We start from the raw sequence: 57671 nt of genomic DNA, 5'->3' as shown, positions 1-57671 counted from the left end.
CGCCGCCGCAGGGGGTGCAGGCCTTCCAGCCGGCCCGAGAGATTGAGGGCCCGGCCCGCCGGGGAAAGTTCACCGTTGAAGGTGGCGCGGCCCTTGTGTCCGTCGCCGAGGGAAGCGTCCAGACGTACCCGGCCCAGTCCGGCCAGTCCGTTCAGGCGGCTGCGGGCCAGCTCCGCCCGCACCTGGATATCCTGCAGCAGCACGCCCAGCGCCACGTCTTCAAAACGTCCCTTGTCGAGTCCGACGGAAGCGGACAGCGCCGGGGCCTCAAGCGTGCCGGAAAGATCGGCCCGCAGTTCCAGACGGCCGGACAGACGGCGGTCTGCCATGGGCACGAGGCTCCAGAGCGGGGCCACGGCCCCCTGCCAGCGCACATCGCCCTTGAGCGCGGCCTTGGGAGGAAGGGCGGGCAGGCCGCCGGAAAAGGTCAGCGGCAGGCTGAGACGGCCGGAAACGGTCTCCGCGCCCAGCAGTTTGCGGCTGGCTTCGGGCATGTCGAGGGCCAGCGCCAGTTCCCCGCCGTTGCGTCCCTGCCGGACGCTGCCGGTGATGCCCCAGTCCAGCGGCGGCAGCGGCGCGCCGGGCAGGTGCAGGCCCTCCACCTTCAGGGAGAATTTTCCTTGCGGCTGGGCCGGACTGCCGTTGAGGGCGGCCTCCAGCGCCACCTGGCCTTGCGGCAGGGCGGGGATGACCACCTGCCACGGGGCCAGCTCCGTGGCAGGCAACCGCAGCCGGGCCGTCAGCGCATCCGGCGCGAGACGGCCGGAGAGCTGCAATTGGCCTGAGGGCGTGAGGCGGATGTGCAAAGGCTCGCAGTCCAGGCTTCGGGCCGTATAGCGCAGGCGGGCCGCCTTTTCCAGCCGCAGGCCCACCTTGTGCGCGGGCAGTTCGGCCTTCAGGCGGCTGAGGGCAAGACTGCCGGGCTGCCACTCCAGACGGACGTCGGCCTGCGCGTCCCCGGCGGAGGCCGCCTCCAGCCGCAGCGGCCCGGCCAGCGGTCCGCCAAGCCGCAGATGCGGCCGCACGAGCCGCAGGGAGGCCGCTTCCAGCCGTTCCGCCCGCAGATCGCAATCGAGGACGGGCGCGTCCGCTCCGGCGGGCGCATCGGCAGCCTGCGCCTGCTGCGGCGCAAGGTTGGTGCGCAGGGCCAGCGACTGCCAGAGCAGGAGCGTGTCCTGTCCGCGGCGGATGCGTCCGCGCGGGGCTTCCAGCGCCAGATGCCAGTCCGTCACGCCCCAGAGGCGGGCCAGATCGCCGTCAGGTTCGCGCCCCGTGGCGCTCACATCAAGCTTCACGGGCTGCCCGTCCGCCCGGAAGCCGGGCAGCAGCAGGGCGCTCAGGGCTTCGAGGCGTTTCCAGTCCGTGACCGCCAGACGCAGCCCTCCCCGCATGGGTGGCAATTGCCGCAGGACGGCGGAGATCCGCCGGCTGATGATGTCGTCCGCCACATGCTGTTCGTCCGCCGGCGGCGTGGCGGCCAGCGCCGTGTTTTTGTCGTTCGTAGTGTCGGGGCTGTCCGTGCCGTTCGCGCCATTGGCCCCGGCGGGGACGGCGGACGGGGCCGGAACAGGGGCGTTGCCGTCCGGGAGGAGCAGATCCACCCCCCAGTGGCCGAGCAGGCGCGCGCCCGCGCCGTCCAGCGAGATATCTTCCAGCGAGAGACGCCAGAAAGTTCGTCCTTCCTGACGGCGGGAACCGGCGGCCAGCAGCATGTCCGCCCGCAGAGGCACATCGTCCAGGCGGGCTTCGGCATGCAGGGCCAGCCGCAGGGTGCCGCCGTCCAATGCCGCACGCCAGCGCAGCGGCAGGGATTCCAGCCGCAGGCGGGGAGCCGTCAGACAAAGGGGCCGGGCCGGGGCGGTCTGTGTGGGCTGGGCGGTCTTGGCCGTTGCCGTGGCAGGCTGCTCTGCCGCAGCGGGGACAGGCGTTGCCGTGGTGGGGGCGGCAGGCGCGGCAGAGGCCGCCGGCGCGGCGGGCAGCAGCTCCGTGCCGTCCACGGCAAGAGAGAGCCGGGGCGCGCCCAGCGGGCCGCGCAGATCAAGTGCCGCCGTGGCCGGGCCGGACAGCAGGGCGGTCCAGGCCTCGGGCTGCGGCGGCGTGACGTCCAGGCGCAAGGAAAGCTCCAGCGGCGCGGCCCACAGCCGGTCCGGCCCGGCGTCCAGCTGCAGGGAAAGGCGGCCGGACACCTGAGCGACGCCCGCCGTGGCGTCGAGGCGGGGCAGGGAGAGGGCCCACTGTCCGTCCGTACGGCGCTGCAGCCGCAGTTGCAGGCGCGCTTCGGCGCCGCCCGTGCCGAACAGGGGCCGCAGGGCGTCGGGGAGCGTCCTCTGCGGGAGAGGCGCGGGGGAAGGAGGCGTGCCGGGAGTGGCGTCCTCCGCGGTCGTCCCCGCAGCGTCAGCGGCCGGAACTCCGCCGGCAGGGGCCATGTCCGCCGTGGGGGACGCCGTGGCGGCAGCCGTCGCTTCAGGCGGGGATGCCTCGTCCGGCGGCCAGAAAGCCTGCGCCGTCAGATCGGCCCGCACATCGGCGCTGGGGCCCAGTCCGCCGTCAAGACGCAGTTCCAGCGAGACGCGGGGGAAGGGGCCGCCGGCGTCCGGCGCAGACCGAAGCGGCGGCGTTTCCCGCATGTCGGGCGGCGTTTCCTCCGCTTCCGGCGGCAGCAGGGCCAGCCACTGCGGCGGCAGGGCCAGCTCGTCCACACGCACGAGCGCCTGTACGCGCGGCAGGGCCTTGGGCAGATCGCCCAGCAGGGCAAGGACTTCATCCACGCTCCGGCCGATATGCTCCACGAGCTGACCGGGCGTGCTCACTGGCTCGGGCGGACTGTCCGGCAGCTGGGGCGCACGGTAGATCCCGCCTCCGCGCAGGGCAAGGGGCTCCAGATACAGCATGAGGCCATCCTGCCAGCCCAGTCGCCAGGACAGGCTGACCTCCGGCAGTTCCAGCCAGCGGCCGGCGGCATCCTCGCCGCGTACCGCCAGCCGGGGCTGGAAGGGCAGGCCTTCCAGCTTCTCCACGGTCAGGCGCAGGCCGGAGGCCTCCAGCGAGGAGGCCAGGGTGGCGTTGACGGTCTCCCGCAGCCAGTTCTGACCGGACGCGGTGCAGAGCCAGCCCAGGCAGCCCGCGGCAAGCAGGAGCAGCGCCGCAAGGCAGAGCAGCAGCGCGCGCAGCAGGCGGCGCAGCCGCCGGGCGGGCTTGCGCGACGGGGGCAGCGAGGGATCGGACAGGGCGGAAGGAGGGGCCGTGCGGCCGGGAGCGTCCTGCTGCATCAGAATGACTGTCCTATGCTGATGTAGAACTGTACCGGCGGGTCGCCTTCCACGGGATTGAGGGGCGTGGCCACGTCAAGGCGCAGGGGCCCCACGGGCGTATAGTAGCGCAGGCCGAGCCCGGCGCCCCAGTGCAGATCCTGCAGGGTGGGGTACTGCTCGCGGTAGGCCATGCCGCCGTCGAGGAAGGGCACGAGCCCCACATCGTCCGTGATCTTGACGCGGGCCTCCAGGTTGACCAGCTGGTAGGAACGGCCCCCCAGCGGATCGCCCTTGCGGTTGCGCGGGCCGAGCGACTGATAGGAGTAGCCGCGCACGCTGCCCGCGCCGCCGGCGTAATAGCGCATGGACGCGGGCATGGCGTGCAGGGGGACGCCCGCCATCATGCCCGCCGCCAGCCGCGTCGCCAGCACGAGGCGGTCATCCGGCTTGCCGCGCCGGGTATGGAACGGCGCGTAATAGCCCATCCATTCGGCCTCGCCGGTCAGCGCGGTAAAGGTGGTGTCGTAGTAGCCCGCCACGGGGCTGACGAGGATCTTGCCCAGCGTGCCTTCACGCGGGCTGACCTTGTTGTCCCGGCTGTCGCGGCGGACGGTGAAGCGCGGGCCGATGACGCTGTACAGGCGCATGCCGTGGCCGTCTTCGGCGATCTGGCCGCCGTCGCCGCCCACGCCCACGCCCACGCGCCAATAGCGGTTGACCCGGCGGTTGAGGTAGGCATAGCCCGCCAGGCCGCGCCGCTCGTAGGCGTCCGTATCTTCGTGCAGGGCAGAGGCTTCGGCGTCCAGGCTCTGACCGGAGCGCAGGAAGGCGGGCTTTTCAAAGCGGGCCACGAGTCCCTGCTTTTCGGTGGTGACGGGCAGGTTCAGGCGCAGGGTCTCGCCGTTGCCCAGGATGTTGCGGTGCTCCCATTCGGCTTCCACGCCGAAACCGGTGTCCGTATCGTAGCGGGCCTCGGCCGCCAGCGAGCGGAAGGGCGCATCCTCCACGCTGAGATCCAGCGGCAGGGAGGCCACCTTGCCCGGGCCGGACTGCCGCCGCCATTCGTCCAGGGCCGGCTTGAGGGTGACGTTGTTGAACAGGCCAAGGGCCCGCAGGCGGTCGCCGTAATTGCCCACCCGGCGGCTGTTCCAGCGTTCGTCATCGGGCCGCCAGTAGGCGAGCCGCCGCAGGTAGGCTTCAGCCACCTCGCTGGCGCTCACAAGGCGAACCTCGCCCATAAGGGCCGGCGCGCCGGGATCGATGACGATCTCGGCATTGATCGTGCGCAGCTCCCGGTCCAGCGTGTAGCGGCTGTCGGCGGTCTTGGCGATGGGGTAACCCTGACGGCGAAGATAGCGGCTCACCCTGTCCACGGCTTCCAGCATCTCTTCGGCGGTGACGGGCTTTCCCGGTTCCAGACGCAGATGGCGCGGGAAGCGCGGCGGGGAGACGGGCTCGCGCGCTTCGCGGCCCAGCAGGCCCTGCAGGCCGCTGTACTGCGCGCGGCGGGTCCCGTTGCGGAAGGCTTCCGGCACATAGGGCTCGGGCTCATAGCGCACGACGGCGCGGCCCAGCACATAGCGGGGGCCGGGCACGAGGCGCAGCACCACCTGCGCCTTCTTGCCGCTGGTGTCGATATGGAATTCCGCCGTGCCCTCGTAATAGCCCTGCGCATGCAGGAGTTGCTCGGCGCTCTCCTTGTCCAGCCTGGCCCGGCGTTCCAGGGCCAGCAGGCTGTCCGGCGCTTCCTTGCGCAACTGCAGCAGGCTGCTGGCCGCCTCCATCTTGTCGCGGAGCGTATCCGCCGCCTCATCCAGGGCGTCACGTTTGCGGACGGTCGCGCCGCTCTCCCGGGCGGCATCGGGATCCACCGCCGAAGGCGCGGGCTCTTCATCCAGAGGCCGGGCGTAGAGGTCGGCATCCGCTCGGGCGGCGGCCACTTCCTTCTTGACGGCGGCGGCTTCATCACGCAGGCGCTGCGTACCGGCCTCGGGGCGGGGCAGGGGCTTTTCCACCACGATACGGACGTCGTAGGGGACGGGATCGGCGGCCCAGGACGTCTCCTTGGGGGTGGCCTCTTCCTGCGGCTGTTCCTGCAACATCTGGACGAGGCCGCAGCCCCCCAGCAGGGGGATGATGAGCAGCCAGCAAAGGAGGTGGGTAAAAAAGCGGCGGAAAAACATGCGGCATGGTAGCCTGTCCCCTGCCGGGCCGCAAGGGGCCAGATGACTTGGAAATCCCGGCGCACTGCGCTACAAGGGAGAGAACATCATCCCCTAGCCTCAACAGGAGAGACGACGTGAAATACGATCTTTGTCTGCATGTCGACCTGAATGACGCCGCCCTGCTGGCCCTGGCCCTCAAAAACGCCCGCAACTACCAGAACGCCCTGCCGGAGGAAAACTATGAGCTGGTCATCGTGGGCAACGGGCCGTCGGTAACGCTCTTTACCGCCGCCCAGCCCGCCCTGCGGGAAACGGCCCGTCCGCTCATGGACAAGGGGCTCAAGATCCGTCTGTGCCGCAATGCCCTCAATGACAACAATCTGACCGAGGCCGACCTCTGGCCGGGCATCGAGGTGGTGCCTGCCGGTCTTGTGGAAATCGTGCGCCTGCAGCAGGCCGGGTTCGCCTACATCAAGCCCTAAGCCCGCGACGTCTTTCCCTCGCCTCTCCCTTTCCGGCGGCGATCCGTCTTGCGGAAAGGGAGGTGGCGCGACGTCCGCTTTTCCTTCCGGCTGACGATTGTACTATGGGGATGCGGCTTCCCGGCAGCCTGGTGTGACGTGCTGTCCGGCCGCGTACGTCCGCTGCCCGTCAGTCGTTCCGCCGTCCGGCAGGCCCTGCCGGATATCTGGATATCTGGCTGTCCGCCGCGGTGGGCGCTGCGTGACGAAAAAAAATTTGCCCCCTGCAGGCGGGACGCCTGTCGCGGGGGCAGAGCCCGCCACCCCGGATCACGGGCGGATGGGGGCGGCGGGACGGATAGTCAGTCGTAGTAGGCTCAAACGAGCTTGTCTTTCTGCTTTTCGGCGTATTCCAGCATCTTCCGGGCTTCTTCAAAGTCCGGCTTGAGCTGGAGGGCCGCCTTGGCGGCCATGATGGCCTTGTCCCACTTCTGCCAGTCGATGTAGAGCCGGCCGATATTGAAGTAGAGGTTGGGCTCGTTGCGCAGATACTGCGAACCGCGCAGAAAATAGCTTTCGGCCACATCGAACTTGCCGAGCTTGCGCAGGGCGATGCCGGCGGCGCTGTAGAGGAAGAGCATGTCCGGCTGCCCGTCGATGGCGGCCGTGAGGTACTCCACGGCTTCCTCGTACAGGCCGGCCTTGAGCAGGATCTCCCCGGCCCTGCCGCGCAGGATGAAGTCCACGGGATACTCGCGCACGAGCATGGCCAGCGTGGCCTTGCCCGCCACGACCTGGCCCTTGGCCAGTTCGTCCGCGGCTTTGGCCAGGCCGTTGCGCTTGCGCTCTTCCACTTCGCGCATGCGTTCCTGCGCGGATTCCATCTCGGCTTCCTGCAGGACGCTCAGCAGGTTGGCAAGCTGCTCGTACAGCGCTTTGCCCTGCCCGGGCTCATAGGTAAGGGCCAGCGCATAGTGCTGGCGTACCCGAGGCATGTTGGCGATGACGGCGACCGCCGTGGCGATCATTTCCGAAAACTCCACCCGTTCGGCCTTCATGAGCGGCTGGCGGAGGATGACGGCCAGCGCGCTTTGCAGCGCCTGCACCGCGGGCATGGCCTTGTCCTGTTTGGCGAGCGAGCTGATTTGCCCCAGCTGGCGGCGGGCATTGGCTAATTCGGCAGACATGTGCGCCTCGTTGCGGTTATTGTGAAAAAGAAATCTAGCGCAGCACGCCGGGAGAGTAAAGCCCCGGCGAGAGACTCTTTTCCATCTCTAGAAATTTTGTTGAATTTATTTAGCTTTTGTTTTAAAAACAACATTTTGCATCTAAAATGGCTTTTGCCCGGCATGCCCATTGACAAGCTTTTGCGGCGGATGCTAACTCTTTTTCTGCCGGCGGAATGCCGGTCGTTCCGGCGACGGCTCCGCGCCATGCCGCCGGACTGTCCGCATGTGACGGAACGTTACGGCCATACCGCCAAAAGGAAGGGAGCACCGTGCAAAAGACCCTGGAAGACATTTGCCTCAAACACGATAACGGAAGTGATCTGTGCTTTCGCGGGCGCCTTTTTTCCGAGTGCTCCTGGTTCGATGACGAACATCAGATCATGACCCGCCAGAAGCTGTACGTGACGGACAAAAACGAGCAGGTATACTATATCGTTCGCTCGCATGGACAGGAGCGCAGCCGGCATGCCTACCGCCTGACCGTGGATGGCGAGACCTGCGTCATCTACAATGGGCGCAGCGAGATGTCGCTGCAGTTCGACATGCTGATGCTGGCCGTGCGCGGCCTGTGCGGACTGGATGCCGATGCCACGCCCACGCTCGGTCAGGTCGAGGAGATGCTGCGCGTCGCCAACGGCTAGCCGGTTTTCCGGCTGAGTCCGCGCAGTCTGAAAGTGCGCTGTCATGCCCCCGCAAGGGGGCTTTTTTTATGCTGTCCGTCTTCCAGCGCAAGCAGGAAGCGCTTGATGCCCAGTCCCGCGGAGTAGCCGCCCAGCTCGCCGCCGGTGCGGATGACCCTGTGGCAGGGGATGATGATGGGGAGAGGGTTCCTGCCGTTGGCATTGCCCACGGCCCGACAGGCCCCCGGCCGGCCGATATGGGCCGCAAGCCGGGCGTAACTCCAGGTTTCGCCATACGGGATGTCGCGCAGCGCCTGCCAGACACGCAGCTGGAAGGGCGTGCCCCGTACGGCCAGCGGCAGGCTGAAGATCCTCAGACTGCCGGCGAAGTAGGCGGCAAGCTCTTCCTGCGCCTGGAGCAGATGATGCCGCACGGCTGCGGGAGCGGCGTAAACGGGCGACAGAGGCGTACAGGCCGGGCCTTGCGCCGGGGAGGAACCGCAACCGCAAAAGCGCAATGCCGCAAGGCCGTCCGCCGTGGCCACGAGCTGGAGTTCCCCCAGAGGAGAATCCATGTGCAGAGCGGCCAGTTCGCCGCCGGGAAGGCTCATGCCCTTTCTTCCTTTTCGATGGCGGGGGCGGGCGTGGGCGCTTCGGGATCGCGGAGGAAGCAGGAGGCCAGTCCGCCCACCAGCGCCACGGGGACAAGGCAGAGCATGGCCGTGGGCAGGCCGCCGTAATTGTCCGCCACATAACCCAGCAGGGGCGTGGCGATGCCGCCTACGCTGAGGGCCAGCCCCAGCGTCACGCCGGAAGCCAGGCCCACATTGCGGGCAAGGTACTTCTGCCCCAGCACCACCATGGCGCTGAAGGAAGAGAAAAGGCCCACGGCAAGGGGCGCAAGCAGCAGGACAGCCAGCCAGGAGGAGCCCACCTGGGGGAAGAACAGCAGCGCCGGCAGGCAGACGGCATAGGCCATGCGGATGACCCGGCTGTAGCCTATCCTGTCCGCCAGCATCCCGCCCAGAACGTTGCTGGCCACCCCTACGCCGCAGAAGAAGGTGATCACCAGTCCGGCATCGACCTTGCCGGCCTGGAAGACGTCCGTCCAGTAGAGGGGGATGTAGCTGTTGAGGCCCAGAAAGAGGATGGAGCGGGACATGATGACCAGCGTCAGGATGCCGAATGCCCGCCAGTCGTTGACGCCCTGCGCGGCGGCGGCCCGGGGCGCATCCTTGGCGGCGGGCGGCGTGCCCCAGAGCAGCAGATGGAAGAGCAGGGCGGACATGATCAGCGCCAGCAGCGCAAAGACCAGCGTCCCCGGCAGGCCGAAAAGCGCGGTGGCCGCCGTGACCAGCAGGGGCCCGGCCACGAAGCCGCTGTTGCCGCCCACGGAAAAGATGCTGAGCCCCGTGCCCTGACGCCCGGCGGAGACGCGGCTTGCATAGCGGGCCCCTTCGGGATGGAAGAGCGCGCCGCCGATGCCGCTCAGGACAAGGGCGGCAAAGATGGCCGGATAGCTTTCGAGCAGGCCGGAGAGGCCAATGCCCAGCCCGGCCAGCAGGACGCCCAGCGGCGCGAAGATGGGCGTACGCACCCTGTCCGAGAGCAGGCCGAAAACGGGCTGCACGATGGATGAGGCCACGGAATAGGCGAACATCAGCCCGCCCGCCGTCTGGTAGTCGAAATTATGCATGGCCGCCAGATAGGGCAGCAGGGTGGGCAGTGCGCCGCCGTTGACGTCGCAGGAGAGGTGCCCCAGGGAAATGATGCAAACTTTTCGGATGTCCATGTGCGCTCCGCAACAGTCGTTTCCGCGACCCTACGCCTTTCTGTTTGGGAGGTAAAGCGGGGGACGTCCGTTGCGGGAGGCCGATGTGCCGCCGGAAGCCGCCTCGGGGTCGGCATGGCTTCCGGCGGGCGCATGTTCCGCTGCCCGGCGAGGCGGCGGGATGCGGCGGCACATCACGGCAGAAAAGGTTTGATGCGGAGGCCGTTAGCCGGCCTGTACAGAAGTCGTTACAGGCGCATGCACGGAGGTCTGACGGTATTTCCGGGGAAATGGACCGTTACGTCGGACGTGTGCGCGAAATTTTCAGCAGAGTTTGAGGATGTCCCGATAGACCTGGTAGACGTCCAGGACCGCGTCGCGCGGCGAAAGATTGCGGTCGCCGGACATGAGGAGGCAGGCCGAGCGGGCCATATGCAGCCGTACCCCCTTGTTGAGATTGTCGACCTCTGGGATGACGGGCGCATCCTGAGATTGTGGTTCCTGTTCCTGTTCTGCCATACGCGGTACCTCCGTGGGTGAACATTTTATTAAATAATACATATCTACTAAGCTTTTGACAAGGGAGGAGGCATGTTGCGTTAAATAATACCGATTCACTAAGATTAGTTGCCGGGCGGAAGGACAGGCCTGCGGAGCAGGCTGCCGCTTCCTGCGGTCATGCGCTGGGCCCGGCGTAGATCTCACGGATGAGCTTGGCAAACGCCTGGCAGAAGAGATCTTTGCTCCTGTCCGGGAGCAGGAGGGCGCAGTCATCGGTCGGGGCGGCAAGGCGTTGCGGCGCATGCGTCTGGATGTGCATAAGGCCGGGAGGCCCGTAATCGCGCAGCGGCCCCCAGCAGAGGAAGGGTCTGTCCATATCCGCTTCCCGGCAGACGCCAAGCCTTTGCCCGCCGGGCTGGCGGATCAGGCGGACAAGGCAGGGCAGGCCTTTTTCCGCCCGGCGGCGCAGGGTCCGGTAGAAGGCTTCCAGACTGTTGTAGAGCGGATACTCCCGAAAGAGGTTGTAGGATCGCTCCACCGTGCCGGCTTCAAGGCGCTGGAGCAGGAGCGCCAGCTCGTCTTGCCGCGTGGCGGGGCGGCAGTCGCCGAGATATTCGCAGGCCACGGCGACCGCCTGCGGGGGCACGGCAGCCCGCAGGATGTGGGACAGATATTCCCAGAAGAGACGGCGTGCCTCTCCGGGCCGGTAAAGCATGGTTTCCCGCAGACGACGCAGCTCAGGCACTTCGCCCTGTTCGAGCTGGGCTAGGCAGGTGGCGATGACGGCGGAGACTTCCCTTGGCGTGGCCGCAATATGCGTATGGGGGAAGAGTTTTCTGCCCGGGTCGGGAGAGGGGAGGCAAATGGCTTTCTGGCCGGTGGCCAGCATGAACATCTGCCCCGTTGTGGTGTTGGCGTCATAAAGTAGCGCGGCTGCACGGGGTAGGTGGCGCAGGGTCGTGCTGCCCGTATCCAGGGTGAACCGCTTGTCGTGGCCGAATGCTTCCACCAGCGGGGCATAATCCGCCATCGCGCCGGGATAGGGCCGGACGACCACCTGATATTGCGGGAAATCCCGCAGACAGCGCCGCACGATCGCCAGTTTTTGGGATATCGGGCAGCTGTCCGCCGTGATGCCGCAACAGTACATGATGGTATCCTTGCGGGGCTCGTCCAGCCAGCATTGCCGCAGCAGGTCAATCTTGGGGCTGCCGAAAGGCAGCAGACGCACGACATCCCGCCGCCGCATGGAGCATACGAGGCCCTCGGCGGCCCCGGGGCCGTCCTGCGTGAGGTAGTAATCGGTCGTGCCCAGATAGAACGGCTTGAGCTCCAGCAGGGCTTTCGTCTGCGGCCTGCCCCAGAAGGCATGGGGGATGGCGATGAGCGGCAAATCAGAAGGGATGAGATCGCACGGCGCGGTACAGTCCACGGTAAAGGCCGCCCGGAAGGCATGGCGGGCAAAGAAGCCTTGCGGAAGGTTCCGTTTGCTCAGACCGCCGGTGGGAAGCCGTACGATGCGGCCGCCCCGCGCCTCCAGCAGGGGCTGCAGACTTTCGTCCAGGCGGTGCATGTACGGCTGAGACGTCACAAAAAGATAGTTCCCGGAAAGATCGGCATCGCCGGCATGGTGGGAAAGTTGCGTATCGGGCGGCATGGCGGGCTCCGTCAGCGTGCGGGACAACAGGGCGGCAAGGCAGGGACAGGCGGCGGACAGACCGGGAAAAGGCCCCGCTGCCATACCGCAGACCGGCATTTGCCGGATAAGACTAGGGAGGGCGTCAGGATTCGTCAAGCATCAGGGCGCGCGGGGCGTCGGGGGGCCCACGGCGCTTGAGAAAAAACTTGCCGCAGGAGAGATGGACCTGAGCATGCCCTCTCGCCACCTTCTGTTGGTCCGACATGACGCTTGGCGTCCTTCCGGAAAGAGTGCGTTTTGCCTCTGCACAAGGAAGGACGCGAGGCGGAGGCACTGCGCCGCCGACCCAAACCAAGCGGAAAAACCGCGTTTTTCCGCGAAACGAGAGGCACATGGTTTGAAACGCCAAGCATTTCAAGCGGAAAGTTCTCTAATAGTGCCGGTTCGTTAAAATAAGCCGCCGGACGGAAGGTCTGGGCCCGCGGAGCAGGCTGCCGCTTCCTGCGGTCATGCTCAGGACGTACCATAGACAGCGCGGATGAGTCCGGCAAATGCCTGTGAGAAGAGCTCCCTGCTCCTGTCCGGGAGCAGGAGGGCGCAGTCATCGGTCGGGGCGGCAAGGCGTTGCGGCGCATGCGTCTGGATGTGCATAAGGCCGGGAGGCCCGTAATCGCGCAGCGGCCCCCAGCAGAGGAAGGGTCTGTCCATATCCGCTTCCCGGCAGACGCCAAGCCTTTGCCCGCCGGGCTGGCGGATCAGGCGGACAAGGCAGGGCAGGCCTTTTTCCGCCCGGCGGCGCAGGGTCCGGTAGAAGGCTTCCAGACTGTTGTAGAGCGGATACTCCCGAAAGAGGTTGTAGGATCGCTCCACCGTGCCGGCTTCAAGGCGCTGGAGCAGGAGCGCCAGCTCGTCTTGCCGCGTGGCGGGGCGGCAGTCGCCGAGATATTCGCAGGCCACGGCGACCGCCTGCGGGGGCACGGCAGCCCGCAGGATGTGGGACAGATATTCCCAGAAGAGACGGCGTGCCTCTCCGGGCCGGTAAAGGATGGTCTCCCGCAGGCGGCGCAATGCGGGGAGCTCGCCTTGTTCGCGCTGACTGAGGCAGGCGGCGACGGCGGCGGAGATCTCCTGCGGCGTGGACGCGACATGCGCATAGGGGAGCGGTTTTTCGTCCCTGCCGGCAGCCGGAAGGCAGACCCCCGTCTGCCCGGTGGCCAGTAGGAAGAAATTCCCCGTCGTGGTGTGGACATCGTACAGCAGGGCCGCCGCACGGGGCAGGTAGCGCAGGGTGCTGCCGCCCGTATCCAGCACGAAACGTCCGTCATGGCCGAGCGCCTCCACCAGCGGGGCATAGGCTGCCGCCGCCCCGGGAAAGGGGCGGACGACCACCAGGTATTGCGGGAAATCCCGCAGACAGCGCCGGACGATAGCCAGCTTTTCGGGCATCGGGCGGCTGTGGGCCGTGATGCCGCAACAGTACATGATGACGTCCTTGCGTGGCTCGTCCAGCCAGCGTTCCCGCAGAAGATCGAGCTTGAGGTTGCCAAAGGGCAGCAGGCGCACCGCATCCCGCCGCCGCAGGGAGGGGACGATGGCTCCCGGACCGGGGGAGGGGAGATCCTGAGTCAGATAATAGTCGGCATTGCCCAGATAGGCCGCCCAGCCGCCCAGCAACTTTTCCGTTTGCGGCGTCTCCCAGAAGGCATGCGGTATGGCGATGAGCGGCACCTCTGGGGGGACGAGATCGCGTGGCGCGGAGTTGTCCGTGGTGAAGGCCGCCCGGAAGGCATGGCGAGCGAAGAAGTCCGGGGGCAGGTTCAGCAGGTTCCAGCCGTCGGACGTGGCGGGGGGCTCGCCGTCGGCCTGGAGGCGCACGATGCGGCCGCCCCGCGCTTCCAGCAGGGGACGCAGGCTTTCGTCCAGACGGTGCATGCGCAGGCGCTCGGCCACAAAAAGATAGTTTCCGGAAAAGTCGAGATCGGGCGGCATGGCGGGCTCCGTCAGCGTACGGGACAAAGGGGCGGCAAGGCATGCGCCGGATGCGGGGGATAGGCTGGGCAGAGGTCCCGCCTCCCGCAAGCCGGCATCTGCCGGAAAAGCTAGGGGGTGTGCCGGGATTCGTCAAGCGGCGGGGAGTCCGAAAAGTCGGCGCGGCACATGAGCAGTTGAGAAAAAGCTTGTCGTAGGAAAAATAAAAGAGTAAATTTTTTGCCTTATATTATACTATGAGGATAGGGTATGGCTACTCCCCCCAAGCATATCGCCATTATTGACGACAACCGCATGAAGCGGCAGTTCCTTGCCGGTCTCCTTGAGGATACGTTCAGCATCCATGCCTACGGCAGTGGCGAGGAAGCCCTGAAGGAGATCCCGCGTCTGGCTCTCCAGTGCATCCTGCTGGATATCGACATGCCGGGCGAGGACGGCTTTCAGGTCATCCGCCGTATCAAGGATATCCCCGACATCGCGGATGTGCCGGTCATCTTCGTCACGTCGCTCACGGACCAGGAAATAGAGCGCCGGGGGCTGGAAAGCGGGGCCGTGGACTTTGTGGGCAACCAGTTCTCGCCGGAGATCATCCGTGCCCGCGTGCTGCACCATGTGGATCTTTACGGATATCGTTGCCGTCTTGAAGAGCGGGTGCGCGAAAACACCAAGACCATCTTCGAGCTGCAGGACGCCATCATGGTGGCGCTCTCCGATCTGGTGGAATGCCGCGACGAGAACACGGCCGGCCATGCCCAGCGCACGCGCGCCTATGTGGAGCGCCTCATCCGGCAGCTCCAGGAGGACGGCAGTTTCCACGACGAGCTGACGGACAGCTTCGTCCGTGACGTGATCCGGGCCTCGCCGCTGCACGATATCGGCAAGATCGGCGTCAGGGACGCCATCCTCAACAAGCCCGGCCGCCTGAGCAAGGAAGAGTTCGAGGAGATCAAGCGTCACACCATCTTCGGCGCGTCCGCCATCAGCCGGGCCATGCAGACCGTGCATGACGGCTCCTTCCTGCAGGTGCTGCGCGACATGACGTTCAGCCATCATGAGCGCTGGGACGGCACGGGCTATCCGCTGGGCCTCGACGGGGAGCGTATCCCGCTGGTGGGCCGCATCATGGCCATCGCCGACGTCTACGACGCGCTCATCAGCCGTCGTCCCTACAAGGATCCCATGTCGCACGAGCAGGCGGTGGGCATCATCCGCGAGGGCATCGGCAGCCATTTCGATCCCGTGGTGGGCGCGGCCTTCCTGGCCTGCGAGGCGGATTTCCACAGCATCGCCCAGACGCACCGGTCCTGACGAGAGGGCCCCCCCTGCATTTCGCTTGTCCGCCCGCCGGTGTGGCGGACAGGAAAAGGGCCGGAGCGGCATGCCGCTCCGGCCCTTTTGTCATTGTTTTGGATCCGCCTGCCCGCGTTGCCTTTGAAAAAGCAAAACGCGAGGCAGTACAGCGCCGTCCGGCCCGAACCAGTGGAAAAACCGGGTTTTTCCGCGAAGCGCCAGGCCGGAGGATTTAAAAACGCTCAGGCCCTAGGCGGAAAGCTCCTTCTGCGGCGCGTCGAGGGCCGCGGCCAGGCTTTCGTCCAGGCTGGGATGGGCGAACATGAAGGCCAGCGGGTGGCCGCTGTCCACACGGTGCAGCACGAGCTGCTGTGCGGCGGTGACCAGATGGGAGACCCCGTGCCCCACGGCCGCCATGCCCACCAGTCGTCCGTCACAGCGCACGGCCTTCACGAAACCGGTGATGTCGCCGTGGGCCTGCGCGATGGGATTGGCGCTCAGCGGGGCCACGCCCACCGTGACCTTGCCCTGCAGAGCCGCGTCACGGGCCGTCTGGCCCACCCGCATGACCTCCGTACTGCCGTAGACGCAGGCCGGCACCGGCCCGCCGGCATACGGCCCGCTGACCTGTCCGAGGATGCGCCGCGTCACATAGAGCGCCTGATGCTCGCCGGCATGGGCCAGCTGCACCCGGCCGTTGACGTCCCCGATGGCGTAGACGTGCGAGGCGGCTTCCAGAAATTCGTCGGTCTCGATGGCCCCGCGGCCGTCCAGACGGCAGCCCGCGCTTTCGCAGCCCAGCCCCTGGGTGTTGGGACGGCGGCCCACGGCCAGCAGGGCCTTGGCGGCCACCTGTTCCTGTCCGTCGGCAAGGCGCAGCACGGCCTTGCCGTCACGCGCCAGCAGGCCCTGCGTCATGCAGCCCGCCAGCACGCTGATGCCGCGTTTCTTCAGGGACTTGGCCATGTCGGCCGCTATGTCGTCATCTTCGCTGGGCAGGATGTGCGGCGCGGCTTCCACCACCGTGACCGCGCAGCCCAGCGCCGCGTACAGATCGGCCATCTCCAGGCCGATGACGCCGCCGCCCACGATGAGCAGGCTTTCCGGCACGTCGGGGGAGGCGAGCAGATCCGTGCTGTCCAAAATGACGCTGTGGTCGGGCCGCATGCTGGGGAAGGTCGCGGGCAGCGAGCCCGTGGCGATGATGATGTCGTCCGCTTCAATATCCCGTGCGCCCTGCCCGGTCTTGAGCTTCACATGGCCCGGCCCGTCAAGGACGGCATAGCCGCAGGCGGTCTCCACCCCTTCGGCGGCGAGCTGCTTGCTCAGCGCCTGCCGGGTGCCGTTGACGAAACGCTGCATGCGGGCATGCATGGCCGCAAAGTCCAGCTTCACTTCAGCCGACAGCACGCGCTGCCGCTCCAGCGCCTGTACGCCCGCCCTGGCGGTGACTGCGCCCAGCAGCATCTTGGTGGGGATGCAGCCGCGATTGAGGCAGGTGCCGCCCACTTCCGCGCCTTCCACAAGGAGCGTCTTCTTTCCGGCCGCGGCCAGCAGCCGGGCGGCACGGACGCCGGCGGGCCCGCCGCCGAGGATGCAAACATCGTAGGTCATGGTCGTTCTCCTGGATCAGATTGACAGCAAGCCGGCAATGCCGGTCGTTCGCCCCGCCGCCGGGAAGGGACACGGCACGGCATCTCCCCGAACGTTCCTGGGGCGGGCGCGTCTAGTCATCGTCGCTCATGCGGAAGTCCACCCGGATCTTGAACATCTTGGTGGCAGGCAGGTTAAGGATGGGCACACCGGTTTGGGCCGTGATGCCGTCCAGTGTGGCCTGCACGTCTTCCCGCGAAGGGCCGATGCAGGTGAACCAGATGTTGTAGGCATGCTCCCGCAGATAATTGTGCGTGACGCCGGGGCAGGCGTTGACGGCGGCCACGAAGGCCTCCATGCGCTCGTCGGGCACTTTGGCCGCGCAGAGCGTGGAGACGAAACCCAGCTTGGCGGACTGGAAGTTGGCCCCGAGCCTGCGGATGATCTTGCGCTGCCGCAGGCTGCGTACGCGCTGGAAGGCCTCTTCCTCGCTGATGTCCAGCTGCCGGCCCAGTTCGGCATAGGGGCGCGGCGTGAGCGGGAAGGCCGTCTGGATGATGTCCAGCAAGCGTCTGTCCAGCGCGTCCAGCGCCACCGGCTCGGGAGAGACGGCGGCGCCGTCGGCCACGGGAGACGATGCGGGGGTGACGGGGGATGGGGACATGGGGTTCTCCTCTTGGCTGGCCGCGGAAAAAGGGGATGCCGTGCGGCATGGCGGCCGTTTGATGCACTCCGGGAGAGCGCCGGGGTGCGGGGCGCGCGGGGGCCGCCCTCGGGCGGACGGCTCCCGGCGCGGGCAGGGATCAGCGCCCCTGCCGTTTGGGTTCGTAAGTGCACAGGGGCTCGGGCCCCATGTGATCGCCGTTCATGCTCCAGGCGCGGGCGCGGCAGCCGCCGCAGACCTTGTGGAACTCGCAGACGCCGCATTTGCCCTCGTAGCAGGACTGGGTGCGGAACTGCTTGAAATAGGCGCTGTTGCGCCAGATCTCCGGGAAGGGCGTCTTGCGGACGTTGCCGCAGTCCAGTTCCAGGTAGCCGCAGGGCTGCACCTGACCGGTATGGCTGATGAAGCAGAAGCCCGTGCCGCCGAGGCAGCCGCGGGTCATGGCGTCCATGCCGAAGGTCTCCGGCGTGACGGCAAGGCCTTCCTCATGGGCCCGCTGCCGCATGATGCGGTAGTAATGCGGGGCGCAGGTGGCCTTGAGGTGCATGTTTGTGGTCTTGCGGAAGTCGTAGAACCAGTGCAGCACATCCTCGTATTCCTGCGCGGTGATGACCTGGTCCGCCAGACCGGCGGCCCGGCCCATGGGCACGAGCAGGAAGATGTGCCAGGCGGCCGCGCCGAGGCGTTCGCACAGCTGGAAGATGTCCTTGAAGCTGTGCAGGTTGCTGCGCGTCACCGTGGTGTTGATCTGGAAGGGCACCCCGGCCTGCTTGAGATAGCCGATGCCCCGCAGGGAGGCGTCGAATGCGCCGGGCACGCCGCGGAAGTCGTCGTGGCTGGCGGCGTCGGCTCCGTCGATGGAGATGGACACCCGGTCCACCCCGGCGTCGCGGATCTTTTCGGCCAGTTCGGGCGTGATGAGCGTTCCGTTGGGCGAAAAGGCGCAGGGCAGGCCCTTGGCATGGGCATAGGCCACCAGTTCATAGACGTCCGGCCGCATCATGGGATCGCCGCCGGTGAAGATGATGATGGGCTTGCCCACCTCGGGGAAGGTGTCGATGAGCGCCTTGGCTTCCGCCGTATCCAGCTCGCCGGGATAGGGTTCGGGATGCGCCTCGGCCCGACAGTGCTTGCAGGCCAGATTGCAGGAGCGCGTCACCTCCCAGGCGATGAGCTTGCAGGTGGGGCTGCCGTCGGGCAGGACGCGGGGCGCGCCCATGCCGCCGGCCTGTCCCGGGTGTCCCGGGTGTCCGGCGGGGCCGCCCTGCCGGCCGTGCGCTGCGGTATGCGGGTGAGCCGTCATCAGCGCACCAGCCTCTTTTCCAGCAGCGTTTCGCTGAAATAGGTGATGAGCATGCGGGCCCCGGCCCGCTTCATGCCCAGCAGGCTTTCCAGCATGACGGCTTCCTCGTTGATCCAGCCGTTGAGCCCGGCCGCGCGGATCATGCTGTATTCGCCGCTGACCTGATAGGCGCAGAGCGGCAGGTTCACGGCATCGCGCACCTCCCGCAGGATGTCCAGATACGGCCCGGCGGGCTTGACGATGAGGGCGTCCGCCCCTTCCTCCACGTCCGTCAGCGCCTCGATGAGGGCTTCACGCCGGTTGCCGGGATCCATCTGATAGGCTTTGCGGTCGCCGCAGGACGGCGCGGATTCCGCCGCCTCGCGGAAGGGCCCGTAAAAGGCGGAAGCGTACTTCACCGCGTAGGACATGATGGGCACCATCACGAGGCCCGCCTCGTCCAGCGCCGCCCGGATGGCGGCCACGCGGCCGTCCATCATGTCCGAGGGGGCCACCATGTCCGCTCCGGCCGCCGCATGGCTGACGGCGGTCCTGGCCAGCAGGGGCAGGGTGGGATCGTTGAGCACGACGCCGCCGGGGGTCAGCACGCCGCAATGGCCGTGGCTCATGTATTCGCACAGGCAGACGTCGGTGATGACGTAGAGGTCTGGCCAGCGGTGCTTGAGGCGGCGCACGGCTTCCTGCACGATGCCGTTTTCGGCATACGCGCCGGAGGCCTTTTCATCCTTCCGCGCCGGGATGCCGAAGAGGATGACGGACTTGAGGCCGTTGTCCACGGCCTTTTCCACCTGTTTTTCCAGCTCGCCGAGGGAAAGCTGATACTGGCCGGGCATGGCCGAGATCTCCTTGCGGAAGGACTGGTCGTCCGTTTCCACCACGAAATAGGGCATGATGAGATCTTCGGCCAGCAGAGGGGCCGTGTCGCGGACCATGTCGCGGATCTGCGCGCTGCTGCGCAGACGGCGGCCACGATGAAAGAGCGGATGAGACATGGGTATACCTCGATGCGGGAGTTCCCGCGGTTGGTGACGGAGTGCGGGCCTCAGGCCCGGAGGCAGCATAGCGCAAAACGTCGTCCGCGCAAAGCCTTGCGCGCAAGGCTCGTCCAGGTGGGGCGGCCGTCGCGTCAGCGGGGACAGACGGCCTGTCCGTCCGGCGCGGTCTCCTCCGGCGGAGCCGGGCAGGCAAAGAGCTTGCGCAAATAATGGTGCATCTTGCAGCGGGTCAGGCCGTCCAGCCCGCTGCCGTCGAAGGGATGGCTTTGCCCCTTGGTATAGATGAGAAAGGGAACGTCCCCCGTGCTGCGTCCGTAAGAGCGGTGATCCCCCCAGAGGATGAGCCGCGCACCGTCGGGCAGGGCCGCGACATAGTCGCGCAGGGCGTCATCCGTGGTGCGGGCTGTGGTGAGGAAGGCGCTGTCGGGGGCTCCGGTAAACAGCGGAGGGTCCTTCAGCAAGGCGACATGTTCGGGCAGATGCATGTTCATGGTGATGATGAACTGCACGAAAGGCCCCTCCGGCAGATGCTTCGCCGCATAGGCCAGCAGATCTTCGTCCCGGACGACGCCCGCCCACCAGACGGGGAGCGGCGAAAGCCCGTCGGCTTTGAGGCGTTCCAGCGCGCGGTACTCCGTAATGCCCAGGAGCGGATACGCTGCCGCGAGGTTCATGTAGTCCGCGGGAACTCCGCAGAAGGCCATGATCCGCCTGCGATCAGCGCTCAGGCAGCGAAACAGGCTGCGCGGGTAGCTGGTCAAAAATTCGTAATGCACCACGCTGGAGGAAGCTTCCTGCCCATTGAAGATCTCAAAGTCCGAATTGGCCGAGCCAAGCTTCTTGGTACCGTCCAGTCGCAGGACGATGGCATGCGGCAGCAGGCTGTGCAGGAAGGGCATGACCTGCTCGCCCTCCACCTCCCTGTCCAGCAGACCCCAATCCAGGCTTTCCACTTGGACGAGGGCTATTTGTGAGGAAGCGGGCGGTACGGGGATGGCCTCGATACCGTCAGCCGAACAGGGCGTGGGTTGCAGGTGGCGAAAGGTCCAGGCGGCCCCAGTACCCAGTTCCAGACTGAAGCTGGTCAGGTAGCCACGGTATTTCAGCGAGCGCCGCCCCGGTGCGGCGAAATATTTTTTGTCCGTCCGGTGGATATAATTTTCCGGGAAAAAATCTGAGAGCGGCTGCTTGCCCACGCTAAGGACAAAAGCCGCTACGAGCGCCACGAGAGGAACAAGGCTCCAGCGGCGAACGCGGAAGCCGTAGCGCGGCTTTTTCCCGCAGAGCAGGAACAGAAGCAGACAGCAGGGCACAAGCCAGCTCAGAGCAGCCGTGTCTACATAGTGGAGCAGTGAGGGCAGCCCTATATCAATGGCATAGGACGTGCCATTGACCAGATCCGCCAGCGTGGGCGGCATGCCGAGCGAGGTATGATAGCTCAGGGCAAAGAGAGAAAACAATCCCTGAAGCACTACCCAGACACGCAGCAAACGCGGCCCGCAAAGCAATACGAGCAATGCAGCACCGGCCAGATCGGGTATGATAAATCCTGTCCACTGACCAAGGGTAAGACTCTGCACTAGCAGGCTTTGCCCGGCCAGCAGCAGAGCTATGCTAAGAGAGAGAGAGAGAGAGAGAGAGAGAGAGAGACTGGGGCATGCGAAGGGATTCCATAGGGTTACATATATCGGTGGCATCCGGCGGCAGAGAGAGTCTGGATGTCCTTCACCAAAGTGCGTCCCGTATGAAACGGCTTCTTGCGTGTGATACATCCACCCCCCAAAAGGGGGAGGGTCACCCCTCCCCCGCAGCAGCGGAGCGGCAGGCTACAGGCCGATCTCCTCGTCGGTGAGGTAGCAGGCCGGGTCCTGCGCCCATTCGTCGCCGTAGTAGGCTTCGGCGCGGGCGCGGAAGTTGCCGCCGCAGATATTGAGGAAACGGCACTGGGCGCAGCGGCCCTTGACGTGCAGTTTCTTGTCCTTGAGCTTGTGCAGCAGCTCGATGGAGGGATCGTCCCAGATGGCGGAGAAGGGGCGGTCCAGCACATTGCCGAAGGTGTGGTTGCGCCAGAACTGGTCGGCGTGCACCTGTCCGTCCCATGAGATGCAGCCGATGCCGCGCCCGGAATTGTTGCCCTCGTTGTACTGGAGCAGCTCGAACACTTCTTCGGCCCGCTTGGGATCTTCCCGCTTCAGGCGCATCCAGACATAGGGGCCGTCGGCGTGGTTGTCCACGGTGAGGATTTCCTTGGGCTTGCCCTTGTCGAAAAGGGCGCGCGTCTCGTCCATGATGAGGTCGAGCACCTGCCGGGTCTCGGCATGGTCGAGGTCTTCCTTGATGAGCTCGGAGCCGCGTCCGGAATAGACCAGATGATAGAAGCAGGCGCGCGGCACTTCCAGATCTTCCAGCAGGCGGAAGATGCCGGGGATCTCGGCCACGTTGCGCTTGTTGATGGTGAAGCGCAGGCCCACCTTGAGGCCTTCGGCCTGACAGTTGGCGATGCCTTCCAGCGCCTTCTTGAAGGAGCCGGGCACGCCGCGGAAGTGGTCATGCACCGCTTCCAGACCGTCCAGCGAGATGCCCACATAGGACAGGCCGACGCTCTTGAGTTCGCGGGCCTTTTCCTTGCTGATCAGGGTGCCGTTGGTGGAGATGACCGCCCGCATGCCCTTGGAGGTGGCATGGCTGGCCAGTTCCACCAGATCCTTGCGCACCAGCGGCTCACCGCCGGAAAAGAGCATGACCGGCGCGCCGTAGGACGCGAGGTCGTCGATCATTTCCTTGGCCTTTTCGGTGGAGATGGCGTCCGCGCCGTCCACGTCCACGGCCTGAGCATAGCAGTGCACGCATTTGAGGTTGCAGCGCCGGGTCATGTTCCAGACGACCACGGGCTTCTTGTCCTTGGAGAATTGCAGCAGATGGGAGGGGAGCTGCCCGGAATGCCGGCCGTAGCGCAGCGCGTCCGAGGGCTCCACCTGTCCGCAGTAGAGTTTGGAGATGCCGATCATGATGTATCCTGTATCCTTACTGGGCGGGATGTCCGTCGATTTCCTGTTTCAGGGCCGCAAAGGCGGCCTCGATGCCGTCCACATTGTTGCCGCCCGCCTGCGCGAGGTCGGGACGGCCGCCGCCGGAGCCGCCGCAGGGGGCGGCCACGGTCTTGATGAGCGCGGGCGCGGTGAAGCGGCCGTGCAAATCCTTGGAGACGTAGAGCAAAAGGCCCACCTTGTCTCCTTCCACCGTGGCCAGGCAGGCCACGCCCGAAGGCAGGCGTGAGCGCACCCCGTCCATGAGGTCGCGCAATGCCTTGACGGGCACGTTCTCCAGCCGGGCGGCGAGCACCTTGATGCCGCCGATCTCCTCCACGCCCTGCATGATGTCGCCGGAAGCGGGCGCGGCCGCCTTTTCCACGGCCTTGCGCAATTTTTTCACCTCGTCCTGCAGGGCCTGCACCCGTTCCCCGATCTGGTCGGGGCGGGTCTTGAGCCGGGCCGCCAACCCCTGCAGGCTCTCGCGCTGTTCGCGCAGCAGTTCCAGCGTGCCCCAGCCGGTGACGGCCTCGATACGCCGCGTTCCGGCGGCCACGCCGCTCTCGGAAAGCACGGCGAAGGGCCCGATGGCGCCCGTGCGCTCCACATGGCTGCCGCCGCAGAGTTCCAGCGAATAGAGCTCCTCGCCGTCGCCCATGTTCACCACGCGCACCGTATCGCCGTATTTCTCGCCGAAAAGCGCCATAGCCCCTGCGCGTTCGGCCTCGTCCCGCGACATCTCACGGGCATGGACCGGCAGGTCGGCCATGATGGCGGCATTGACTTCATGTTCCACGGCGGCCAGTTCGTCCGCCGTGAGCGCGGCCAGATGGCTGAAGTCGAAGCGCAGGCGCTGCGGCGTGACCAGCGAGCCCGCCTGCTTGACGTGCGCCCCCAGCACCTTGCGCAGAGCGGCGTGCAGCAAATGGGTGGCGCTGTGGTTGCGGGTCACGGCCCGTCGCCGGTCGGCGTCCACGCTCAGGCAGATCTCGTCGTCCACGGCCAGGCTGCCGGAGAACACTTCCACCAGATGCACGGGCAGGCCGTGGCATTTGAGGGTATCCAGCACGCGGGCCTGCGCGCCGCCGGCGGCGCTGATGAGGCCGGTATCCCCGCACTGGCCGCCGGACTCGGCGTAAAAGGGCGTCTGACTGCAGACGAGATAGCCCTTGCCGCCCTCCGGCAGGCGGGAGACGCTTTCGCCCTGTTCATCGACCAGAGCAAGGATGTGCCCCTGCGCGGTCAGCATGGCGTCGCCCACATAGATGCTGTTCCACTGGCCCTGCGTCAGCGCGGCGGGCAGGTCGCCGCCGCCCTGAGCGCCCAGCAGACCGGCCTTTTTCTGATTGTCGCGGGCCCGCCGGCGCTGTTCGGCCATGCAGGCCTCGAAGCCGGCGGCATCCACCTGGAAACCGCGCTTCTCGGAAACGTCGGTCACGATGTCCAGCGGGAAGCCGTAGGTATCCGACAGCTTGAAGCAGAACTCGCCGGTGATGCGGGTCTCCCCGCGCGCGGCCAGCTCGGCCAGCTCGGCTTCCAGCAGTTCGAGGCCCTTGCCCAGCGTCTGGGAAAAGCGTTGCTCCTCCTCGCGCACCGCGCGGGCGATGAACTCGGCCTGTTCGGTCAGTTCGGGGTAATCGTCGCCCATGAGCTCGGTCACCTTGCGGCAGACCTGATAGAGGAAGGGCTCATGCACGCCCATGAGGGTGGCGAAGCGCAGGGCGCGGCGCACCAGACGGCGCAGCACGTAGCCCCGTCCCTCGTTGGAGGGCAGCACGCCCGCGGCGATGAGGAAGCAGGCGGAACGGGCGTGGTCGGCGATGACGCGCAGGGCCGTGTCCACGTCGTTGGTGTCCGGCGCGCTGAAGCTGTAGCGCACATGGGCGAGCTCCGCCGCGTAACCGATGATGTCCTGAAAGAGGTCGCAATCGAAGTTGGAGCGTTTGCCCTGACAGACGGCGGCGATGCGCTCGAGGCCCATGCCGGTGTCGATGTTGGGACGGGCCAGCGGCAGGCGGCTGCCGTCGGGCTGCTGATCGAACTGGGTGAAGACCAGGTTCCAGATCTCAAGGAAGCGGTCGCAGTCGCAGCGGCCCACGCCGCAATCCGGGCCGCAGGCCATGTCCTCGCCCTGGTCGTAATGGATCTCCGAGCAGGGGCCGCAGGGGCCGGTGTCGCCCATGGTCCAGAAGTTGTCCTTCTCGCCCAGGCGGATGATGCGCTCGGCCGGTACGCCGATCTCCTCGCGCCAGATGGTCTCGGCTTCCTCGTCGTCCTTGTAGACGGTGATCCACAGGCGATCCTTGGGCAGGCCGAGCTCCACGGTGACGAATTCCCAGGCCATGCGGATGGCTTCGCGCTTGAAGTAGTCGCCGAAGGAGAAATTGCCCAGCATCTCGAAAAAGGTGTGATGCCGCGCCGTGCGGCCCACGTTCTCGAGGTCGTTGTGCTTGCCGGAGACGCGCAGGCACTTCTGAGAGGAGGTCAGACGCGTACAGGGCGGCGTCTCTTCCCCGGTAAAGTATTTCTTGAAGGGCACCATGCCCGCATTGGTGAAGAGCAGGGTGGGGTCATTGCTGGGGATGATGGGCCCGGACGGCACGATGCGGTGGCCGTGGCGGGCAAAGAAGGCAAGATATTTCCGGCGTATTTCCTTGGCGGTCAGCATGAGAGTTCCTTTTGTGCGGTGCGCGGGGAGCGGCGGGGCTGCGGGCCGGCCGCAGCGGCGGCCGGGCGGGCCCGGCCGTGCGGCGATCGGCAGGACGGCCTACAAATCTTCCGGCGGCAGATCCTCGGCCCCCTCTTCGGAGAGGTCGTCGGCCGAAGGCGTGAATTCCTGCGGGTGCATGCCCAGGAACTCGATGACCTGCGCCTCGATGCGGCCGCGCAGTTCGGCATCCTCTTCCAGCAGGGCGCGGACCTTTTCGCGGCCCTGTCCCAGCTTTTCGGAACCGAAGGCGAACCAGGAACCGCTTTGTTCGATGATCTTGGCGTCGAGACCAAGGTCCAGCAGTTCGCCGGCGCGGGAGATGCCCTGACCGTACAGGATGTCGAAAACGGCGCTGCGGAAGGGCGGGGCCACCTTGTTCTTGACCACCTTGACGCGGGTCCGCGAGCCGAAGGACTCTTCCTTGTCCTTGAGGGTCTGGATACGGCGGATGTCCATACGCACGGAGGAGTAGAACTTGAGCGCGTTGCCGCCGGTGGTGGTCTCCGGACTGCCGTAGCCCTGCGCGCCGATCTTCATGCGGATCTGGTTGATGAAGATGACCGACGTGCGGGACTTGTGGATGGTGCCGGTGAGGCGACGCATGGCGTGCGACATGAGCCGGGCGTGCCCGCCCACCTGGGACTCGCCCATGTCGCCTTCCAGTTCGGCCTGCGGGATGAGCGCGGCCACGGAGTCCACCACCACCAGGTCCACCGCGCCGGAGCGTACCAGCATGTCCGCGATGTCCAGCGCCTGTTCGCCGTAGTCAGGCTGGGAAATCAGCAGCTCGTCGGTATTGACGCCAAGGCGCTTGGCGTAGCTGACGTCCAGCGCGTGTTCGGCGTCCACGAAGGCGCAGGTGCCGCCCATCTTCTGGCATTCGGCGATGATGTGCAGGGTCAGCGTGGTCTTGCCCGAAGATTCCGGGCCGAAGATCTCGGTGATGCGCCCGCGCGGTATGCCGCCCACGCCGAGGGCCAGATCCAGACCGATGGAACCGGTGGGGATGACCGCGATCTGGACATGGGCATCGTCGGAGAGCTTCATGACGGCGCCCTTGCCGTATTTGCGTTCGATGGTGGAAAGCGCGGTGCCGAGGGCCTCCGCGCGGGCTTCTTCGGGGGTGAGAGCCGGTTTCTTGGCCATAGGGCTGCTCCAGAAAAAAGATGATTGGCTGTGCAGTCTAGCAAAGGGAGAGCGGCAAGGCAACTTGTTCCGCTTGCCGGGCCGCGCCCCCGCCAGGCGGCGAGAGGGCCGCATCCGTGGGGATACGACCCTCTCGCGACGGCAAAATAGAGCCTTTCAAGCTGAAATCGTTCTCGAACCAAGACGCTTCGCCGCTTGTTTGGGGGAAGGGGAGCCCCTTGCTCTGCTGTCGATGCCTGTAAGGCCTTGCGGCCTAACAGGCACGGCCCTCCGGGCCGCCTTTCGGTCGCGCTCTGCTGTCGATGCCCGTAAGGCCTTACGGCCTAACAGGCACGGCCCTCCGGGCCGCCTTTCGGTCGCGCTCTGCTGTCGATGCCTGTAAGGCCTTGCGGCCTAACAGGCACGGCCCTCCGGGCCGCCTTTCGGTCGCGCTCTGCTGTCGATGCCCGTAAGGCTCCCGCGTGCCTTTTGGGGCGGTCTTGCCTCGTGTTCCGGTGCTTCCCACGGTAAAAGCGCGCTGGGGAAGGGTTGGGGGGCTTGGGGGGAAGGGGAACCCCTCCCGCGCCGGCGGAGGGGTTCCCCTTCCCCCCAACAGCAATAGTGTCGACAGGCCCTGAGCCGCGACAGGGGGAACAAGCGCCGGTCAGGAACGGTAATCGGCGTTCAGGCTGACGTAATCGTGGCTCAGGTCGGAGGCGTGCACGGCGGCCACGCCGTGGCCGTCGCCCAGCTCGATGCCCACTTCGATGTCTTTGCCCTTGAGGAGTTCGGCGAGCTGTTCTTCCAGATGGTCATTGACGGGCTGGCCGTCGCGGAAGCGTTCGACGCCGCAGAGGGTGAGGCGCACGGCGTCGGGGTCGATGGCCACGCCGCTGCGGCCCACGGCTGCCACGATGCGGCCCCAGTTGGCGTCCTGCCCGTAGATGGCGGTCTTGACGAGCTGGGAATGGGCCACGGTGCGCGCCACCTGTTCGGCATCGGCATCGCTGGCCGCGCCGCAGACGCTGATGTGCATGACCTTGGTGGCTCCTTCGCCGTCCTTGACCAGCATGTGGGCAAGGCGGCCCAGCACGTCGGTCAGGGCGTCTTCAAGCTGGCGGGCGTCCTGCTCGGCGGCGGCGGAGACGCCGGAGGCGCCGTTGGCCAGGCCGAGCACGGTGTCGTTGGTGGAGGTGTCGCCGTCCACCGTGACGCGGTTGAAGGTCTTGGCCACGGCGCGCGCGAACATGTCCTGCCAGGCTTCGCGCTCCACGGCGGCGTCGGTGAGCACCACGGAAAGCATGGTGGCCATGTTGGGGCAGATCATGCCCGCGCCCTTGGCCATGCCCGCAAGCCGCACCTCGCCGCCGGAAAGGCGGACCTGCCGGGTCACGAACTTGGGAAAGGCGTCCGTGGTCATGAAGGCGCGGGTGAAGCCTTCGGCATCCTGCGTGCCGAGGCTTTCGGCCAGCGCGGGCACGGCGGCGCGCCACAGATCCATTTTGAGCTGCGCGCCGATGACGCCGGTGGACAGGGGCACGATCTCGTGCGGCTGCACGCCCACGGCTTCAGCCACCAGCCGCTGGGTCTCGCGGCAGTTCTCCAGCCCTTCCCTGCCGGTGCAGGCATTGGCCTGCCCGGAATTGGCCAGCACGGCGCGGGCCGTGCCGTAACGGGAGAGGATCTCCTGCCCGACCTGAACCGGCGCGGCCTTGAAGGCATTGGTGGTGAAGAGGGCGGCCATGACGGCCGGACGGTCGGAGACGATAAGGCCGATATCGTTACGGCCGGGCTTCTTGAAACCCGCGGCGGCGGCGCCGGCGCGGAAGCCTTGAGGCAGATCGTTTTTCATCATTGACCCCGTGGAGGATGGACACATGGAACAAAGGCGGGAATTCCGCCCTTTCGGACACAATTCCCGCCCTTCATGATCAACAAGGCATCAGCTTGCGGTCGTGCGCTAGTTCTTGCTCTTCTGGATCTCGTCGGCAATGGCCTGCGGCACGCGTTCGTAGTGGTCGAACTGCATGGTGAAGGTGGCGCGGCCCTGCGTACGGGAACGCAGGTCGGTGGCGTAACCGAACATGGAGGCCAGCGGCACCTGCGCGCGCACGCTCTGCGCGCCGCCCGCGCGGGCTTCCATGCTCTGCACGCGGCCGCGGCGGCCGTTGAGGTCGCCCATGACATCGCCGAGGTATTCTTCCGGCGTCACCACTTCCACGTCCATGATGGGCTCGAGCAGCACCGGAGCGGCCTGGCGCATGGCTTCCTTGATGGCCATGGAGCCGGCCACATAGAAGGCCTGTTCGGAGGAGTCCACTTCGTGATAGCTACCGAAGACCAGGTTGACCTTGATGTCCACGCAGGGGAAGCCGGCCATGACGCCGGACTTCATGGCATCCTGGATACCCTTGTCGATAGCCGGGATGTATTCCTTGGGGATGACGCCGCCGGTGATGGAGTTGATGAACTCGTAGCCCTTGCCCGGGTTCGGCTCCACCTCGATGACGCAGTGACCGTACTGGCCGCGGCCGCCGGACTGCTTGGCGTGCTTCATGTCCACCTTGGCGTTCTTGGAGATGGTCTCTCGGTAGGCCACCTGCGGCTTGCCCACATTGGCGTTGACGTTGAATTCGCGGGTCAGGCGGTCAACGATGATTTCCAGATGCAGTTCGCCCATGCCGGCGATGAGGGTCTGGTTGGTTTCCTCGTCGCCCTTGACGCGGAAGGAGGGGTCTTCCTTGGCCAGCTTGTTGAGCGCGGCGGAAAGGGCGTCGCGGTCGGCCTTGGTCTTGGGCTCGATGGCCACTTCGATGACCGGCTCGGGGATGTTGAGGGACTCGAGGATGACCTCGCGCTTTTCGTCGCAGAGGGTGTCGCCGGTGGAGGCATTCTTCAGGCCCACGAGAGCCACGATGTCGCCCGCGCCGGCCCACTTGATGTCTTCGCGCTTGTTGGCGTGCATTTTGAGGATGCGGCCGATGCGCTCCTTTTTGCCGGTGTTGGCGTTGTAGACGCCCGTACCGGACTCAAGGTAGCCGGAGTAGATGCGGAAGAAGGACAGGTGGCCGATGAAGGGGTCGGAGAAGAGCTTGAAGACCAGACCGGCCAGGGGTTCCTTGTCGTCGCAATGGCAGTCGACGGTCTCGTCTTCCTTGCCGGGGATGTGGCCGATCATGGGCGGGATGTCCACCGGGGAGGGCAGGTAGTCCACCACGGCGTCCAGCAGGGGCTGCACGCCCATGTTGCGGAAGGCGGAGCCGCAGAGCACCGGCACGATGTTGCGGGCGATGGTGGCCTTGCGCACGCAGGAGACGATCTCGTCCTTGGTCAGCTCTTCGCCGCCGAGGTACTTCTCCAGCAGGGCTTCGTCCTCTTCGGCCACGGCTTCGAGCATCTCATGGCGCTTTTCGTCGAAAAGGGCCTTCATGTCGGCGGGCACGTCCTCAACGGTGAATTCGGCGCCCTTGGAGGTCTTGTCGAAACGGATGGCCTTGCCTTCGATGAGGTCGACCACGCCTTCAAATTTGTCTTCAGCGCCGATGGGCAGCTGCAGCGGCACGGCCTTGGCGCCCAGACGATCGTGGATCATGCCCACGCAGCGGAAGAAGTTGGCGCCGATGCGGTCCATCTTGTTCACGAAGCAGATGCGGGGCACGTGGTAGCGGTCGGCCTGACGCCACACGGTCTCGGACTGGGGCTCCACGCCGGCCACGGCGTCAAACACGCAGACGGCGCCGTCCAGCACGCGCAGGGAACGCTCCACTTCGATGGTGAAGTCCACGTGGCCGGGGGTGTCGATGATGTTGATGCGGCAGTCCTTCCAGAAGCAGGTGGTGGCGGCGGAGGTGATGGTGATGCCGCGCTCCTGTTCCTGCTCCATCCAGTCCATGGTGGATTCGCCGTCGTGGGTCTCGCCGATCTTGTGCGACACGCCGGTATAGAAAAGGATACGCTCGGTAGTGGTGGTCTTGCCGGCGTCGATATGGGCCATGATGCCGATATTGCGCTGTTTGTCTACGGCTACGGTGCGGGACACGGTCTTCCTCCCTGAGGGGATTATGGCTGTTTGATGCGTGAATCAACACCGCGCCCTTGCGGGCGCGGTGTGCTCTCTACGTGGATTACGGGTGCGCGGATTACCAGCGGTAATGGGCGAAGGCCTTGTTGGCCTCGGCCATGCGGTGGGTGTCTTCGCGCTTCTTCACCGCGCCGCCGCGGCCGTTGTAGGCATCCAGCAGTTCGGCGGAAAGCTTGGAGGTCATGCCCTTCTCGCCGCGCGAGCGGGCATAGTTGATCAGCCAGCGGATAGACAGGGAGACCTGACGCTCAGGACGCACTTCCATCGGCACCTGATAGGTGGCGCCGCCCACGCGGCGGGCCTTGACTTCCAGGTGCGGCTTGACGTTTTCCAGCGCCTTTTCAAAGGCGCGCATGGGATCTTCACCGGTCTTCTCGGCGAGATTCTCAAGCGAGCTGTAGAAAATCTTTTCAGCGGCGCCCTTCTTGCCGTCGTACATGAGACGGTTGACGAACTTGGTCACGAGGCGGCTGTTGTACAGCGGATCGGGCAGAACTTCCCTCTTCGGGACAGGACCTTTACGGGGCATGATATTCTCCTTGGAAAGGCAGCGGTTGCGGCGTCACCAGCCCCGCAGCGTCGGCGCGCCGCAGGCGCGGCCGGACGTTGCATGACGTACGCCGTGCGCAAAAAAACTACTTCGGACGCTTGGCGCCGTACTTGGAACGGCTCTTGCGGCGATCGGACACGCCGGAGGTGTCAAGGGTACCGCGGACGATGTGGTAACGCACACCGGGCAAGTCCTTGACGCGGCCGCCGCGGATGAGCACCACGGAGTGTTCCTGAAGGTTGTGACCTTCACCGGGGATGTAGGCCGTCACTTCGATACCGTTGGTCAGGCGCACGCGGGCGACCTTACGGAGAGCGGAGTTCGGCTTTTTCGGGGTGGTGGTGTACACGCGGGTGCACACGCCGCGGCGCTGCGGGCAGGCCTGCAGGGCCGGGGTCTTCTTGCGCTTCACCACCGCCTTCCGCTCGATGCGGATGAGCTGGTTGATAGTAGGCATGAATTCCTCCAAATATTCTTGACCACGTTGAGACGGCGGGCACTATGCCGACACCGTCCAGAGCGGCGAACCATACGCAATTTGTCGGGAACTGTCAAGCTGGCCGGCCGTCGGGGCTGATCGGACCTTTTCAGCTCTCGCCGCCGTAGTCGCGCGGCAGGCGGCAGCGGGGCGGGAACTCCCCTTCCAGATCCAGCAGCGGCTGCCGCAGCAGCATCTCGCTGATGCCGGGCATGAGGGCGTCATCCCAGGGGATGATGTCGTAGATCTCTCCGGCCCCGCCCAGCGGGTGTTCCGTCACGCTGCCGTCGTCGGCAAGGTGGTAGAGCATGAGCCCGCCGCCTTCGGTCTGGTGGCGTTGGGAGGATCCGCCCAGCAGCCAGCCGTCGGGCAGGCGCAGGCAGCCGCGCAAAAAGTGGCTGTCCGTGATCTTCCAGCGCCGCACCTCGTGCAGCAGTCCGTGATCGTCCTCCCGGTAGCGGAAGAATTCGCCGCTGGCCGAGGAACAGCAGTAGACGTCCCCTTCATGCAAATAGAGTGAGTGGGGGCAGTTCAGGCCGCTGGCCACGATGCGCGCCAGCGTGTGCCCCTGATGGCGGCGCAGATGGAAGATGAGCCCCCAGCCTTCCTTTTTCCAGGCAAGGGAGGAACGCTTCCAGCGGTCGAAGGGCTGATGGTTGAAGGCGGAGGCCAGCACGCCGTCGTGCCAGGGCACGAAGTCGTTGAGGTGGATGGCGTCCGGCGGCAGCGCATCGCCCCAGCCTTCCAGCGGCGAGAGGGCGAGACTGGCCGGCCCGCCGCTGTGCAGCAGGATGCGGGAATTGCCGGTGTCGGCGATGCCCAGCAGGGAGCCGCCCAGCGGTTTCACGCTGTGGGCCAGGTTCTCGTGGGGGCCGGGGAGCCGCACGGCGCTGATCCCCCCGGCGTCCAGCCGTTGCAGCATGCTGTCCGTGGCGACGTAGAGCGCCCCGTCATGGCGGCAGATGCCGCAAGCGCGCAGCACGTTGCCGGGGCAGTACCAGAAGGCCCGCCGCTGTTCCACATCATAACCAACCAGAGAGACGGCGCTGTTGACGCAGCCCAGCAAAACTCGCATGAGGACTCCTTTTGTCCTGTAGATCGAACCGGCGCGACCAGTCCCGCCCACGACCGCTCATGCGGGAAGGCGTCGGCCCGGCACGTCAGCGCAAGGAGAACAGCTTTTTGAGCGACAGCAGGAAGGCGGCCAGACCCAGCAGAGCGGCCAGCACCACGATGCGGCAGAGCCACAGTGCCGCATAGCCCAGAAAGACGCCGATGGCCGCGGCCAGGATGAAGCGGATGGCGACATTGATGATGCCGGGCTTGCCGGACGTCCAGCGTACGGCCAGGAAGCCGACTCCACACAGCAGGATCAATCCTAAAACGATGGCGTACACAGGCGGCCCTCCTGGCTGTCGTCGTATCCCCGATGCCCTGTCATGCTGCGGCGTGGCGTGGCGATCCGCCCCGGACGGTCACGGGCACAGGTTGCCGCTGGTGCGTGTCCTTTCCGTCTGTCCCGCGGGCATCGTTTCCGAGAGAGCGTTTTATCTTTGAAAAAGAGAAAACGCGAGGCGGCGGCACAGCGTCGCCCGGCCCCAATTGAGCGGAAAAATCGCGCGTTTTCCGCGAATCGCCAGGCCGTGTGGTTTGAAGCGCACAGCGTTTCAAACTGAAATTGCTCTAGCAGATAGCGGCATGTCCGGCAACCTGTTCCGGCCGCTGTCCCGTGCGTGGCCGGCACGACGGCTGTCCCGGCCAATGACGGGCGGGAACGATCAATACGGCTCCATCATGTACCCAGACTGTAGGGCGTGGACGATGAGGAATACCCCCAGCAGTATCAGTCCCAGCAGCGCCAGCAGCCCCAGAGTGAACCAGAAGATGATCCCCATATAGATGTACGGGCGGCCTTCTTCGCGTGACATCGTCTTACGGTAACGTCCGGCAACATACAGAATGACGATGTGCAGCAGGATGTACAGCAGTCCAAGGAACTGAAAGGGGGAGGGCAGGTCGTCCTCTTGCATGAATTGTACCCATACGACCAGCACATCCAGAGGCAGGCGGCAGATCAGTGCCGCCAGCAGCACATTCCTGTACGGCCGCTTCCGCGGCTGGCTGAGCAGATAGCGTATAGCCAGAAGAGAAAGCGTGCCGAGGACCAGTATGAGCAGGATCAGTTGAGCGATGGCAAGGGGCTCTTGGAACAGGAGAGCGTCATCCATGATTCCTCCATGAGAGTGTCTTCAGTTGAAAGGCCTTGCGTTTCAAATCTACGGCCTGTCGTTTCCCGAAAAAGCGCGGTCTTCCGCTCTCGTTCTGTCGGGCGGCATATCTGGACGGCGTTCGTCATGACTGCTCTTATATCGTCTAAAGGAACTGGCGGATGTTCAGGCAATCGATATGCGCCCGAGCAACAGGAAGAGAGAGAGGACGAACCGCATCAGCACCAGCACCAGCTCCACCACTTCCAGTATGGAGAACCAGTAGACGAGGCTGATGCACAAAAACGGGCGGAAAGGTTCGCGCGACATTGTTTTGCGGTAGCGTCTGGCGGCATAGAGCGTGACGAAGATCTGCGGCAAGTACAGCACATACTCAATCATCTTGAAAAGGCCCGTTTCCTGCTGCAGGAATGTCGCCCCCACGCTGAGCGCATTCAGCAGCAGGCGAAGGATCAGCGACGACAGCAGGATGGTCCTGTACGGCTGTTTTCGCGGCTGTGTAAACAGATAGCATGCGGTCAGAAAGAATATCGCTGTAGAAACAATATCGTAGAAAGTTCCAACAGTAGCCATATCGTTTTCGATGAGAGGGTGGACGAACCGCATCAGCGTCAGCACCAGCACCACCACTTCCAGTATGGAGAACCAGTAGACGAGGCTGATGCACAAAAACGGGTGGAAAGGTTCGCGCGACATCGTTTTGCGGTAGCGTCTGGCGGCATAGAGCGTGACGAAGGTCTGCGGCAAGCACAGTAGTTGCACATACTCAATCATCTTGAAAAGGCTCGTTTCCTGCTGCAGGAATGTCGCCCCCACGCTGAGCGCATTCAGCAGCAGGCGAAGGATCAGCGACGACAGCAGGATGGTCCTGTACGGCTGTTTTCGCGGCTGTGTAAACAGATAGCATGCGGTCAGAAAGAATATCGCTGTAGAAACAATATCGTAGATAGTTCCAACAGTAATGCCGTTTTCAAGGAGGTTAAACAGGCTTCCTTCCATACAGCGCATACTCCTGATGTGGTATGTGCGGGCATGCGATCGATGGGGATCGCTTTTCGAGTGGACCGCTGGACAGGGGATACCAGAGAAAGCCCGCCATGCAAATAGCGGGATGTACTTTGCTCCAGTCTTGATGTGGTCGTTACAGCTTTTTGAGTGGATATTTGCAGCGCAGGAGGCTGCATCCTGCCTGTCGTTCAGCGGTTTCTCGCATGGCTCAGTGCGGGAAAGGGCGGCCTTGCCGGTACTGCTGGGCTGTTTTTTTCCGACGCCTCTGCGCAAAAGTACGGCTTTGCAGGGGCGGTACGGGCAGGCGTGCCGCCGGCTCGCGCTTTGCTTTTTCAAAGGCAAAGCGCTCTAGCAAGGGCACCATTGGCTGAAGAGGGGGGATGATGTTTCGCTCATCCGCCGCGGTTGGCGGAAAGCTGGCGGAGGCCGCAACTGCGGGGCGTTTTGCCGGCATGCTGACGAAAGCATGCCAGGCAAGGAGCGGGCGGCCGTGGGCGTCAGTTGAGAAAGATGTTCAGGCCGGCGATCGCGCAGAGCAGAGCGATGCAGCTCAAAACAGCTTCCAGCAGCGGCAGCATGGCATAGAAGCCCGAGGCCACAAGCAGCGTCGCCGCTCCGATCTGCGCCAGGAGAAAGAGCTTGCGGGTGCGCGGCGGCGCCTTGCGCAACCTGCCGCTGTGGCGATACAGGGAGCAGCCCGCAAGGAGAAGGAAGCTGAGGGCTACGAGCCCGAGAGAAAGAATGGTCTCCCATTCCACGGCAAACGCTCCTTGTGGGCGCACACCGCTAACCTTTGGGGCGGGCTTCGTGTCCCCCGCTTTTTCCCGGCAAAAGCGCGTTGGGGAAGGGATGGGGGGCTTGTTGGGGAAGGAAAGTCCGCTCCCGCACCGGCAGCGAGCCGACGGGCGGCTCGCAGGGCCGTGCCCATTAAACGGCGCAAGAGCCTTACGGGCATCGGCAGAGAAGCAAAGGGAGCTCCCCCTCAAAAAATATACGCCGCCCCGAGCCTCACAGGCTCTTGTCCCGTCTGGGTCGGGCCTGCCTTCCGGGCATGGCGTCCGTTTTTGCGGCAGGGGCGGCCTTTCGCCGCCGGGCGTGTGCCGCCTGAGCCGGCGGCGGGCGTCGCGGCGCTGTCCCCCGCGACGCCCGCGTTTGGTCTACAGGCGTTCGATGACCAGACGCCCCATTTCCTTGCAGCCGACGAGGGTCTTGCCGGCTTCCATGATGTCGCCGGTGCGGTAGCCGTCGGCCAGCGTGGTGCGCACGGCCTTTTCCACGGCGGCGGCTTCCTCTTCCAGCTTGAAGGCCATGCGCAGGAGCATGGCGGCGGAAAGGATGGTGGCCAGCGGGTTGACCTTGTCCTGTCCGGCGATGTCCGGGGCCGAGCCGTGGATGGGCTCGAAGAGGCCCGGGCCGGACGCGCCCAGCGAGGCCGAGGGCAGCATGCCCAGCGAACCGGTGATGACCGAGGCCTCGTCGGAGAGGATGTCGCCGAAGATGTTGCCGGTCACGATGACGTCGAACTGCGAGGGATCGCGCACCAGCTGCATGGCCGCGTTGTCCACATACATGTGGCTGAGTTCGATGTCCGGGTAATCCTTGTGGGTCTCTTCCACCACGCTTTTCCAGAGGCGGGAGGTCTCGAGCACGTTGCTCTTCTCCACGGAGCAGACCTTCTTGCGGCGCTGGCGGGCGGCCTCGAAGGCCACCTTGGCGATGCGGCGCACTTCCTCTTCGCTGTAGATCATGGTGTTGAAGCCCACGCGCTGGCCGTCGCGGGTCTCGATGCCGCGCGGCTCGCCGAAATAGATGTCGCCGGTGAGTTCGCGCACCACGATGAGGTCAAGGCCGCGGGCGGCCACATCGGGCCGCAGCAGGCAGGCCCCGGCCAGTTCGGGCAGGAGCATGGCCGGGCGCAGATTGGCGAAAAGGCCCAGCGCCTTGCGGATGCCGAGCAGGCCCTTTTCCGGGCGGATGGACGGATCGAGGTTGTCCCATTTGGGGCCGCCCACGGCCGCCAGGAAGACGGCGTCGGCCTTGCGGCAGGCTTCCACCGTGGCGTCGGGCAGGGGATTGCCCGTGGCGTCGATGGCCGCGCCGCCGATGAGCGCGGTCTCGAACACGAATTCATGGCCGAATTTGGCCGCCACGGCCTTGAGCACGGCCACGCCCTGTTCCATGATCTCGGGGCCGCTGAAGTCCCCGGGCAGCAGACAGATGGTCTTTTTCATTGCAGTACCTCGCGGGGCCGACGGCCCCGGCTGTGGTGAAAAAAGGCCCGGAGCCGTTCGACTCCGGGCCGAAAAACTAGCCCTGGGCGGCCAGACGTTCCTTGACGTAGTTGACCATGCCGCCCTTTTCCACGATGCGGGCCATGGAGGCCGGCAGGGGCGGGCAGGCGATCTCTACGCCGTTGGTCAGGTCGCGGATGACGCCGGCGGCGGCGTCGATCTCCAGCTCGTCGCCGTCCTTGAGCTTGTCCACATCATCGCCCACTTCCAGCAGGAGCAGGCCCATATTGAAGGCGTTGCGGTAGAAGATGCGGGCAAAGCTGTGCCCGACCACCACCGGGATGCCCGCGCCGAGGATGGCGATGGGCGCGTGTTCGCGGGAGGAGCCGCACCCGAAGTTGCGCCCCGCCACCATGATGTCGCCGGGCGTGACGCGCTTCACCCAGTCCGGTTCCAGACCGGCCATGCAGTTCTCGCCCAGCTTCTTGGGATCGGTGGTCACGAGGAAGCGCGCGGGGATGATGGCGTCCGTATCGATATGTTCGCCCACCTTGTGGGCCTTACCCTTGAATTTCATGATCTGTTCTCCTGCTTACAGTTGGTCGGGACCGGCCACGCAGCCCGCCACGGCGCTGGCGGCCGCCACCACGGGGCTGGCAAGATAGACTTCGGACTGCAGGCTGCCCATGCGGCCGCGGAAGTTGCGGTTGGTGGTGGCCACGGCGCGCTCGCCGTCGCCGAGGATACCCATGTGGCCGCCGAGGCAGGGGCCGCAGGTGCAGGGACCGACGATGCAGCCCGCATCCATGAAGGTCTCCAGCAGGCCTTCCTTGAGGCTCTGCTTCCAGACGGCGGGGGTGGAGGGCAGCACGATGCAGCGCACGCCCTTGGCCACCTTGCGGCCGCGCAGGATCTCCGCCGCGTCGCGCATGTCGCTGATGCGGCCGTTGGTGCAGGAGCCGATGACCACCTGCTGGATGGGAGTATCCCGCACTTCGGAGACGTTCTTCACGTTGGAGGGCAGGTGCGGACAGGCCACCACCGGTTCCTGACCGGTGACGTCGATGTCCACCACGCGCTCGTACTGCGCGCCGGGATCGGCGGCCAGTTCCAGCGTCACGCCGGGGCGGCCGTGTTCGGCGCAGTAACGGCGGGTCTGTTCGTCCACGGCGAAGAGGCCCACCTTGCCGCCGGCCTCGATGGCCATGTTGGCGATGGTCAGGCGGCCTTCCACCGGCAGGTCGTCAATGACGTTGCCGCCGAATTCCAGCGCCTTGTAGAGCGCGCCGTCCACGCCGATGGTCTTGATGAGCAGGAGCATGAGGTCCTTGGCCCGCAGCCAGCGGGGCATGTCGCCCGTCACGTTGACGCGGATGGTGGACGGCACCTTGAACCAGGTCTCGCCCAGCGCCATGCCCGCGGCGATGTCCGTGGAGCCCATGCCCGTGGCGAAGGCCCCGAGGCCGCCGTAGGTGCAGGTGTGGCTGTCCGCGCCGATGACCACGTCCCCCGGGCCCACCAGGCCGCGTTCGGGCAGGAGGGTATGCTCCACGCCGCAGTCGCCGCCTTCATAGTAATGGGTGATGCCCATTTCTTCGGCGAATTTGCGCGTCACCATGACCTGATTGGCGGAGTCGATGTCCTTCTGCGGGGTGAAATGGTCCATGACCAGCGCGATCTTGTCCTTGTCGAAGACCTGTTTCGCGCCCATGCCGCGGAAGGACTTGATGGCCAGCGGGCCGGTGATGTCGTTGGCCAGCACCAGGGAAAGGCGGCACTGCACGATCTGGCCGTCTCGCTCGATGACGTCGTCCGTATGGGCCTGCAGGATTTTTTGTGCAAGCGTCTGAGGCATACAATACTCCTTTGCGGCGGCCCGTGGCCGCCCGATGTGGGAAAAATACGTCCGCCCGCGCTCCGCGGGGGAAGCGCTAGTCGTGCTGGCAGTGCAGGCGTTCGCCTTCCTTTTCCTTCTTGGCAAGGTTGTTGAGCGCATTCACATAGGCGCGGGCGCTGGCCACCAGGATGTCGGGATGCGCGCCCCGGCCCACGGCCTTGTACTGGCCTTCGCCCAGACGCACGGTCACTTCGCCGAGAGCGTCCGTACCGCTGGTGATGGCGTTGATGGCGTACTGCTCCAGTTCCGGTTCCCGGCCCAGCATGTCGTTGATGACGTTGAAGATGGCGTCCACCGGCCCCACGCCGAAGCCCGCGCCGCTGCGCTCCATGCCGTCGATGTCCATGAGCACGGCGGCCGTGGGCGGCACGCCGCCCGCATCGGAGCTTTGTACGCTCACATGCCGCAGGCGGAAGCGGTCGGGCAGGCGGTAGACTTCTTCCTGCACCAGCGCCATGAGGTCGTCGTCGTGCAGGGTCTTCTTGCAGTCGGCCAGCTTCTTCACGGCCTCGAACACCAGTTGCAGCTGGTCGTCGTCCAGCTTGTAGCCCATGCTCTCGAACTTGTTGCGCACGGCGTTGCGGCCCGAATGCTTGCCGATGACCAGGCTGGATTCCGTACGGCCCACGGACTGCGGGGTCATGATCTCGTAGGTCTCGCGGTTCTTGAGCATGCCGTCCTGATGGATGCCCGATTCATGGGCGAAGGCGTTGGCCCCCACGATGGCCTTGTTGTTGGCGATGGGCTGGCCGATGGTCATGGAAAGCAGGCGGCAGGAGGGATAGAGCTGTTCGGTGCGGATGTTGTGCTCAAGATGGTAGAGGTCGTGGCGCACGCGCAGGGCCATGACCACTTCTTCCAGCGCGGCGTTGCCCGCCCGCTCGCCGATGCCGCCGATGGTCACCTCGGCCTGACGCGCGCCCACCCGCAGGGCGGCGAGGGTGTTGGCCACCGCCAGACCGAGGTCATTGTGGCAGTGCACGCTGAAAATGGCCTTGTCGCTGTTGGGCGTGTTCTCGATGACGTACTTGATGAGGGCCGCGAATTCGTCCGGCTGGGCATAGCCCACGGTATCGGGCAGGTTGATGGTGGTCGCCCCGGCCTTGATGGCCGTCTCCACCACCCGGCAGAGGAAATCCTTGTCCGAGCGGGAGGCGTCCTCGGCGGAGAATTCCACGTTGTCGGTATAGCCCGCGCAACGCCGCACCCCGGCCTCGATCATCTGGAGCACCACCTCCGGCTCCTTGCGCAGCTTGTGCTTCATGTGCAGGGGAGAGGTGGAGAGGAAAGTATGGATGCGCGGCCGCCGGGCCACCTTGACGGCCTCCCAGCAGCGGTCGATGTCGTTGTCCACGCAACGGGCCAGACCGGCGACCTGGATGTCGCCCGCCTGCTGGGCGATGCTGCGCACGGACTCGAAGTCGCCCGGGCTGGAGGCCGGGAAGCCCGCCTCCATGATGTCCACGCCCAGCACTTCCAGCTGATGGGCCAGGCGGAGTTTTTCCTGAAGATTCATGGTCGCGCCCGGCGACTGCTCGCCGTCACGCAACGTCGTGTCGAAAAAGTAAACCTTGTTGTCCATGATGCACATCTCCTCTGGCTTGGCGTATCCTCTTCGGGACGATTGCCTGCATAACGTCCGCCCTGCGGCGGTCTGACCGGAAGAGAGGTGCCACGCGCGTGGCGGCCGTTACGCAGCCTTAGTCGTCTGTAGACGATAGGGCGCGTAGCAGCTGACGGTTGCGACGGGGAAGAATCACCAGCGTGTAGATGATGCCGCCGGCGATGTAGAGGGCGCAAAAGAGAAAGGCGAAGATCCGCGGCTGGGAGTAGACCAGCGCCAGCGCCAGCAGGGCCCCCACCAGGGAACGGATGGGGTGGGCGCGCAGGAAGTCGTATTCCTTGAAGGAAAAGTAGCGCACCCGGCTGACCATGAGCAGGCCCACGAAGATCACCAGCAGGAAGCAGACATAGGGGACGGCGGGCGCGAAGAAGTCCGGCAGCATGCCGGAAAAGAGCACGAAGGTCGCCAGCGTGCAGCCGCCGGCCGGGATGGGCAGGCCGATGAAGAATCGCTTGCTCACGAAGGTCGTGCTGACGTTGAAGCGCGCCAGCCGCAGCGCTCCGCAGGCGGCATAGATGAAGGCCACGGCCACGCCCCAGCGGCCGAAGGCCTCAAGCTGCCACTGCCACATGAGCATGGCCGGCGCCACGCCGAAGGCCACCAGGTCCGCGAGGGAATCGTACTGCACGCCGAATTCGCTGGCCGTGCCCGTCAGGCGGGCCACCTTGCCGTCCATGCCGTCCAGCAGGGCGGAGAGGAAAACAGCATAGACCGCGGCCTCGAAACGCCCCTGCACGGCCCAGACGATGCACAGGAAGCCCATGAACATGCTGAGGGACGTGATGAGGTTGGGGAGGACATAGACCCCCCGGTGCGGGGCTTTCTTGCCATGCTGCGGCGTGCTGTTCTCCACGGTTTTTTCCATAGCGGGGCCGATCCCTTGCGGCTTACTGGGTCTGGCGTCGGGCCACGACGCTCTGTCCGGCGAAAACGCGTTCGCCTACAAATACGGTGGGAGCATATCCTTCGGGCAGGTAAAGGTCAACTCGCGAACCGAAGCGGATCATGCCGCAGCGTTCGCCGCGCGCCAGACCGTCCCCGGGCTCGGCCCGGCAGACGATGCGCCGGGCGATGAGTCCGGCGATCTGCACCATGACCCAGCCTGTCCCGTCGTCCTCGCGCAGGCGCAGCGCGCAGCGTTCGTTCTCCTCCGCGGCCTTGTCGTAGGCGGCATTGATGAACTTGCCGGGCCAGTAGCGGATCTCCTCCACCGTGGCCGCGACCGGGCTGCGGTTCACATGCACGTTGAAGATGTTCATGAAGATGCTCATGCACATGCGCCGTTCCCCGGTGAGGGGATCGGGCCTCTCCTCGATGCGGATCACGCGTCCGTCCGCCGGGCTGACGGCCAGCCCGGCCGCCTGCGGGACGACCCGTTCGGGATCGCGGAAGAAGTGCAGGGAAAACCAGCAGCAGAGCAGCAGGAGCAGGGCGAAGAGCCCGGCATCCAGAAGAGCGAAGATCAGTGCCGCCAGAGCGGTAAGGCCGATGACCGGCCAGCCTTCGGGAGTGATGCCGCAACGGGCAGGACGCATAATGAACCTCGGTGGCGGCCCCGCCCTTGCGTCAGGCGTGCGAAACTCCCGCGACAAGACGAGCCGGTGACATTTTTGGGAGCAACAGTATATGCTCACGCGCGCCGGCAGGCAAGGGAAAAGCGGCCATGCCCCGCTCTTGCGCGTCCGTGCGGCAGCGGCTATGCTGCAAGAATGCGACGAGCTCTTTTCCCTGCCTGTCTTTTCCTTTCCCTGACGCTTGCGGCCTGCGGCCCCAAGGACATCGGCACGGGCACCTCCGAGCCGGACGACGCGCCGCCCGGCGTCAGCTCCGTGGACAGCCTGCGCCAGCCTCTGACGGGCGCAAGCCCCATACAGCGCAGGCTTTTTTTCTACAATCAGCCCCATATCATGATGCAGATGCAGCAATCCAGGCTGGACGACTACCGGCGATACATCAACCGTCATAACGGCGGCGTCGATCCGGAATCGCCCGCCTACCGGGAGGTGCCCCGCCAGCGCAGCCCGTTCCGCCAATAGAGCATTTCCCGTTGGAAACGCGTTGCGTTTCAAACCATGCGGCCTGTCGTTTCGCGGAAAAAACGCGATTTTCCGCCCTCTTAGGGCCGGGCGGCGCTGTGCCGCCGCCTCGCGTTTTACCTTTATCAACGCGAAAACGTTCTAGGGGGGCATGGGCGGACGTCCGCCTGCCGCTCCGGCGGTACCTGTCCGCGTGTCCCGCTGGCCAAGCTGTGGATGAGGCGTCACGCGTCTTGTGGACGGTCTGGCGTCGCTGTCGGTGAACGTCGTCATCCGTGACACGGGCGGGAACCGGAGGTCTCATGGAATTGTTGACCCTGCTGGAGACGCTGTTGCTGTCGCTGTTGTCGGTCATCGCCGCCGGCGTGCTGGGGCTTGTGGCGCTCATCCTCGTGGTCGGCGACAAACACCGGCTGGACCGTACCCAGCCGCCGCGCAGTCGGTGGCAACTGCTCAAGATCCTTTTCTGCGAGGCGCTGCCGCGCCTGTTTGCCGTATTGGTGCTGCGGCAGCCGTTGACAGAGGAAGAGGAGCGTTGCGCACGGCGACTTGGGGCGGACGCGGCGGATGTTTCGGCGTCGGAAGGAGCGGGCACGGCAAGCCCGCCGCCGGGGACGCCTCCCCGACCGGCCCGCGGCGGCACGAGCCGTTATGCGGACTGGCTGCGGCAGCGCAGGCGGCGCAAGGACAAGACGGAATAAGCCGAAAGACGGAAGGCCCCGCCCCGGCCATGCCGATATGCTCGCCGTCATATGAGGAAAGATATGTCAACCATGCAAATCATCGGCGGGAGCATCGTTCCGCCACGTTGCCTTGCCTGTCTGCTGCTTGGCCTGTGTCTGCTTCCGGTGGCGGTTCCGGCTGCCGAGGGGAGCGGTACGCCCGGGGCCGCCTTCGGGACGGGAGAGCCTCATGAACGGATCGAGCATCGTCTGACGGACGCGGAACGACGGCGGGCCGAGGAACAGGCGGCACGGACGAGGGTGGTTTCGCGCGGCGCGTTCGGGGCGGAATCGTTGGAGACGCCCTTGTCGGGGGCGACGTGGCGAGAGGAATGGGAACAGCGCCAGCGGGAAAAAAAAGAGATAGAGGACAACGAACCCAGTCCGAATGTTGTTGAAGCGGCGATAAAGCTGTTGTTCGTTGTCGTCTTGGGATACATCAACTTTCTTTATTTCATGTTTCTGCACCCCGTGCGAGGGTACTTCTGCCATATTAGAGGACGTTATGTGGGGCTGAAGCACATGCGGTTTCGCTGGGTGGAGGAAGACGGCGGCGTTCCCCGGGAGGAGGAGGGTGACGCCATCCCCAAGAAAATCCTGGAGGAATACCCCGAAGAGATACGGGATGATCTCGTCATTGTTTACAGGTATATGCCGTTCTGGCTCAAATTGGGAAAGCTGCTGGTACGCAAGTGGAGAGCGTGGGAACAGGACGATACGACGGCATCGTCCTGGGCGGCTGAGGCCGAGAAGTTTGCCGCCGCGCTCCAGGCCGACGTGGCGTCGCTGCACCCCCCAAAAAAAGGCGCTGACGGGAGCGCCAGGAAAAACCTTCCCGCGAAACGGCGGCAAGACCGCCCCCGGGAAAACAAGCGGGCATAGCCCCGCCCCGGTGCGTTGTTGCTCTCGCGCGGGTCTCGTCGTATGTTCGGCGTGTCGCCGCGCCTCGCCGCGCGGCGGGAAGATGCGGAGGCGTGCCCGCGCGGGCCGGCCTCCGGCAGCGTCCGCCACCCGTCCTGAACGACCCATACGAGGAGAACGATGGATCCCCTGACCCATGCCGCTTCCGGGGCCGTGGCCATGCTGGCCCTGCCCCGCCGTCCCGCCACCCGCTGGGCCGTGCCGCTGGCCGCCCTGGTGGCCGCCTTTCCGGATATCGACATCGCCTTCGTTCGCGGGCCGCTGCAATTCCTGCAGCTGCACCGCGGCTTCACGCATTCCCTGTTCTATCTGCCCGTGTTGGCCCTGCTGCTGGCGCTGGCGGCCCGCCCCCTCTGGAGGCGGGACACGCCGGGCCGCTGGCCGCTGCCGCTGGTCTGGCTCTTTTTCGGCGGGCTCATCCTCCTGCATATCTGGTTGGACTGCATCACCACCTACGGCACCATGATCTTCCTGCCGTTCTCGGCGGAGCGGGTACGCCTCAACGGGGTGTTCATCATCGATCTGCTGCTGACGCTGCCCCTGCTGGCGGCGGTCTGGTTCGCCCTGCGCCGTTCCGCCGTCCGCCCTGCGCGGCTGGCCCTGTGCTGGCTGGCGCTCTATCCCTGCTGCGCCATCGGGCTCAACAGTCATCTGGCCGCCGCCTACCGGGCCGAGCTGACCGGACAGGGCCGGGAGATCGAGCGGCTCGTGGTGTTGCCGGACGCCTTTTCCCCGGTCTTCTGGCGGGCGCTCTACGAGGAGCGGCAGTCCAACGGCCTCGTGGTGCGCGCCGACGGCCTGACCGCGCTGGGCCGGGCGCATGAGCGGGGTTTCCCCCGGCCGGCCCTGCGGCCGGAGCTGGCCGCAAGCCTGCGGGAGCAGTCCGCCATCTGCCGGGATTTCCTTGATTTCAGCCTGCTGCCGCTGACCCTGCCCGTCCCGAAGAACCTGCGTCCCGCGGATGCCGTGTCCGCCCCGGACGAACAGGCGGCGGCCGCGGCCCAGCCGCAGGCCCTGCGCGGCTATCTGGAAATATCGGACGAGCGTTTCGGCAGCAGTCTGCGTTTCGTGCGCTGGATCATGCGCCGGCGGGCAGGGGAGGGCGGTTCGCCCTTCCGGCTCTTCGTGGAGCTGGGCTACGCGTCCGATGCCGTGCCGCGCCTGCTGCGCGAACGCCTCTATCTGCCGGACAGCGGCCGGGATTCCGGCTGGCAGCCGCCGCGTCCGCCCCGGCCGGCGCAGGGGCTGGACTGGTGGCTGGGCCTGCGCTGAGGCGGACCGCAATGCGTTTGCCGTCTTGTTGCGCCGCTTGCGCTCCGGCTGCGGATGACGGCCGGAGGCTGGCCCGGAGTCCGGCCCGTGGAGCCGCTGACCCATGCCGCGGCGGGCGTTGCCGCGCTGCTGGCGCTGCCCCGTCCCGTCCTCAAGCGCCTGTTCTGTCTGAATCGCTCGCCTTGCCAACCGTACGGCCTGTCGTTTCGCGGGGAAAGCGCGCTTTTTCCGCCTGGTCTGGACCGCCGGGCGCTGGCGGCGGTCGTCCTGATCTCTCTTGTGCCGGATCTGGACGCGCTCTCCCTGCTGGCCGGGCAGCAGGCCTTCCTCGTCCTGCACGGCGGCCTCTTGCACGGTCTGGCGCTGGTCCCTCTTCTGGCGCTCTGCTGCCTGCCCCTGTTCCGGCTGTTCCGGCAGGCGGGCACGCCGCCGGCCTCGTGGGCCCGCGTCTGGCTGTTCTGCTGCGGGCTGCTGTGCCTGCACCTTTGGCTGGATGCCGTCACGCCCTGGGGCACCAAGTTGTTTGCCCCTTTTTCGGGGGAGCGCTGGCGCGGCAATGCCGTATCCTGCCTTGATCCGCTTATGCTGCTGGCGCCGCTGGCCGGCATCATCCTGTCCGTGCGGCGGCGCAGTCCGCGTCCGGCCCGCTGGGCGCTGGTCTGGCTGCTGGGCTATCCCTGTCTCGGACTGGCCTATGATGCGATCCTTGAACAGGCTTGCCGGGCGGACTTCGCGGCGCAGGGGCGGCATATCGGCCGCCTTGCCGTGCTGCCGGATGTGTTCGTGCCCGGCCTGCGGCGCGTCGTCTACGAGGAGGAGCTGCCCAAGATGACGACCCTCGTCTGCGTCGAGGGCCTGCTTGCGCCGGAGCATTTCTACGGGCCGCGCCTGTGCGAATTCACCTCGCGGGAACTGCCCGCGAAGCTGCGCGCCTCATCGCCGCTGGGGGCGGCCTTCCTGGATGCGGCCCTTTTGCCCTGGACGCCGGTCCCGCCCGACAGGGCGACGGCCTGGGCCGAAGGCGAACATATCGTCCTCGTGCAGGATGAGCGTTTCGGCAGCAGCATCCCGGCGGTGCGGCACTTTCTGACAGGCTTCTGGGGCGATCCGCCCGCGCCGCTGCGGCTGCGGCAGGCGTACCCTCGGGACGCCGGGGGGCAGGGGCCGCCATCGCGCGAAGAGCTGCGGCTGCCGTTCGGGGCCTGGACGTTCGGGCGGCCCGCGCCGGGGCTGGACGCGGAGCCCGGCCTCCGGTAAAGACATCAGCCACACCAACACCAGCGAGGATTGCATGGACAACGCCTTTTCCCATCTGGACAGCCGGGGCAACGTATGCATGGTGGATGTGGGGCGTAAGCCCGCCACCCGGCGCGTGGCCGTGGCCGAAGCTCTCGTGCGGCTGGCCCCCGCCACTCTGGATCTGCTGCGGCGCGCGGCCCTGCCCAAGGGGGACGTGCTCACCTGCGCCAAGATCGGCGGCATCATGGCCGCCAAGCGCACGGCGGAACTCATCCCCATGTGCCATCCGCTGGGCCTGAGCTATGCGGACGTGCGCTTCGAGATCGACGAGGCCGCCGCCACCATCCGCATCCTGAGCGAGGCACGCACCGACGGCCCCACCGGCGTGGAGATGGAAGCCATCGTGGCCGCGCAGATGGCGGCCGCCACCATCTACGACATGTGCAAGGCCGTGCAGCGGGACATCGTCATCAAGCGGGTGCGCCTGCTGCTCAAGGACGGCGGCAAGAGCGGTCGCTTTGAAGCGCCCGACGCCCGCCTGCCCGAGGATATGGGGAGGCGGGACGCATGACCTTTCCCCAGATCGACCCCGTGGCCTTCAGCATCGGCTCGCTCCAGTTGCGCTGGTACGGCCTCATGTACCTTTTCGCCTTTCTGGGCGGCTGGATCCTGGGCCGCCTGCGGGCTTCCCGGCCCGGTTCGGGCTGGCGCGCGCAGGATGTGGACGACCTGCTGACCTTCGTCATGCTGGGGGTCATCCTCGGCGCGCGTCTGGGCTACGTCCTTTTTTACGACCTTGCGGAATACATCCGCGACCCGCTGGAGATCTTCCGCGTCTGGAATGGCGGCATGTCCTTCCACGGTGGTCTGCTGGGCGTGGTGGGGGCCTTCTGGTATTTTTCCCGCACGCGCAACAAGCCCTTCCTGGAAGTGGCGGACTTCATCGCGCCGCTGGTGCCGCAGGGGCTCTTTTTCGGGCGTATGGGCAACTTCATCAACGGCGAGCTCTGGGGCAAGCCCAGCGATCTGCCCTGGGCCATGATCTTTCCCTCCGGCGGGCCCTGGCCGCGCCATCCCTCGCAGCTTTACGAGGCGCTGCTCGAAGGCGTGGCACTCTTCGTGGTGCTCTGGCTCTTCTCGGCCAGGAAGCGCCGCCCCGGCGCGGTGGCCGGTCTGTTCGCCCTGCTGTACGGCATCTTCCGCTTCGGGGTGGAATTCGTGCGCGTGCCGGACGTGCAGCTGGGGTATCTGGCCTTCGGCTGGCTGACCATGGGGCAGGTGCTTTGCCTGCCGCTCATCCTCGTCGGGGCCTGGCTCATATGGCGGCCCCGCCCGCAGGCGATGTGAGCGGCGTTCATCGTTTGACAGGTGCGCCGTTTTCAGGCTATGCTGACTGGATAGACAGATTTTATCGGGAGGCGTCATGGCCAAGGAAGGTTCCATTGAAGTAGATGGTGTGGTGCAGGAAGCTCTGCCCAATGCCATGTTCCGCGTCGAGCTGGAGAACGGGCACGAAGTGCTGGCCCATATTTCCGGCAAGATGCGCAAGTTCTACATCCGCATTCTGCCCGGCGACCGCGTGAAGGTGGAGCTTTCTCCCTACGATTTGACGCGCGGCCGCATCACCTACCGCATGAAGTAGCCTCCCGCAGCCGCTTTTTGGGGAGCGCACCCCCTGCCTCTGATGCAGGCGGTGCGCTCTTCGTCGTTGCGGCACGGGGCCCGGCGGCGGCTGGAGAACGGAAAGGCTTTCTGCTAGGCTCAAAAGGGGCGGCGTGCCGCCGGTGAGGGAAGCGGCTTCCCGTCACGCCGCGCCAGACGGGAATGGCCGGGAACGGGCGGCGAACAGACGATGAACGGGCGACAAACGGGCCGCGCCGGCCTGAGGCGAACGCCGTGTCCGGCCATCGTGCAACCCAGGAGGACCCATGTCCGGCAATACCTTCGGGCGCATCCTGCGCCTTACCACCTATGGCGAGTCGCACGGCGCGGGCATCGGCGGCGTGCTGGACGGTTGTCCCGCCGGACTGCCCCTGAGCGAGGCGGACATGCAGCGCGACCTCGACCTGCGCAAGCCGGGGCAGGGGCCCGCCGCCACCAAGCGGAAGGAGTCGGACACGGTGCACATCCTGTCCGGCGTCTTCGAGGGACGGACCACCGGCACGCCCATAGCCTTCCACATCGCCAACGAGGATCAGCGATCGCAGGATTACGGCAATCTGGCCGAGGTCTTCCGCCCCGGCCATGCGGACTGGGGCTTTTTCCAGAAATTCCAGGGCCTGCGCGATTATCGCGGCGGCGGGCGCTCTTCCGGGCGTGAGACGGCCGCGCGCGTGGCCGCCGGAGCCGTGGCCCGTCTGCTGCTGGCGACGCACGGCATCGGCGTGGATGCCGCGGCCGTGGAGCTGGGCGGCATCGCCGTGCCGCCGGAAGAGCGCGAACTGTCAGAAGCCTTGTCGCGGCCCTATTACGCGGCCTCGGCGGCGGTGGTCAGCCGCTGGGACGAACGCGTGGCCGAAGCCCGCAAGGCCGGGGACACGCTGGGCGGCATCGTGGAGATCCGCGCCCGCAACGTGCCGCCCGGCTGGGGGGAACCGGCCTTCGACAAGTTGGACGCCTGTCTGGCGTACGCGCTCATGGGCGTGGGCGCGGTCAAGGGCGTTGAGGTGGGCGACGGCTTTGCCGCGGCCCGCAGCACAGGCTCGGCCAACAATGATCCGCTGACGCCGGAGGGTTTTGCCTCCAACCATGCGGGCGGCATCCTCGGCGGCATCTCCAGCGGGCAGGACATCCTTCTGCGCGTGGCCGTGAAGCCCATCGCCTCCATCCCCCAGGAACAGCGGACCATCGACAGGGAAGGCCGCCCGGCCACGGTGCTGGTGGGCGGACGGCATGATCTTTCGGCCATCCCGCGCATCGTGCCCGTGCTGCGGGCCATGACCGCGCTCACGCTGGCCGATGCCCTGCTGCTGCAGGCGCGCATGGCGGCGCTGCCGGAAAACGTGCTGCCCCTGCCGCGTCCGGCCGCTCTGCGGGACGGGCGCTGGTGATGGCCGCTCCGCTGCCTGACGCGACGCCCTTGCGGTCCGGTCTTTTCCGTGGTTGCGGTCCGGCCCTGACGGCGGATCTCCACGCGCTGGGCATGGCCTGCGTGGGGGAGGTGCGCCGGGCCGATCCCGACGGCCTGTACGCGGCGCTGTGCCGGCTGCGCGGGCCGCAGGACATTTGCGTGCTGGATCAATTGCGCTGCGTCGTCGAGCAGGCCCGCCAGCCCGCCTGTCCGCCCGAGCGGCGGGACTGGTTCTGGTGGTCGCGGCGGCGCAAGGCGGGCGACGTGCCGCCGCTTTCCCCTGTCCCGGAGTCTGCCCATGAGTGATGTGCTGCCCCTGTTGCAGGATCCCGATGCCGTGGAACTGTGCGGCACGCTGGAGCGGGTCGTTTTCCACAATGAGGAGAACGGCTATACCGTCCTGCGGCTGCAGCCGGACAAGCCCCTGCCCGGCCAGAGCAAGGTGCAGGGCGCGCCCGCGCGCGGTCTGAGCCGCGATCCCGTGACCTGCGTAGGGCATATGGTGCATCCGCAGCCCGGCGTGCACCTGAAGGTCTCGGGCCGCTGGCAGGTCAATGCCCGCTACGGCCGTCAGATCCATTTCGATCTGGCCGAGGAGATCCTGCCGGCCACCACCGAGGGCATACGGCTCTACCTGGCCTCCGGCCTCATCCGGGGCGTGGGGTCGGAGATGGCCGGGCGCATCGTGGAAAAGTTCGGGGAGGACACCATCCGCGTCCTGGACGAGGAGCCGGAGCGTCTGCGCGAGATCCGGGGCGTGGGCAAGAAGAATTTCGAGCGCATCTGCCAGAGCTGGCAGGAGCATCGCGGCATCCGTGACCTCATGCTCTTCCTGCAGCCGCACGGCATCACGCCCGCCTATGCGGTGCGCATCTACCGGGCTTACGGCGGCGAGGCGCTGCAAGTGGTGCGGGAGAATCCCTACCGGCTGGCCATGGACATCCACGGCATCGGCTTCGTGACCGCCGACGCCGCGGCCCGCAAGCTGGGTTTCGAGGTGGACAACCCCCTGCGCGTGCAGGCGGGCATCCTCTATGTGCTGCAAAAATCCACCGACGACGGCAACGTCTATCTGCCGCAGGAAGAGCTGCTGGCCCAGGCCTGCGAACAGCTCGGCGTGGAAGAGCAACTCGTGCTGGAAGCGCTGGACGTGCTGGAAGCCGAGGAACGCCTTGTGCGGGAATGGCCGGAAGAGCCGCTCTGCCCCGCGCCGGTGGAAGACGAAGCCGAGGTCCCGCCTCTTTCCCCGGCGGTCTATCTGCGGCGCTACCATCACTGCGAATCCAAGACGGCTTTCTACCTCCAGCGCCTGCTGCGCTCGCCCAAGTCCGTGCAGTTCAGCGATCCTGACGCGCTGGTGGACAAGGTGACGGGAGAACTCAGCATCCAGCTCGCGCCGGAGCAGCTCGAGGCCGTGCGTACCGCCGCCCGCAGCAAGGTGATGGTGCTGACCGGCGGCCCCGGCACGGGCAAGACCACCATCATCAACGCCATCATCCGCCTGTTCGGCGAAGTGCGGGCGCGCATCCTGCTGGCCGCGCCCACGGGGCGGGCCGCCAAGCGCATGTCCGAGACGTCGGGCCGCGAGGCGCGCACCATCCACCGTCTGCTGGAATACAGCCCCAAGGAAGACGGCTTCGCCCGCAACGAGGACAATCCGCTGGCCTGCGGCCTGCTGGTGGTGGACGAGGCCTCCATGATGGACATCCTGCTGTTTTACCATCTGCTCAAGGCCGTCCCGCTGGGGGCGACGCTGGTGCTGGTGGGCGACGTGCATCAGCTGCCGTCCGTGGGGCCGGGCAACGTGCTGGCCGACATTATCGCCTCCGGCGCGGTGCCGGTGGTGGAGCTGACCGAGATCTTCCGGCAGTCGGCGGAAAGCGAGATCATCTGCAATGCCCACCTCATCAATCGCGGGCAGGTTCCGTCGCTGGAATCCAGCCGGGACAGGCTGTCGGATTTCTACTTTATCCGGCAGGACGTGCCGGAAAAGGCGGCGGATCTCATCGTGGATTTGGTGCGCAACCACATCCCCCGGCGTTTCGGGCTGGACCCGGTGGACGACATCCAGGTGCTCACGCCCATGCATCGCGGGGCCGTGGGCGCGGGCGAGCTCAATGCCCGCCTGCAGGAGGCGCTCAATCCCCACGGAACGGAAGTGCGGCGCGGCGAGCGGGCCTTCCGCCTGCATGACAAGGTCATGCAGATCCGCAACAATTACGACAAGGACGTCTTCAACGGCGACGTGGGCCGCATCGTCTTTCTGGACGGCAAGGAGCGCACCCTGAGCGTCAATTTCGACGACCGCGTGGTGCCCTACGATTTCGACGAGCTCGATGAGCTGGCCCCGGCCTACGCCATCTCCATCCACAAGTCGCAGGGCTCGGAATATCCGGCCGTGGTCATCCCGCTCATGATGCAGCATTATGTCCTTCTGCAGCGCAATCTGGTCTATACCGGCGTGACGCGCGGCAAGAAGCTGGTGGTGCTGGTGGGCGAGGCCCGCGCCCTGCACATGGCCGTGAAGAACAACCGTACCCGCATCCGGCATACCCGCCTCACCGAGCGTCTGCGGCCGCCGGATGCCGCCCCGCCCCCGCACCGGGAGCGGAAAGCGTAAGCGGCCATGGCCCCGCCGCCGGTTTGGGCGGCCAGCGACGCGTTGCGGTTTGCCGCAAGGGCCGCAAGCGTCTTGCGGAAAGGCGTCGTACCGCGCCGGCCCTTCCGGGGAGAGGCGCGGGAAAGGCATTTGCAATTCGTGTCAAATAGGATAAGGAGAATCGACGGCAGGCTGCCGGAGCCCCGGCCCCGCCGGAAAAGGAGCAGAATCATGGCTGAAGAAAACAAACGTCTTGGCGTCGTCATCGACAACAGCAAAGACAGCGATATCGACCCCGAACTGGCGGATGAGATCCTGCGCGACGATGATAACTACGTTCCGCGCAACAGCCTTGGCGGCGGCGCGGCCGACGCTCTCCTGCGCGCCAACTCGTCCGCTCCTGTCGCGCCCAACCGCATCATCGGCATCGCGGCCATGGTCTGCGCCGTGTCCAGCGTCTTCATCCTTGCTCCGCTCTTCATCCCGCCGGCGGTGGTGCTGGGCTGCGTGGCCCTCTGGAGGAAGCAGTATTTTCTGGGCATCATGTCCCTGCTGATCTCTGTTTTCTCCTTCTTTACTTCCGCCACCATCATGACGGCGGTGAACAAGTTCCTCATGTAGGCAGACCGGACGGAACGCCCCGTCAGCGCGCAGCGTTCGCATGACGCTGCCGGAAGGCTCCGGCTGACGCCCCGGCGTCAGGGCGGAGACTCGTGAGTCGTGCCCGCGAAGGCGGGCGAGAAGAGGGCCGCCTCGGAGCGGGATGCTATCCCCGCACAACATATTTCGGGGGGAACCGGCGCGATCGACCGTGCATGTCGCGCCAGTTCCCCCCGATCTTCGTCCGCCCCGCATGCTCGCAGGAGATGCGGGGCGGATGGTTTCTGTCCGTTAGCGCGGATCCGTATGGAAATTGTGTCCAATTTCCATGCGGATGCTGCCCTCACACTATGGAAAACGCGTGGTTTTCCGCTCGCTTTCGGCCGGGCGGCGCTGTGCCGCCGCCTCGCGTTTCCCCTTTTTCAAAGCTGAAACACTCCAAGGCGTAGTAGTGCAAATTTTACAAACAATCTCCCGTGCCGGCGGAGGGCTTTCCCTTCCTCCCAAACAGGCAGTAAGGAGTGCTGACAGGCCCTAGCTGTTCTTCAGATCCTCGACGATGTGGCTCAGGTTCTGGGTCTGCGTGTTCAGGCTCTCCACGGCGGCGGCCGCCGTGCGCATGGCGCGGGCGAGTTCGTCGGCCCGCTGGTTGACCTCGCTGATGGAGCGGTTGATCTCCTCACTGGCAGCGGACTGCTGCTCGCTGGCCGCGGCGATGGCCCGCACCTGATCCGAGGAGGTCTCGATAAGCTGGAAGATCTCCTTGAGGGCCGCGCCGGACTGGTCGGCAAAGCCCGTGGCCTGGCTGATGTTCTCCACGGCGATGTCCACCTGCTTCATGCTCTTGTCGGCGCTGTTCTGGATGGCATGGATGGCCGTGGCCACATCCGTGGTGGAGTTCATGGTCTTTTCCGCCAGCTTGCGCACTTCGTCGGCCACAACGGCAAAGCCGCGTCCGGCATCGCCGGCACGCGCCGCCTCGATGGCCGCGTTGAGGGCCAGCAGGTTGGTCTGGTCGGCGATATCCGAAATGACGCTCATGATCTGGCTGATGGCCTGCGCCTGTTCGGCCAGCGTATTCATGTCCTGACGCAGCTGGCCGGACTGGTCCTGCACGCTCTGGATGCTCTGCACGGACTTGGCCACCACCGTGGCCCCCTCATCGGCCTTGCTGCGGGCCTCGGTGGACATGTCGGCGGCATTGCCCGCGCTGCGGGCCACTTCCAGCACGGTGGAATTCATCTCTTCCATGGCCGTCGCCGTTTCGCCCAGACGGGCCGACGCCTGGCTGGCTCCCTGGCTGGCGTTGTCGATCTCGACGGTAAGGCTGCTCACGGCCGCGCTGACCGATTCCACCACGCTCTCGATGCGCGCCGCCGCGGCGAGCATGCCTTCGTGCCGCGCACTTTCAGCCTGCTTGCGGGCCTCTTCGGCTTCCGCCAGGGCCTTGCGGGCCTCTTCGCCGCGCGCCTCGGCTTCGCGGGTCTTGGCTTCCGCTTCGGTGGTGCTCCGCTGCAGGCTGCTCACCATGCCGCGCAAGGCGTCGGCCAGCTGGCCCATGTCGTCCTTGCCCTGCACATCCAGCACGGCTTGCGTATTTCCGGCGGCCACGGCCAGCGTATAGGCGGTGATATGCTTCACCGGGCGGGCCAGGCGGATGCCCAGCAGCACCGAGAGCGCCAGCAGCACCAGCAGCACGCCGCCGCTGGCCAGGCAGGTGACGGAGATCCCTTCATTGCGCAGGGCATCCAGCGTCGCCACCGGCACGCCGGCGAACCACATGCCGATGATCTGTCCCCCGGCATCCCGGGCCGGCCAGTAAATGGAGCGGTAGGGCTCGCCAAGGATCACGTTTTCCTGCGTGGCGGACTGCCCCCGCTGCAGGACGGCATCCAGGATCTCGGGGCTTTCCAGCCGCGTTCCTACAGCCCTCTGCCCGTTGGCGACGATGCTGGTCATGACGCGGGTATCGCCTTCAAAGAAGGTGACTTCCAGGTCGTTGATCCGCTTGAGCCAGTCGATATGCTGGGGCTCGTCGAGCGAAACGCCCAGCGCAAGGGTGCCGATGACCTTTCCGCCGTTCTGGCGGATGGGCAACACCGCGCCCAGCAGGTGAGGCACCTTGGCGAGCCTGCAGATCCCGACCGTTTCCTGGCCGCCAAGGGCGGACTTGACGGCGGCGGAGGCGGATTCGTCGCTGCCGGTCTGCTTGTCGCTCTTGCTCGCCAGCACCTCGCCCGCGGCGTTGCCGACCATGATGATGTCGATCTGGCTCTGACGGCCGAAGTCGTTGATAAGGGTCTGGATCGCCTGACGGTCGTTTGCTTCCACGGCGCGCCGCAGTGCGCCGTCTTCCGCCAGCGCGAGGCCGATGCAGCGATACCGCTGGGAGGTGGCCGTGTTGACGGCATCCATATTGCGATGCACCCGATCAAGGCTGTCGCTGATGGATTCTTCCAGAGGGCGCGTCATGAAGTGGATGCCGACGGCAACGGTGATGGCGCTGGTCAGCAGCATGGAGCAAAAGAGACTGATAACAACCTTGAGAGTCAGGTTCAGGCGCATAGACACCTCTCGCTTTTGCCGGAAAACTGGCGTAGAACAGGGGGATTTTTTTCCTGTTATCGACAAAAAAAGAAAAATTCATAGGGAAAACAAGTAATTTATCGTTACTGCAATGAAAAAAGAAGTAAGTCGGCGCAAAACGTCGCAATGTATGATTCCCACAGCGAGCTTTGGAGAGGGCGGCTTTCAGGGGCGGAACGGCAGCAGATGCCGCCTGCGTTCCTCGCGGCTGAGGGAAAGGATATCCCGCAGGCAGGCCGTGGACGAGGCGGCTTTGGAGGCGGAGAGCAGGCGTTCGACCAGCGCGGCCCGGCGCTGGTTTTCCTCCCCGCCGCCCAGCATGCCTTCCCTGCCCAGCAGCTGGAGTCCCCTGCCGAGCCGGGCGGCCAGCCCCTCTTGCAGCGCAGCGCAGGCTGCCGCGGCGGCGCACGTGGCTTCCTCCGTCGCCATGAGCGACGACAGATGGCAGCTTTCCACATAGAGGCCGTAAAGATAGCCGCCCAGACGTCGCAGATGCGTCTGGCTCCGGGCCGCCGCGCGGATCAGCAGCGCGTACTCCCGTCGGCGGCAGGCTTCGGCTACGGACAGGGCCTGTGCGCTGTGCGGCAGCCTGCGCAGGATGCGTGCCTCCTCCGGCGACGGCGGGCAGGGCAGGTCGGGGGCGGGCGACCAGGCGACGCGCAGCGGGGCGTTCTCCCGCAAAAAGCCTTCCGGCCTGCCGAAAACGAGGGCAAAGTCACGATCCGCGGCAATGAGGCCGCCGAGCACGGCGTGGCGGTCGAGGACGATCTCTTCCTGCTCTTGCCAGGGCCAGGCAGGCAGGCGTATGGCCGCTTCGACAAGGGCGTGTTCCGGTCCCAGGGCGCAGCCCGCCGCACGGCAAGCCGCGATGTCCCGCAGGGCCTGCGCCGGGGCCTCGCCGTCCAGGCTATCCAGCAGGGCAAGGACGATGCGGTACGCCTTCTCGCGGGCGGCCTCCTGTGCGGGATACTCAGGGCCGGGAACGAAGCTGATGCCGTTTTGGATGACGAAGGTCTTGAATGCGCCGGCGTCTTCCTCCACCAGGCGCTTGAGGTCGGCGCTGCCGGGGCCGGATGTTTGTCGCGGCTGGGCAGGGGATGCCGGAACGGCGCAGGCAAGGATGCCGGACAGGAGCAGGACGCGGCGGAGGGCGGACAGGGGCGGCAGATGCGGGGGCATGGGGGAGCCTCGGTAAAAAAAGACCGTCCCAAAGCCGGGACGCTTCAGGACGGTCGTTGTGCTTTTTGCGGTCTTGCGCCGTTGCAGGGGCGTTAAGGGAGCGGGCAGGGCGTCAGGTAGACGGTGCGCTCTTCCTGGGTGAGCGTGACGATCTCCCGCAGGCCGTCCAGCGTGGGGCGGCCCTTGTCGGCCGTGAGCAGGCCCTGAAGCCGCTTGGCCAGCTCGGCCCGGCGGGCGTTCTCCTCCCCGCTGCCCAGCATGCCTTCCTTGCCCAGCAGTTCCAGGGCCTTGCCGTGATGCGCGGCCAGGTTCTCATGGACGAGGAAGAGCGGTTCCAGTTCGTCGCTCTCGGCGGCGGCAAGCACCATGACCGAGGTCATGTAGAGCCGTTCGATATAGACCCCGTAGATGTGCGCGCCCAGCAGGCGCAGCAGGTGCTCATCCCTGGCGGCCGCGCGCACGAAGGCCGCGTATTCCTGCTTGCGGTATTTTTCCGCAATGGCGCGGGCGCGCTCGCTCTGGGGCTTGTCGCGCAGGGTGCGCAGCTCCTCCTTGCTGGGGGAGGGCAGCTTTTGCTGCCAGAGCGATTGCAGTTGGCGGTTCTCCCGCAAGGCGTCCTCCGGCTTGCCGAAGAAGAAGGCAAAGCCGCGATCCGCGGCGATCATGCCGCTGAGCACGGCCCGCTGATCCTCGTTCTCGGTGGGGCAGGTCTCTTCGGAGACGGCCAGCGCGGGCTGGTAGACGAAGCCCGCCTCGCGGTAACGGGCGATGTCCCGCAGGGCCTGTGCCGGGGAGTCGCCGTCGAGCACATCCAGCAGGGCGGAGACGATGCGCTGCGTTTCCGAAGCGGGCAAGGCGGACGGTGCGGCCTGCACGAGGGCGGCCTGCAACAAAAGGGCGACCCCGCAGAGCAGGGTCGCCGTCAGAATACGCGGATGCCTAGGTGTTGTGTTCCGATAGGTTGTTCACCCTTTCCTCATTCGGTAAGTTGGAAGTTACCAGACAAACCAACAAA

At 66.0% G+C, this 57671-nt stretch carries 49 protein-coding genes (1 of these 49 running past the window's edge); 15 read left to right on the top strand and 34 right to left on the bottom strand.

Annotation, left to right across the window (positions count from 1 at the left end; all coding sequences use genetic code 11):
* Both Q0K12_RS02185 and Q0K12_RS02180 read right to left on the bottom strand, forming a co-directional pair.
* Positions 1-3269, bottom strand: the 5' portion of a protein-coding gene (locus tag Q0K12_RS02185) for a translocation/assembly module TamB domain-containing protein (RefSeq protein WP_297259984.1). The gene continues 925 nt to the left of window position 1, outside the view; only the first 3269 of its 4194 coding nucleotides appear in the window; the start codon lies at positions 3267-3269; its stop codon lies off the left edge, out of view.
* Positions 3269-5434, bottom strand: coding sequence for a BamA/TamA family outer membrane protein (locus tag Q0K12_RS02180; RefSeq protein WP_297259982.1), 2166 nt, complete (start codon positions 5432-5434; stop codon positions 3269-3271). The genes Q0K12_RS02185 and Q0K12_RS02180 overlap by 1 nt, the downstream gene beginning before the upstream one ends.
* Positions 5435-5550: 116 nt before the next feature.
* Between Q0K12_RS02180 and Q0K12_RS02175 the strand changes: the two genes are divergently transcribed.
* Entirely contained in the window at positions 5551-5898 is a 348-nt protein-coding gene (locus Q0K12_RS02175) for a DsrE family protein (protein WP_297259981.1), read from the top strand.
* Positions 5899-6254: 356 nt separating this feature from the next.
* Here Q0K12_RS02175 and Q0K12_RS02170 read toward each other — a convergent pair whose 3' ends face one another.
* Complete coding sequence (locus tag Q0K12_RS02170) at positions 6255-7064, bottom strand: hypothetical protein (RefSeq protein ID WP_297259979.1); 810 nt, start codon at positions 7062-7064, stop codon at positions 6255-6257.
* A 311-nt stretch (positions 7065-7375) separates the two neighbouring features.
* Here Q0K12_RS02170 and Q0K12_RS02165 point away from each other — a divergent pair, with 311 nt between their 5' ends.
* A complete protein-coding gene (locus tag Q0K12_RS02165; protein WP_297259977.1) occupies positions 7376-7747 on the top strand; it encodes a hypothetical protein in 372 nt (123 codons plus the stop codon).
* Between the two features lie 41 nt (positions 7748-7788).
* Here the strand turns inward: Q0K12_RS02165 and Q0K12_RS02160 are convergent, their stop codons facing one another.
* The 5 genes from Q0K12_RS02160 to Q0K12_RS02140 form a co-directional block, all read right to left on the bottom strand.
* Positions 7789-8337, bottom strand: coding sequence for a methylated-DNA--[protein]-cysteine S-methyltransferase (locus tag Q0K12_RS02160; RefSeq protein ID WP_297259976.1), 549 nt, complete (start codon positions 8335-8337; stop codon positions 7789-7791).
* Positions 8334-9518 (bottom strand): MFS transporter, encoded by a 1185-nt coding sequence (locus Q0K12_RS02155; RefSeq protein WP_297259974.1) that lies wholly within the window; start codon positions 9516-9518, stop codon positions 8334-8336. Before Q0K12_RS02155 ends, Q0K12_RS02160 begins: the two co-directional genes overlap by 4 nt.
* A 303-nt stretch (positions 9519-9821) precedes the next feature.
* Entirely contained in the window at positions 9822-10016 is a 195-nt protein-coding gene (locus Q0K12_RS02150; RefSeq protein ID WP_297259973.1) for a hypothetical protein, read from the bottom strand.
* A 157-nt stretch (positions 10017-10173) separates the two neighbouring features.
* On the bottom strand, positions 10174-11739 hold the full coding sequence (locus Q0K12_RS02145) for a hypothetical protein (RefSeq protein ID WP_297259972.1): 1566 nt from the start codon (positions 11737-11739) through the stop codon (positions 10174-10176).
* Positions 11740-12150: 411 nt separating this feature from the next.
* Positions 12151-13626 (bottom strand): hypothetical protein, encoded by a 1476-nt coding sequence (locus tag Q0K12_RS02140; RefSeq protein WP_297259970.1) that lies wholly within the window; start codon positions 13624-13626, stop codon positions 12151-12153.
* A gap of 249 nt (positions 13627-13875) precedes the next feature.
* Here Q0K12_RS02140 and Q0K12_RS02135 point away from each other — a divergent pair, with 249 nt between their 5' ends.
* Positions 13876-14934: an HD domain-containing phosphohydrolase gene (locus Q0K12_RS02135; RefSeq protein WP_297259968.1), complete on the top strand. Its 1059-nt coding sequence runs from the start codon at positions 13876-13878 to the stop codon at positions 14932-14934.
* A gap of 231 nt (positions 14935-15165) precedes the next feature.
* Here Q0K12_RS02135 and Q0K12_RS02130 read toward each other — a convergent pair whose 3' ends face one another.
* The 23 genes from Q0K12_RS02130 to Q0K12_RS02020 all read right to left on the bottom strand — a co-directional run bounded on the left by Q0K12_RS02130 (position 15166) and on the right by Q0K12_RS02020 (position 41967).
* Positions 15166-16530, bottom strand: coding sequence for an NAD(P)/FAD-dependent oxidoreductase (locus Q0K12_RS02130; RefSeq protein WP_297259966.1), 1365 nt, complete (start codon positions 16528-16530; stop codon positions 15166-15168).
* 112 nt (positions 16531-16642) lie between these two features.
* Entirely contained in the window at positions 16643-17098 is a 456-nt protein-coding gene (locus tag Q0K12_RS02125; protein WP_297260037.1) for an AsnC family transcriptional regulator, read from the bottom strand.
* 214 nt (positions 17099-17312) lie between these two features.
* On the bottom strand, positions 17313-18476 hold the full coding sequence (ahbD, locus tag Q0K12_RS02120) for a heme b synthase (RefSeq protein WP_297259964.1): 1164 nt from the start codon (positions 18474-18476) through the stop codon (positions 17313-17315).
* A complete protein-coding gene (hemB, locus tag Q0K12_RS02115; RefSeq protein ID WP_297259963.1) occupies positions 18476-19468 on the bottom strand; it encodes a porphobilinogen synthase in 993 nt (330 codons plus the stop codon). The genes ahbD and hemB overlap by 1 nt, the downstream gene beginning before the upstream one ends.
* 134 nt (positions 19469-19602) lie before the next feature.
* The gene (locus Q0K12_RS02110) at positions 19603-20943 is read right to left on the bottom strand and encodes a hypothetical protein (protein WP_297259961.1); all 1341 of its coding nucleotides are present in this window, start codon (positions 20941-20943) and stop codon (positions 19603-19605) included.
* Positions 20944-21297: 354 nt separating this feature from the next.
* Entirely contained in the window at positions 21298-22479 is a 1182-nt protein-coding gene (gene ahbC, locus Q0K12_RS02105) for a 12,18-didecarboxysiroheme deacetylase (RefSeq protein WP_297259960.1), read from the bottom strand.
* A 16-nt stretch (positions 22480-22495) separates the two neighbouring features.
* Entirely contained in the window at positions 22496-25168 is a 2673-nt protein-coding gene (gene alaS / locus Q0K12_RS02100; protein ID WP_297259959.1) for an alanine--tRNA ligase, read from the bottom strand.
* A gap of 99 nt (positions 25169-25267) precedes the next feature.
* Complete coding sequence (recA, locus tag Q0K12_RS02095) at positions 25268-26356, bottom strand: recombinase RecA (protein WP_297259958.1); 1089 nt, start codon at positions 26354-26356, stop codon at positions 25268-25270.
* Positions 26357-26999: 643 nt separating this feature from the next.
* On the bottom strand, positions 27000-28187 hold the full coding sequence (argJ, locus tag Q0K12_RS02090; protein WP_297259956.1) for a bifunctional glutamate N-acetyltransferase/amino-acid acetyltransferase ArgJ: 1188 nt from the start codon (positions 28185-28187) through the stop codon (positions 27000-27002).
* 108 nt (positions 28188-28295) lie between these two features.
* Positions 28296-30374: an elongation factor G gene (gene fusA, locus Q0K12_RS02085; protein WP_297259955.1), complete on the bottom strand. Its 2079-nt coding sequence runs from the start codon at positions 30372-30374 to the stop codon at positions 28296-28298.
* A gap of 100 nt (positions 30375-30474) precedes the next feature.
* Complete coding sequence (gene rpsG / locus Q0K12_RS02080; protein WP_296303317.1) at positions 30475-30945, bottom strand: 30S ribosomal protein S7; 471 nt, start codon at positions 30943-30945, stop codon at positions 30475-30477.
* 106 nt (positions 30946-31051) lie between these two features.
* On the bottom strand, positions 31052-31423 hold the full coding sequence (rpsL, locus tag Q0K12_RS02075) for a 30S ribosomal protein S12 (protein ID WP_291488535.1): 372 nt from the start codon (positions 31421-31423) through the stop codon (positions 31052-31054).
* Positions 31424-31553: 130 nt separating this feature from the next.
* A complete protein-coding gene (locus Q0K12_RS02070) occupies positions 31554-32519 on the bottom strand; it encodes a hypothetical protein (protein WP_297259952.1) in 966 nt (321 codons plus the stop codon).
* 85 nt (positions 32520-32604) lie between these two features.
* Positions 32605-32841, bottom strand: coding sequence for a hypothetical protein (locus Q0K12_RS02065; protein ID WP_297259949.1), 237 nt, complete (start codon positions 32839-32841; stop codon positions 32605-32607).
* Between the two features lie 381 nt (positions 32842-33222).
* Positions 33223-33672, bottom strand: coding sequence for a hypothetical protein (locus tag Q0K12_RS02060; protein WP_297259947.1), 450 nt, complete (start codon positions 33670-33672; stop codon positions 33223-33225).
* Between the two features lie 165 nt (positions 33673-33837).
* Positions 33838-34671, bottom strand: a complete 834-nt coding sequence (locus Q0K12_RS02055) for a hypothetical protein (protein WP_297259946.1) — start codon at positions 34669-34671, stop codon at positions 33838-33840.
* 506 nt (positions 34672-35177) lie between these two features.
* Positions 35178-35438 (bottom strand): hypothetical protein, encoded by a 261-nt coding sequence (locus tag Q0K12_RS02050; protein ID WP_297259945.1) that lies wholly within the window; start codon positions 35436-35438, stop codon positions 35178-35180.
* Positions 35439-35837: 399 nt separating this feature from the next.
* Positions 35838-36911, bottom strand: a complete 1074-nt coding sequence (leuB, locus tag Q0K12_RS02045; protein WP_297259943.1) for a 3-isopropylmalate dehydrogenase — start codon at positions 36909-36911, stop codon at positions 35838-35840.
* Between the two features lie 76 nt (positions 36912-36987).
* Positions 36988-37488 carry a 3-isopropylmalate dehydratase small subunit gene (locus Q0K12_RS02040; RefSeq protein ID WP_297259941.1) on the bottom strand — a complete coding sequence of 167 codons (501 nt, stop codon included), beginning with the start codon at positions 37486-37488 and terminating at the stop codon, positions 36988-36990.
* 15 nt (positions 37489-37503) lie between these two features.
* Positions 37504-38766, bottom strand: a complete 1263-nt coding sequence (locus Q0K12_RS02035; RefSeq protein ID WP_297259939.1) for a 3-isopropylmalate dehydratase large subunit — start codon at positions 38764-38766, stop codon at positions 37504-37506.
* Between the two features lie 76 nt (positions 38767-38842).
* Positions 38843-40390 (bottom strand): 2-isopropylmalate synthase, encoded by a 1548-nt coding sequence (locus Q0K12_RS02030; RefSeq protein WP_297259937.1) that lies wholly within the window; start codon positions 40388-40390, stop codon positions 38843-38845.
* 118 nt (positions 40391-40508) lie between these two features.
* Complete coding sequence (gene pssA / locus Q0K12_RS02025) at positions 40509-41297, bottom strand: CDP-diacylglycerol--serine O-phosphatidyltransferase (protein WP_297259935.1); 789 nt, start codon at positions 41295-41297, stop codon at positions 40509-40511.
* Positions 41298-41319: 22 nt separating this feature from the next.
* On the bottom strand, positions 41320-41967 hold the full coding sequence (locus Q0K12_RS02020) for a phosphatidylserine decarboxylase family protein (RefSeq protein ID WP_297259933.1): 648 nt from the start codon (positions 41965-41967) through the stop codon (positions 41320-41322).
* A 174-nt stretch (positions 41968-42141) separates the two neighbouring features.
* Here Q0K12_RS02020 and Q0K12_RS02015 point away from each other — a divergent pair, with 174 nt between their 5' ends.
* From Q0K12_RS02015 to Q0K12_RS01960, 12 genes are all read left to right on the top strand, one after another.
* The gene (locus Q0K12_RS02015; protein ID WP_297259931.1) at positions 42142-42468 is read left to right on the top strand and encodes a chemotaxis protein; all 327 of its coding nucleotides are present in this window, start codon (positions 42142-42144) and stop codon (positions 42466-42468) included.
* A 302-nt stretch (positions 42469-42770) separates the two neighbouring features.
* Entirely contained in the window at positions 42771-43169 is a 399-nt protein-coding gene (locus Q0K12_RS02010) for a hypothetical protein (protein ID WP_297259930.1), read from the top strand.
* A gap of 72 nt (positions 43170-43241) precedes the next feature.
* Positions 43242-44072, top strand: coding sequence for a hypothetical protein (locus Q0K12_RS02005; protein WP_297259928.1), 831 nt, complete (start codon positions 43242-43244; stop codon positions 44070-44072).
* Positions 44073-44231: 159 nt separating this feature from the next.
* A complete protein-coding gene (locus tag Q0K12_RS02000; protein ID WP_297259926.1) occupies positions 44232-45383 on the top strand; it encodes a metal-dependent hydrolase in 1152 nt (383 codons plus the stop codon).
* An 87-nt stretch (positions 45384-45470) separates the two neighbouring features.
* A complete protein-coding gene (locus Q0K12_RS01995; protein ID WP_297259924.1) occupies positions 45471-46640 on the top strand; it encodes a metal-dependent hydrolase in 1170 nt (389 codons plus the stop codon).
* Between the two features lie 34 nt (positions 46641-46674).
* Positions 46675-47193 (top strand): cyclic pyranopterin monophosphate synthase MoaC, encoded by a 519-nt coding sequence (moaC, locus tag Q0K12_RS01990; protein ID WP_297259923.1) that lies wholly within the window; start codon positions 46675-46677, stop codon positions 47191-47193.
* Positions 47190-47969: a prolipoprotein diacylglyceryl transferase gene (gene lgt, locus Q0K12_RS01985; protein WP_297259921.1), complete on the top strand. Its 780-nt coding sequence runs from the start codon at positions 47190-47192 to the stop codon at positions 47967-47969. Before moaC ends, lgt begins: the two co-directional genes overlap by 4 nt.
* 76 nt (positions 47970-48045) lie before the next feature.
* Positions 48046-48264, top strand: coding sequence for a translation initiation factor IF-1 (gene infA, locus Q0K12_RS01980; protein WP_006008898.1), 219 nt, complete (start codon positions 48046-48048; stop codon positions 48262-48264).
* A gap of 286 nt (positions 48265-48550) precedes the next feature.
* Positions 48551-49672 (top strand): chorismate synthase, encoded by a 1122-nt coding sequence (aroC, locus tag Q0K12_RS01975; protein WP_297259919.1) that lies wholly within the window; start codon positions 48551-48553, stop codon positions 49670-49672.
* Positions 49672-49998: a helix-hairpin-helix domain-containing protein gene (locus Q0K12_RS01970; protein WP_297259917.1), complete on the top strand. Its 327-nt coding sequence runs from the start codon at positions 49672-49674 to the stop codon at positions 49996-49998. The genes aroC and Q0K12_RS01970 overlap by 1 nt, the downstream gene beginning before the upstream one ends.
* On the top strand, positions 49991-52312 hold the full coding sequence (locus Q0K12_RS01965; RefSeq protein WP_297259914.1) for an ATP-dependent RecD-like DNA helicase: 2322 nt from the start codon (positions 49991-49993) through the stop codon (positions 52310-52312). Before Q0K12_RS01970 ends, Q0K12_RS01965 begins: the two co-directional genes overlap by 8 nt.
* Before the next feature lie 210 nt (positions 52313-52522).
* A complete protein-coding gene (locus Q0K12_RS01960) occupies positions 52523-52912 on the top strand; it encodes a hypothetical protein (RefSeq protein WP_297259912.1) in 390 nt (129 codons plus the stop codon).
* A 513-nt stretch (positions 52913-53425) separates the two neighbouring features.
* Here the strand turns inward: Q0K12_RS01960 and Q0K12_RS01955 are convergent.
* The 3 genes from Q0K12_RS01955 to Q0K12_RS01945 all read right to left on the bottom strand — a co-directional run bounded on the left by Q0K12_RS01955 (position 53426) and on the right by Q0K12_RS01945 (position 57549).
* Positions 53426-55456, bottom strand: a complete 2031-nt coding sequence (locus Q0K12_RS01955) for a methyl-accepting chemotaxis protein (protein WP_297259910.1) — start codon at positions 55454-55456, stop codon at positions 53426-53428.
* Positions 55457-55642: 186 nt separating this feature from the next.
* Positions 55643-56656 carry a hypothetical protein gene (locus Q0K12_RS01950; RefSeq protein WP_297259907.1) on the bottom strand — a complete coding sequence of 338 codons (1014 nt, stop codon included), beginning with the start codon at positions 56654-56656 and terminating at the stop codon, positions 55643-55645.
* Positions 56657-56748: 92 nt separating this feature from the next.
* Complete coding sequence (locus Q0K12_RS01945; RefSeq protein WP_297259906.1) at positions 56749-57549, bottom strand: hypothetical protein; 801 nt, start codon at positions 57547-57549, stop codon at positions 56749-56751.
* Positions 57550-57671: the final 122 nt, after the last annotated feature.

This window comes from uncultured Desulfovibrio sp. (assembly GCF_944324525.1).
Classification (GTDB): Bacteria; Desulfobacterota; Desulfovibrionia; order Desulfovibrionales; family Desulfovibrionaceae; genus Desulfovibrio.
Note: the sequence above shows the minus strand (reverse complement) of the source record. Positions and strands in the feature narration are given on the sequence as shown.

What these genes read in the sequence shown, in the direction of transcription:
- Q0K12_RS01965 (WP_297259914.1), top strand. Translation starts at nt 49,991, where the DNA reads ATGAGTGATGTGCTGCCCCTGTTGCAGGATCCCGATGCCGTGGAACTG.
- aroC (WP_297259919.1), top strand. Translation starts at nt 48,551, where the DNA reads ATGTCCGGCAATACCTTCGGGCGCATCCTGCGCCTTACCACCTATGGC.
- leuB (WP_297259943.1), bottom strand. Translation starts at nt 36,911, where the DNA reads ATGAAAAAGACCATCTGTCTGCTGCCCGGGGACTTCAGCGGCCCCGAG.
- recA (WP_297259958.1), bottom strand. Translation starts at nt 26,356, where the DNA reads ATGGCCAAGAAACCGGCTCTCACCCCCGAAGAAGCCCGCGCGGAGGCC.
- Q0K12_RS02000 (WP_297259926.1), top strand. Translation starts at nt 44,232, where the DNA reads ATGGATCCCCTGACCCATGCCGCTTCCGGGGCCGTGGCCATGCTGGCC.
- rpsG (WP_296303317.1), bottom strand. Translation starts at nt 30,945, where the DNA reads ATGCCCCGTAAAGGTCCTGTCCCGAAGAGGGAAGTTCTGCCCGATCCG.
- infA (WP_006008898.1), top strand. Translation starts at nt 48,046, where the DNA reads ATGGCCAAGGAAGGTTCCATTGAAGTAGATGGTGTGGTGCAGGAAGCT.
- moaC (WP_297259923.1), top strand. Translation starts at nt 46,675, where the DNA reads ATGGACAACGCCTTTTCCCATCTGGACAGCCGGGGCAACGTATGCATG.
- Q0K12_RS01955 (WP_297259910.1), bottom strand. Translation starts at nt 55,456, where the DNA reads ATGCGCCTGAACCTGACTCTCAAGGTTGTTATCAGTCTCTTTTGCTCC.
- Q0K12_RS02160 (WP_297259976.1), bottom strand. Translation starts at nt 8,337, where the DNA reads ATGAGCCTTCCCGGCGGCGAACTGGCCGCTCTGCACATGGATTCTCCT.
- rpsL (WP_291488535.1), bottom strand. Translation starts at nt 31,423, where the DNA reads ATGCCTACTATCAACCAGCTCATCCGCATCGAGCGGAAGGCGGTGGTG.
- hemB (WP_297259963.1), bottom strand. Translation starts at nt 19,468, where the DNA reads ATGTCTCATCCGCTCTTTCATCGTGGCCGCCGTCTGCGCAGCAGCGCG.
- Q0K12_RS02145 (WP_297259972.1), bottom strand. Translation starts at nt 11,739, where the DNA reads ATGGCAGCGGGGCCTTTTCCCGGTCTGTCCGCCGCCTGTCCCTGCCTT.
- Q0K12_RS01960 (WP_297259912.1), top strand. Translation starts at nt 52,523, where the DNA reads ATGGCTGAAGAAAACAAACGTCTTGGCGTCGTCATCGACAACAGCAAA.
- ahbD (WP_297259964.1), bottom strand. Translation starts at nt 18,476, where the DNA reads ATGACGGCTCACCCGCATACCGCAGCGCACGGCCGGCAGGGCGGCCCC.
- Q0K12_RS02170 (WP_297259979.1), bottom strand. Translation starts at nt 7,064, where the DNA reads ATGTCTGCCGAATTAGCCAATGCCCGCCGCCAGCTGGGGCAAATCAGC.
- Q0K12_RS02140 (WP_297259970.1), bottom strand. Translation starts at nt 13,626, where the DNA reads ATGCCGCCCGATCTCGACTTTTCCGGAAACTATCTTTTTGTGGCCGAG.
- Q0K12_RS02020 (WP_297259933.1), bottom strand. Translation starts at nt 41,967, where the DNA reads ATGCGTCCTGCCCGTTGCGGCATCACTCCCGAAGGCTGGCCGGTCATC.
- Q0K12_RS02150 (WP_297259973.1), bottom strand. Translation starts at nt 10,016, where the DNA reads ATGGCAGAACAGGAACAGGAACCACAATCTCAGGATGCGCCCGTCATC.
- Q0K12_RS02180 (WP_297259982.1), bottom strand. Translation starts at nt 5,434, where the DNA reads ATGTTTTTCCGCCGCTTTTTTACCCACCTCCTTTGCTGGCTGCTCATC.
- alaS (WP_297259959.1), bottom strand. Translation starts at nt 25,168, where the DNA reads ATGCTGACCGCCAAGGAAATACGCCGGAAATATCTTGCCTTCTTTGCC.
- Q0K12_RS02155 (WP_297259974.1), bottom strand. Translation starts at nt 9,518, where the DNA reads ATGGACATCCGAAAAGTTTGCATCATTTCCCTGGGGCACCTCTCCTGC.
- Q0K12_RS02015 (WP_297259931.1), top strand. Translation starts at nt 42,142, where the DNA reads ATGCGACGAGCTCTTTTCCCTGCCTGTCTTTTCCTTTCCCTGACGCTT.
- argJ (WP_297259956.1), bottom strand. Translation starts at nt 28,187, where the DNA reads ATGAAAAACGATCTGCCTCAAGGCTTCCGCGCCGGCGCCGCCGCCGCG.
- Q0K12_RS02070 (WP_297259952.1), bottom strand. Translation starts at nt 32,519, where the DNA reads ATGCGAGTTTTGCTGGGCTGCGTCAACAGCGCCGTCTCTCTGGTTGGT.
- Q0K12_RS02035 (WP_297259939.1), bottom strand. Translation starts at nt 38,766, where the DNA reads ATGCCTCAGACGCTTGCACAAAAAATCCTGCAGGCCCATACGGACGAC.
- Q0K12_RS02060 (WP_297259947.1), bottom strand. Translation starts at nt 33,672, where the DNA reads ATGGATGACGCTCTCCTGTTCCAAGAGCCCCTTGCCATCGCTCAACTG.
- Q0K12_RS02010 (WP_297259930.1), top strand. Translation starts at nt 42,771, where the DNA reads ATGGAATTGTTGACCCTGCTGGAGACGCTGTTGCTGTCGCTGTTGTCG.
- ahbC (WP_297259960.1), bottom strand. Translation starts at nt 22,479, where the DNA reads ATGATCGGCATCTCCAAACTCTACTGCGGACAGGTGGAGCCCTCGGAC.
- lgt (WP_297259921.1), top strand. Translation starts at nt 47,190, where the DNA reads ATGACCTTTCCCCAGATCGACCCCGTGGCCTTCAGCATCGGCTCGCTC.
- Q0K12_RS01950 (WP_297259907.1), bottom strand. Translation starts at nt 56,656, where the DNA reads ATGCCCCCGCATCTGCCGCCCCTGTCCGCCCTCCGCCGCGTCCTGCTC.
- pssA (WP_297259935.1), bottom strand. Translation starts at nt 41,297, where the DNA reads ATGGAAAAAACCGTGGAGAACAGCACGCCGCAGCATGGCAAGAAAGCC.
- Q0K12_RS02130 (WP_297259966.1), bottom strand. Translation starts at nt 16,530, where the DNA reads ATGACCTACGATGTTTGCATCCTCGGCGGCGGGCCCGCCGGCGTCCGT.
- Q0K12_RS02005 (WP_297259928.1), top strand. Translation starts at nt 43,242, where the DNA reads ATGCAAATCATCGGCGGGAGCATCGTTCCGCCACGTTGCCTTGCCTGT.
- Q0K12_RS02055 (WP_297259946.1), bottom strand. Translation starts at nt 34,671, where the DNA reads ATGGAAGGAAGCCTGTTTAACCTCCTTGAAAACGGCATTACTGTTGGA.
- Q0K12_RS02040 (WP_297259941.1), bottom strand. Translation starts at nt 37,488, where the DNA reads ATGAAATTCAAGGGTAAGGCCCACAAGGTGGGCGAACATATCGATACG.
- Q0K12_RS02030 (WP_297259937.1), bottom strand. Translation starts at nt 40,390, where the DNA reads ATGGACAACAAGGTTTACTTTTTCGACACGACGTTGCGTGACGGCGAG.
- Q0K12_RS02135 (WP_297259968.1), top strand. Translation starts at nt 13,876, where the DNA reads ATGGCTACTCCCCCCAAGCATATCGCCATTATTGACGACAACCGCATG.
- Q0K12_RS01970 (WP_297259917.1), top strand. Translation starts at nt 49,672, where the DNA reads ATGGCCGCTCCGCTGCCTGACGCGACGCCCTTGCGGTCCGGTCTTTTC.